Source organism: Microscilla marina ATCC 23134, assembly GCF_000169175.1.
Lineage (GTDB): Bacteria > Bacteroidota > Bacteroidia > Cytophagales > Microscillaceae > Microscilla > Microscilla marina.
This window is the reverse complement of sequence record NZ_AAWS01000062.1, coordinates 1-51,022: the sequence shown is the minus strand read 5'-3', so window position 1 is coordinate 51,022 and position 51,022 is coordinate 1. Positions and strand designations below refer to the sequence as shown.

Genomic DNA, 51,022 nt, shown 5'->3' with positions numbered 1-51,022 from the left:
CCTCAATAATCTTACATACGCTTTGACAATTCAGCAGGCAAAGAGCATCATAAGGTGGGTATGTGCCAACACGTGTATAATTTGTGGATAACTTCTAGCTTATGTGGATAACTCTACTCTTTTGTGGATAACTCAAAAGACTTCACCGTTTCTATAAAACGCTTTACCTTCTCAGGGTTAGTGTCAGGGTAAACCCCATGCCCTAGATTTACAATGTGTTTATCACCAAATTTATGAAGCATTTCTTGGGTCTCCTTTATAATTACCTCATTGTTGGCGTACAACAAACAAGGATCCAGATTACCTTGTAATACTTTATTAGTTCCTACCAAACGCCGCGATTCCTGAATGTCCATTGTCCAATCTAAGCCTACTGCAGCACAATCCAAATCTTTAAAATATTCACGGGCAAAGAAAGCACCTTTGGCAAACATAATCAAGGGCACTTCGGTAATGGCATCAGCAATTTGTTTGAGATAAGGCATGGCAAATGCTTGGTAAGTTTCAGGTGAAAGCAAACCAGCCCAAGAATCAAACAGTTGGACTAAATTGACTCCTGCCTTGATTTGTGCTTTGAGGTACAAGATGGTACTATCTGTAATCTTTTGCAAAATGCTATGTGCCAACTCAGGGGTACGATAAAGCATTGCTTTGGCTTTAGAGAAAGTTTTAGAACCACTCCCCTCAACCATATAAGCAAAGATTGTCCAGGGAGCTCCCGCAAAACCTATGAGAGGAACTCTACCATCAAGGTTTTTTTTGGTAATACGAATGGCTTCAAGTACATATCCTAAATCAGACTCAGGATCAGCTACTTTAATTTTTTTTGCATCAGCTTCACTTTGGATAGTCTTAGGAAAAAACGGTCCTTTTTTCTCTATCATTTCATAGGGCAATCCCATAGCTTCAGGAATCACCAATATGTCTGAAAAGATAATGGCAGCATCTACGCCCAAAATATCTACAGGCTGAATGGTTACTTCAGCAGCAAGTTCAGGGGTGGTGACCAACTCAATGAAACCAGATAACTTTGATCTGATAGCGCGGTATTCGGGCAAAATACGCCCTGCCTGACGCATGAGCCATACAGGCTTTCTTTCGGTAACTTCACCACGAAGGGTACGTAAGATAAGGTCATTTTTGAACTGTTGCATGCGGCAAAGTTAAACGATTTATTATGAAAATTAAAAGTCGAATCTCTAGTGAGCCTAAAAAAACTCTATATTGACCCCAGTTTTTGTACTCTAACCCCTTATCTACTATGAAACAATTGAGTTATATTTTAATCATTTGCCTACTTTGGGCTTGTGGAGAAACCACTACACAATCGAGTAATACCAGTGATACATCTACCACTACAGTCAATAAAAACGATAATGATACACCACCAGCAAAAGCAGAAAACAACTTACTCGATCACGAAAAGTTTTCACTAAAATATCCTAAAAACTGGAAAAAGAGTAACAATACCAACAAAGCAGGAGAATTAGCAAATTTAGTGATTGAGACAACTTCTGCTCAAGACCGTTTTCGTGAAACGCTCAGTATATTTATTCGACGTGCCGACACCCAACCCTTTACCCTTGAAAGTTTTGCCAGTATCGTAAAAGAGCAACTCAAAAAAGAACAACCTACCGCCAAAATTGTGGAGGAAGAAATGAAGCCCACCTATTTTGAAGTGGAGTATGTAGGAGACTATAAAGATCAGCAAATGAAATGGAGACAACGCGCTTGGGTCAATGGAAAAGAGGCTTTTGTAGTGGTATATATGGCTGGTCACGATGATTTTAAAGCGCACGAACCGGAAGTTAACCTCATGATGAACTCTTTTAAAATAAAATAATGCATATAGTATATAGTGACAACAAGAATATTTGCCAAGCAGAGGTCATCAACCTTTATCAACTCAACGAGTGGTCATCAGCAAATAAGCCTCATGAACTATTTCAAGCACTGCTCAACTCTCACAATTTGGTCACTGCCCGGCACAAGGGTGTACTGGTAGGCATTGGCAATGCGCTTTCTGATGGGCATTTGGTGGTATATTACCCTCATTTGTTGGTGCACCCTGACTATCAAAGACAACAAATAGGTAAAAAAATCATGGAAATTATGCACCACAAATATGCACACTTGCATCAACAAATTTTGGTTTCTGATGGGGCTACAGTAGATTTTTATAAGAAATGTGGTTTTGAGCAAGCTGGCGAAACCCAATCTATGTGGATTTATCAAGGGGGAGACCACTAACCTTTGCTAAATACAAAAACCTTCTTAAGGTAGTATTGCAACCACTCTAAGGAGGTTTACTTTTATTTGATTTAACATATAGTGCTAAAACTCATAAAATGATTATAATAGCCTATGTAAGCCTACCGAACGATCAAACAAAACTATCTCACAGCGCTGATGCTTCTTCATTTGCTATACCTACAATTATTGTTAAATCCCATAATTTGCAAATAATATGTACAAGTCTCAAACAAAATCACTCTACATTTTTTTTGTAATATCAAAAGCACTAATTAAATGAAGCTTTGCCATTAATAGAGGCTTGAAGAGTAGTTTAGAATGAATCAAAATAAAGCTTTTTTTTGTTTGGTAGTTTGTTCACGTATATTTTTGAACAATCTAAGATTGTCGCATATTATGTAACTAAAAATCAAGAAAATATAGATTTATTATGAGTTCAACGACACAAAAAATGGCCAAGGACAAAAAGGGCTGGTTCGTCGACATGATGACCAGCACCATTGGACGAAAAGTTCTGATGGCGCTTACTGGCATATTCCTGTGCTTGTTCCTGATTATACACTTGATAGGCAACCTTCAGTTGCTTAAAAACGACGGAGGAACAGCATTCAATGCTTATGCCCATTTTATGGGAAGTAACCCGCTTATCCAAACGGTTTCTATACTTAACTTTACTTTTATTATCCTGCACATTGTCTACAGTATCATTCTTACCAGAATGAACATGCAGGCACGTCCAAGAAAATATGCGTACAGTAAACCTGCTGCCAACAGTAACTGGAGGTCAAGAAAAATGATGGCTTTGGGTTCTATCATTCTAATTTTTCTGATTGTACACCTGGTATATTTTTGGGGTAAAATGAAATTAACTCACTACGGGCTAGTAGAAGAAGGAGTTTTGGTTCAAAAGTTTGGTAATAATGGTGAACTACACTTATATGCACTGGTAGAAGCTGCTTTTTCTGACATAATAATGGTGGTTTTGTATGTGGTATCAATGATCGCGCTGGCATTTCACCTATCGCACGGGTTCCAGAGTGCATTCCAAACTTTTGGGCTTAATCATGTAAAGTATACTCCTCTTATAAAAACAATAGGCTATGCATTTGCTTTGCTGGTTCCATTAGGTTACGCACTCATACCTATTATTATGTTCGTCAAACAATTGTAAATCACTTTGAACATTAAAACCTTAAAAAATTATGCAGTTGGATTCTAAAATTCCTGAAGGGCCATTGGCTGAAAAATGGAATAAACATAAATTTGATATAAAATTAGTAAACCCAGCCAACAAACGTAAGTATGACGTAATTGTGGTAGGTACAGGTTTGGCAGGAGGTGCAGCTGCTGCTTCATTGGCTGAACTTGGCTACAATGTAAAGGCTTTTTGTTTTCAGGATAGCCCTCGCCGTGCCCACAGTATTGCAGCACAGGGAGGCATCAATGCAGCAAAAAACTACCAAAACGATGGCGACAGTGTTTTCCGTTTGTTTTATGACACTGTTAAAGGAGGGGATTACCGCTCTCGTGAAGCCAATGTACACCGCCTTGCCGAAGTAAGTGTAAATATTATAGATCAATGTGTGGCACAAGGAGTTCCTTTTGCCCGCGAATACGGGGGTTTGCTTGACAACCGCTCTTTTGGTGGCGCCCAAGTATCACGTACTTTCTACGCCCGTGGTCAAACAGGCCAACAATTGCTGCTAGGAGCCTATAGTGCCTTGAGCCGCCAGATAGATTCGGGTAAGGTAAAGATGTATACCCGCAGCGAGATGCTTGACTTGGTAATGGTAGATGGCAAAGCCCGTGGTATTGTAGTTCGTAACCTCATTAACGGAGAGATAGAGTCACACTCGGCACATGCGGTGTTGTTATGTACGGGTGGGTATGGCAACGTATTCTTCTTGTCTACCAATGCAATGGGGTCTAATGCTACTGCTGCCTGGAGAGCCCACCGTAAAGGTGCTTTATTTGCCAACCCTTGTTATACACAAATTCACCCTACTTGTATTCCTGTATCAGGTGGGCACCAATCTAAGCTTACGCTAATGTCAGAATCATTGCGTAATGATGGACGTGTGTGGGTACCTAAGACCAAAGAGCTTGCTGAGAAGGTACGCAGTGGTCAATTGAAAGCCAATGATATAAAGGAAGCCGATCGCGATTATTACTTAGAAACTAAATACCCTGCATTTGGTAACCTGGTACCTCGTGATGTGGCGTCGCGTAATGCAAAAATGGCTTGCGATGACGGTAGAGGAGTGAATAAAGAAGGGCAAGCGGTATTCTTAGACTTCCGCGATGCCATCAAGCGTGATGGTAAGGACTTGATTTCGGCTAAGTATGGTAACTTGTTTCAAATGTACCATAAAATTACTGACGAAAACCCTTATGAAGTACCCATGAAGATTTATCCTGCGGTGCACTATACAATGGGTGGTTTGTGGGTAGACTACAACCTAATGACTACTGTACCTGGTTGTTATGCATTAGGTGAGGCTAACTTTTCTGACCACGGTGCCAACCGATTGGGAGCAAGTGCGCTTATGCAAGGGCTTGCCGATGGTTACTTCGTAATTCCTTACACTATTGGAGATTACCTGGCGCGTATGCCCTACGACAAAGTAGCTACTGACCACCCTGAGTTTAAAAAGGCTGAACAAGATGTAAAAGATCGAATTGCTAAATTTATAGGCAAATCTGAGGGTACTAAGACTGTAGATGAGTTCCACAAAGAACTTGGTAAAATTATGTGGGAATACTGCGGTATGGCACGTAATACGGAAGGCTTGACCAAAGCAAAAAAAATGATTCAGGAACTGAGGGCTAATTTTCATAAAAATGTAAAGGTAAGTGGTGGCGACAAAGAGTTTAACCAAACCCTTGAAAAGGTGATGAGAGTGGCCGATTTTATGGAACTGGGCGAGTTGATGGTAGACGATGCCTTGAATCGTTCTGAGTCTTGTGGAGGACACTTCCGTGAAGAATCTCAAACAGACGAGGGGGAAGCCAAACGTAAAGATGATGAGTTTTCTTATGTAGCAGCCTGGGAATATACAGGCGAAAATAAGCAAGCTGAGCTGCATAAAGAAGAGCTTGAATTCGAAAATGTGAAATTGACCCAACGTAGCTATAAATAATAGCCAGGGTATCAATGGAGAGCTAACAGGGATGAAGGGGAGAAACATGGGGTTGGCTCAAACTCACTACTTACAAATATTAAAATCATACTGAAAATGAATCTTACATTACAGATCTGGAGGCAAAATAAGCCTGATATAAATAATAATGGTAGCTACCAAAACGGTGATGGCAAAATGACTGAATATAAGGTGACTGATATTTCGCCTGATATGTCATTTTTGGAAATGTTGGACGAACTCAACGAGGGTTTGTTGAAAAAGGGAGACGACCCGGTAGCCTTTGACCACGACTGCCGAGAAGGTATTTGTGGCATGTGTAGCTTGTATATCAATGGACAACCTCACGGGCCAGAAAGTGGCACTACTGCTTGCCAATTACATATGCGTTCTTTTAAAGATGGTGACACAATCTATATAGAACCCTGGAGAGCCAAGGCTTTCCCTGTGGTAAAAGACTTGGTAGTAAACCGTTCTTCTTTTGACCGCATTATACAAGCAGGTGGTTATGTATCAGTAAACACTGGAGTAACTGTAGATGCTAATGAAATTCCAGTAGCCAAAACCATTGCTGATGATGCCTTTAATATGGCTGCTTGTATTGGTTGTGGTGCTTGTGTAGCGGCGTGTAAAAATGCTTCAGCTATGTTGTTTGTTTCTGCCAAAGTTTCTCAGCTTTCGCTACTTCCGCAAGGAAAGGCTGAGCGTAAAGAGCGTGTGGAGCGTATGGTAGCTCAAATGGACGAGGAGGGTTTTGGTGCTTGTACCAATACTGGTGCTTGCTCGGCAGAGTGTCCCAAAGACATTCCTTTATCTTCTATTGCCCGCATGAACCGTGAATACTTTGAGGCTAAAATTACGTCAAACAACGTATAATTGAGCATCACCATTTGAAAAATACTGCAGAGGGAAGGTTTTCTCTCTGCTTTTTTTGTATCTGATGGTTTTACCAAAAACAATGAACCTATGAATGCTCCTGAAATAGTGCAACAGGTGCTTGCCAGTAATGAGAAAAATATTGGTGACCTGATTGGCAAAGAATTAAATATTATACTATTTGCCGACTTTATTTACCGTAACCCCCAACTCCAAAACTCCATAGAAGTGCTTTACCAAGAGGTATACAAAAAAACGGTAATTAACCTTACTCAAATGTTTGAAGATGTGCTAGATCAACAAAACCTTACTCAAAATAAAGCGGCTCAAAACCAAGTAAAACAATACATACAGTGGTTTGTCAATGATTTGGTAAATGAATATAAGGCAGAAGTGAAAGATAAGGTTCGCTGGCTAGAGCGTAACAATGCCAATAGAGGTGGGGAATAAATTATAATAAAATTTGTCTAGCAAAAAGGGGAGTTGTTTGGCTGCTGAGATCATCACTATTATTGCTTAGGCACTGTAACAGTTAACACAAACATATAATGGTCTTTGTCGGTTTGCTCCATGTGGGCATCAAGCACATTGTTTGCAGTAAGCGCCACTTGTACCAAGCCAATGCCTGCACCCTTGCTACCTGAATGTGGAGGGGAGTCACGCAGTTCACGTTTATAAGCACGCAACGCGTCACGATCAAGCGAGTTAATTTTTTTACATTTAGCCACTAGTTGAGGTACCGACTCGGCAGGAATCATATTACCAGTCATTACTTTATAGCAAGTGTCTAACTCTATTACAGCCAATATACCTACTTTATCTCCACCATCAAAGCCATCCATTTCGCGGGAGTAATATAGCACGTTTTGGGCGAGTTCCATAAAAATAGAAAACACCTTTTTACCTGCTTTACGCTCTTCTCTTAACTGTGTTCGGATATCATTGCTAAATTCAGTGAGCAAAAAATCGGTAACCGGTCCCTTGTAAGAGAGCAAAATGTTTTCTTGCTCGATTTGGCTATAAAACTCGTAAACGTTAAATTTTTCAGACATTTGTAACACTAACTGATTATCCGAAAGTTATTTTTAGTAAAAAATAGGTTTCAAGTTGTAAAGTAATCATACTAACATTGCCCTCAGGTGGTTTTATTAACAATAATTACCAGACTGTCTGCCCATAATGATTTTAAGTAGCATATTTTATGCAAAAGACTGAAATATTGATACTCATTTCTTTCAAATAATAAACCTTACTCTATTTTCAATATAAAAGTTCCGCGTATTCACAAAATTTGGAATAAGCAAATGAAAGGTAGTAAAAAACCTTAATCACCACAAAAAAACCATATTATTTTTGCAAAGACTTTCTCAAAAAAACAATATGGTGATATAGAATAAATCACACCATTGACTTAAAAAGTTCCTATACAGAGCAAACTACCACAATTTTTGCTCTAAAATACATGAATAGTGTGACTCAACCAATAATTATTAAGTAGCGCATTTGATTTTTTGACACAAAAAAAGCCAAATCATACCTATATGTACAAATTGGCTTTCAGGTTGGTTAAAATATTTTTAATCAAACATAGGGCGGGTATTTTTAGTAATGGCGGAGATAATCAACGACATGAGCAAACCTACAATTGCTGAACTTAGCAAGGCGATTAATAATGATACACCAGGAGTAGAGAATTTTTGAGACATTTCCAGTACCTGCTCTATCTGCGCTTCATTATAAGTTCCAGCATCTTCCAGTGTTCTCCGGGTGCTTTCCAACACCTTTTGGTTAAAATTAGGATCAATGACAGTACGATATAAAATACCAAAAGCACCACTGATAGTTCCCGAAATTATGCTCACCAATACGCCTATGCCTAACCCTTCACCATAAGACATAAACCCTTCATTGTTGCGTTTAAACTCGTTATGCGCAAACACTATAGCTATTACAGCAATAAGCACTGAAGCTCCCATGAGAATATAACTACCTGAGCCTCCCATTGCCATGAATTGTAAAACTGACAAAACAATGCTTACTACACCTAAATACAAACCATACTTAAGTCCAGCTGATTTGACAGTATAAGGCTCCATTTCTTCATAGTTGTCGCCATATTGATCGCGGTCAGAATATTCTTCCATATATGTGTGTTGTGTATGTTTTGAATGTGCAAAAATTATTATTACTCAGCTGATTTATTCATTTTGAGTATTAGTCAGCTTCATAAGGCAAAATATTACACATTTAGCAAAAAACCTCTGTCAAGGCTTATTTTTTTACAGTTTTCAACTTTCCGGTTTTATCAAACAACATCGTGTTATCAACTGGTTTGCGGTCAATCAATTTATTGTAAGGGTCAATGCCTCCACTATGGGGTTTGTCATCTACCAGTACTTTGATCGTTTGTGTTGTCTGAGTAATCTTATGTTTTTTTAGATAAAGTACCTTATTTGTGTTGCTACGGCGAACCTTGGTGTTGCTGCCTTTACCTGACAACGTTTGTTTACGAGCAAAGATGCCTATATCGATATAATCATTGAGTGCTACTTCTTTTTCTACTCCATACCCATCTGATTGCACTTTTTTGGCCACTATGTCTAATGTCACCTCATATTTATCTCCTTTTTTCTGATAGCTCACGCTGTTGACTTTATTCTCGTAAAGGGTTATTTTCTCAAACATATCAGTGATGAGGTATTGGAGCGAATCGGGGGTGGCTTCGCGCAAAAAACTGACCCATTCTAATGCAGTGGTATAAGGGGCCTCTTTATAAGCCACTTGTTTGACATATTTTTGCAGGGCAGCATTCATTTGCTTTTCGCCAATGTAATCTTGCAAAGCATACAATACTACCGAACCTTTATTATAATGAATGTATTGTTGCCCTTCGGTAAGCATGAGCGGCATTTCTTTTTGAATTTCGGCACTGCGCCCCTTCAGGTACTTGTTCATTTCCAGGCGCAAAAACTTTTTGATTTTGTCTTTACCCAATGCTTTTTCCATTGTCATCAATGCCGAGTATTGCGCCATGCTTTCTATCACTGTGTGCGCTCCCTGTACATACGCTGGTACTACCTGATGCCCCCACCATTGGTGTGCCACCTCATGGGCGGTTACATACAACACTAGATCAATGTCTTTTTTGTCGTCAACATCGGCAAGAAAACCAATGCTTTCGGAATAAGGGACAGTGTTGGCAAAAGACTGAGCAAAACCAGCATAGCGTGGAAATTCTAAAATACGCATTTGACGGTATTGATAAGGAGAAAAATTGGCACTACAATAACTCAGGGATTTTTTCATGCCTTGCATCATTCGCTCAAGGTTATAAGTATGTGTGGGATGGTAATAAATTTCCAGGTTTACTTTTTTACCTTCTTTGCTTGTCCACACATCTTTCTTTACCGCATAACGAGCCGATAGAATGCTATAAAAATTCAGGATAGGTTTATCCATTTTATAATGGAAGTAGCGCCGTCCGTTTTTTTTCCACTCTTTTTGTAAATACCCTGGTGCTATCGCGATTTGGTCAGGGGCAGTGCTCAGTTTTATCTCAAAATTTATCCAATCGGCATCGTTCGAAAGGGCATTGTTTTTTCGCGCCTCTAAATTGTTAATCCGGGGAAAACGCTGATGAGGTTCCAACCCGTGTTTTTTTCGCACATCATCAGAGGTAAGTTCACCTAAGGGCTGATAGCCAATTTTTGGAAAGATTTGTTCATTTACGAAAGTACCATTATAAGTCAAGAAATTGTTGGCAGAGCTGTTGCCAAAGCCTTTGTAGGCATAACTTATCTCAAAGTCTAATGTAATGGTTTGTTGGGGTTCGAGGGGCTTATTAAGCTTATAAATCGCATAAGCTAAAGTCTGATCGTTTTGTATTTCGCGAAATGCTTTGCCAAACTTCATTTTTTGCACCACCGCATCATTACTGGTATTGATATGGATATTTTGAATAGCTGTCTCTGTCTTATTTTTTAACACATAATGCCCCTTTGCTTTTAATATTCTCTTGTAAGGGTATAGGTCTACCTCAAGTTGTACATCAATTACTTTGGGTTGAGGCATTGTGTCATACTTTTTGTACTTTTTCTCGTAACTGGCACGTAGGGTATTTTCTTCTTCCTGAGTTACAAAATCGTTTAAGATATTGGTATTATAAAATATGTACCCCCCCATTGCCACAAAAGCCAAGGTAGCCACCCCCAGAGCAAGTTTGGCTACTGGAGTAAAGTTATGCAGTGTTTTACGCCAACGTGCACGCCAATGACTATCGGTACCTCGAAGCCATAAGCCATTGGCAAACACCAATAATATCAGCCCAAAGGCAAGCCAATAAGTCTTAAAAGCAAGCCAACCTTGCAAGAAATGCCCGTAACCGTTTAAGTCTGAGTAGAGCATCATTGGTGCACTTTTAAACAATAGAAGCTTGTGAGTAACCCCCAGGTAGGGCAATATGGTACTAAAGAAGAAGTACACCAACACTACGGCAAAAAAGCCAAAGTACTTGTTATTGACAACGATATGAATGGTAAAAGTAAGGATGGTGACCAGAAGCAAATCAAGCATTTGCACTCCATACAAATGCTTGATGTATAATAATGGCTCAAAGTGGTAATAGCCATTGCCTGCCTGCACTAGCATACCCATCAACATAATGACAGTAAGCAAAAACAACTCTATGCCTATCATAGCAAAAAACTTTGCCGTAAAAGGCAACCAATTGGGTATAGGTAGGGCATCATACATCAAGCTAACTTTGTATTGGCGTTCTGCCCATACCATTTCTCCTGAATAAAAGACAATAATGGCAAGAATAAACATTCGAAAACTACCACTGAGAATGTCTAATATTCGGTAAGTAACAGGTAGTACTGGTGTCTCGAATATTTTTCCAGAAGTGGTCACACCCAACACCATAAATAATAGACCTACGACTGTAATTACTAAAAAGATAGGGTTGTATAGTACCTGAAAAAACTCTTTTTTGATGAGCATTCGCAACAAACCAAACTGATATGTTTGACTGAAGTCTTGCCGCACTTTGGGTAAGCGGATTTTTTGAATCGTTAAAGTATCAGTCAATGTTTTGCTTACCTTACGAGGGGCTTGCTTTATTCGCCCTTTGCCCACAAAAGTAAACGAGAAGCGAACATAGGTAAGAAGTAGTATGATCAAACCTACACCGACCCAAATCAAACGATTGATAATGATGAGCGAAGTAAGTGGAATGACCTGATTATTGCGTTCGGTGACTGTCCAAAGCTCGGTAGATTTGGCTATAGCAGTAAGTCCGGTAGGATCAATCAAACTACTCAGTGTCTTGTTATCTATTTGACCAGATAAGTAACTGGCCGCAAAAATAAGCACCAATACTACAATGGCATTGAGGTAAATAAACAATTGATTGCGGGTGAGTGATACTGTAGCAAAAAAGATGGAGCCAGTAAACACCGTAAAGGGCAAGGTAACCAAAAAGTAAGGGTGCAAATAATACCACAGATTAAAAACTCCGTATTTTTCGGTATTGACCGCAGGCAACCATTGCGAAAGTATCAGCCCCAATGAAATGCTGAGCAGCACCAAGGCACTGATCAACAATGACCCAAAGAAACGACCTCCCAAATAGTGCCATTTGGAGATTGGTTTGGTAAAAAATAAAGGAAAGGTTTTATGTTCGAAATCGCGGTAAACTGGCACCCCCATAAAGGCTGCCACGACAAAAATGCCTAACTGTCCTACTGCTCCAGTAATAACCATGATATTGTAGGGCGAATTTGCCAGGTTTTTGCCACCGCCAGTAATTGTAACTGCTACTTCGCTACCAAAAGCACCGCCCATAATGGCACCATACAACAGACCTACTAAGGTAAAAATAACAAAGTAAAGGTAAGTAGCCGGGCGGTTGAATCTATATTTGAGTTCAAACTTGAATATTGCCTGAAACATATATTGGTGAAATTTTAGAGGGTTTATTCCTGGATTTGATTAGGGATTTGGGCATTGGTTGCCTCTTCTTTGGCTTTGATCTGTGAGAAGTATACATCCTCTAAGTCGGGTATGGAGGCTTCAAACGATTCATCAGGGCACTCGTCGCCAAAAGCCTTGACAATGACTTTGCCATCAAACAAGTGAGAGGACACGATGTTGTATTGTTGTTGATGCTGGGGCAACTCGACTTTGGCAATCATTTTTTTCCAAACTTTGCCTTGGGCAGCTTCTACTACTTCGCGAGGGTTGCCTTTGAGCAATACCTCACCTTTATGGATAATCGCCATGTGGCGGCACAAGTTGGTTACATCTTCTACAATGTGGGTAGACAAGATCACCACCATGTGCTCGCCTATTTCGCTGAGCAGGTTATGAAAACGATTGCGCTCAGCAGGATCAAGCCCAGCGGTGGGTTCGTCTACGATGATAAGCTTGGGTTGCCCCAATAGAGCCTGAGCAATACCAAAACGTTGTTTCATTCCCCCCGAATAGTTGCCTAGTTTGATGTTGCGTTCGCGGTAAAGGTTGGTTTGTTCGAGTAAAGCCCTTACTGTAGCTTTACGCTCTTTAGCATTTTTGATTCCCTTAAGTTGGGCAAAATGATCAAGCATTTGGTAGGCAGTCATCCGTGGGTATACCCCAAACTCTTGTGGCAAATACCCCAATACTTGTCTTACTTTGGGCTTCTCATTGAGTACGTCTATATCGCCCAGGTGAATGCTGCCTGCATCGGCATCTTGCAGGGTAGCAATGGTACGCATTAATGATGATTTTCCGGCGCCGTTGGGCCCCAGCAACCCAAACATGCCGGTAGGTATTTCGAGGCTTACCCCTTTGAGGGCTTGAGTACCATTGGGATAGGTCTTAGACAGACCTTCAATCACTAAATTCATGGGGGCTTTGGTTTTTAAAATAGTTATTAGAGCTTGTTTTAGCACATTAGTAGTAAGTGAGGGAGATTTATTACAATAGTTCACAGCATTTAGTTAAGTTAGTAAGTTGTTCCAAGCAGCAAGTGGTGGTAAGCTAACACTCAGTGTTTTGCCGAAACTATCATTTCAAAGCAATTTTATTTTAATGCTTATTTAGATAAATTGCTTATTGGGAGTAGCAAGCAGTATTTTGGTCTTAATGATTAAAAAATGATATGAAAATAAGTAAGCAATTAAGCCAACTGGAGATTTTGGTAAGAATAGACCAGATCAAGGCTGAATTAGATGGTTTGCGTCCATTGTCGGAAGAACAAGAAGGTAGAATATTTCAAAAGCTTAGGCTTGATTGGAACTATCACTCTAATGCTATAGAAGGCAACTCGCTTACCTATGGCGAAACCCGTGCTTTATTGATGTATGGGCTTACTGCTAAGGGAAAACCTTTCAAAGACCATTTGGACATTAAGGGGCATAATGAGGCCATTGATTTTTTGCTGGCTTTGATAAAAGACCCACGTCCTTTGAGTGAGCAAGACATTAGAGAAATGCATAAACTCGTATTACAAGAATCTTATAGTACCAAAGCCCAAACCCAAGAGGGTAAAGAAGTTAGTAAAGTGATTACCTTAGGGCAATACAAAACCAGCGCAAATCATGTAAAAACGGCGACTGGGGAAATTCATTATTATGCCACACCAGAAGAAACCCCTGCAAAAATGAATGACTTAATGGCTTGGTATGCCAAAGCCAGCCAAAGCAATGAGGTACACCCTGTAGTCTTGGCAGCTTTATTTCATTACCGTTTTGTAGCCATTCATCCGTTTGACGATGGCAATGGGCGTATGGCGCGCCTGCTGATGAACTTGGTACTGATGCGACATAGTTACCCACCTGTAGTGATTAAGCAAGACAACAACAGCCGTAACCAATACTATAATGCCTTGGCTCAAGCAGATGCGGGAGAACATCCACCTTTTACTACTTTGATTGTTGAGGCGTTGAAGCATTCTTTAGAAATATACCTGAAGGGGGCAAAAGGAGAAGATATCAACGAACCTGATGATTTAGATAAAGAACTGGCTTTGTTTAGGAAGGAGTTGAAGGGCAAAGAAGGTGAAATTAAGATATTAAGAACACCTAAAATAGTTTCAAAAGTAAGTATTGAACAAATCCAACCTTTTCTCACAACAATAGAAAACAGAATGAAGAGTTTTCAGGATATGTTTGAAAGGGTTGAATATGGTACTATTGATGACAACTTTGAAGTAGAGGTTTTTTCTAGTACTACAGATATTGTAGCACATCTTTGTAAACATACACCAACTCTTGGTGCCCATTCTTTCTTTATTTCACTTAAAAACTTTAAGCATGTTCAAAAACCCTTTACTAGTACCATAGAATTAAGTTTTTTATATGATCGTTACCAATATCACATTGATATACAAGTTGAAAGTTTAGATGTGGTCAACATCTCTAAATACTATCACCAACCCATTACAGAACCAGAAGCAGAACATTTTGCGGTACAAATAGGGCAAGATCTATTAGCTTATATCAAGGCAAAGTATAAAAATGGCGAACAAGATTCTCCCCTACCTTTTTAACATTTATAAAACAAATCATAAAAAACACCATGAAAGAATTTGACAACATAGAACAGATATTTGGCTGGTTTATAGAAAATGTATACCCTACATTGACCAGTGAAGAAAAAAGGAAGATGAAAGATGCTAAGTATGAATTTCAGAAAAGGGGAAATATTTCCAAGAAAAAAATGCAGGCTATTTTAGACCAATATGGGGAGATAAAAATGATATATCACATAAAAAAACAATCGTGATAAAACTTTATTATCACGATAAAATCATTATATTTGCGTATCTTTTTAGGTAAAAAGATGCCCCTGAAGTTCTGCATCCAAACTTTACTTCAAGGGCTTTTGTAAACAGTTTAATATCTACAACATGCAAGTTAAAGAAAATTTGGATAGGCAGCAATATTGCGCCTTGTCCTCAAGCCCTCAAGTACCTTCTGAAGCTTTGGTTTTGTTTCAGCAAAATATTCGAACACATCTCGAAAAACTAGTGTTTGACCTCGATGATTTGTTAGATGTATACCCTCGTACCCGTGCTTTACACCCTTACGAGATGATACAAGCTCTTGAAGAACAACTACAGGTATTGCACCAAGAAATAGGCTTGGTAAGCAATAAGGCAAAGGTTTATAAGCTATTGGCAACTCAACGATAGCTTATGTACATAAAAGAAGAAATAAAGTAAACCCATACTATTGGCAGCTCTTCATAAGCTGCCAATTTTTATTTTGTCTGTTTCTCTGTTACCCTCTTTTACAGTTAATTTATTATATTAGCTCCCCACCAAACCAAATACACCTTGCTCATGATAAGCCCAAACAGTGTAGCAGTGTTACCTTTTACCAATATGAGTGGTCACATTGACAATGAATACTTTAGTGATGGAATCACCGAAGAAATCATCAATAGGTTGGCACAGGTTCAGGGCATCTATGTAACCGCTCGTACCTCATCGTTTTCGTTTCAAGGAAAAAACCTGGATGTACGCCAAATTGGTAAAAAACTCAATGTGGCTTATATATTAGAAGGCAGTGTACGTCGGGCAGGCAACAAAGTACGCATTGCAGCACAGTTGGTCAATACTCAACAAGGGTTTCACGAATTTTCGGAGGTGTATGACCGAGACTTGCAAGATGTGTTGGGAGTGCAAGACGAAATAGCCCTGCTTATTGCGAATAAGCTCAAAGATGAATTGATTAATTTGCCACTAAAAATGCCTTTTACTACCAGTTATCCCAAAAATGCCCAGGCTTATGACTGGTATCTTCAGGCTAATCACATTTTATACAATTGCACTCCGCAGGACTTCCCTAAAGCTGAAAAACTTTACCAAAAAATAACTGAGATAGAACCCGACTATGCCCCTGCCTATAGTGGGCTTGCCAGGTGTTTTTTATATTACGCAGCTATCCAGGCTTTCCCTCCCAAAGAAGCTTTTGCCAAAGCCAAAGCGTATGCATTGAAAGCATTAGAGCTTGACAGTACCCTTATAGATGGACACATCAGTTATTTGGGGTGTACTTTTTGGCAAAACTGGGACATTGACACGGCGTTGTTGCATATCAATAAAACTATTCAGAAAATACCAGGCTCTGCCGAAATACACGCCGGACATGCGATGCTGTTGTTGGTTAACGAACGTTTTGAGGAGGCTTTGGCGTCTATGAAACTTGCCATTCAGCTTGACCCTTTTTCGCCCCATGTAAGGCATAGGGCAGGGGTAGCTTACTATTGTATGGAACGCTATCACGAGGCTATAGCAGAGTTTTTTCAGGAGCTAGATATAGCAGGACGTAATGATACCCAATTTAAAATAGCCTGGTGTAAAATTTTCTTGGGGCAATATGATGAAGCCTTGGAAATACTCAATGCTACAGAAGAACACCCCCACCAAATAATAGCTCATGATACAGCCAAAGGCTATTTGTATGCGCAAGCAGGCAATGTAGCCCAAGCTAAATTTTGGCTGGATAAGGCATTGGAAAAAATACATCGTAAAGAGATTCATTTTGGTGAGTATAATGCCGCCATTGTATACATGTTGCGTAAAGACGAGACTAAACTTTGGCAGGTGCTCGAACATACACTTAACAACAAGGTACCCGTGGCATTATTTACTCCAGTTGATCCATTGTGGCAACCTATCAAAGATGATCCTCGATTTAAAAAACTGATTGCCAAAAATTTAAGATCAAACACTACTGAAATACAAACCAATACACAAGAGGGTTTTCAAATAGATTTGACACAAATATTGTACGCCGAAGCAGAAGACAACTATTGTCATTTAGTGTATTTTGGGGCAAAAGGAACTGTCAAACAAAAGTTACTCCGCCTGCCTTTGAAAGACCTGGAAACACAATTAGATCAAGATACATTTATACGTACCCATCGCTCTTTTATCGTTAATCTTCATCACGAGTGGCAATTGGCTGGTAAGTCTAAACATTACTACTTTAAACTACCTATGCTCAAGAAAACTGTGCCACTGGCTCGTTCTAAAGAGAAAAAAGTATTGGAGAAGTTTAAATCAAGAGTTGTATAGCAACCAGGGCAACTTGCCCCAAAAGAAGACCATTCGTCCCAGTAATTGGGTGATTATCGGCATGAGGAGGGTTCAGGCAGTATATTTAACTAAAATAGTTATTTGAACCTTATAAATAGATAAAGATATGTCATTGATGTTTTTACAAGCCTGCACTCAGTCAAAAAACCAAGGTAACAACCAAGTAGAACCTTCCCAGGCAAAACAATCAAAACCCAGCAAGATGACTACAGCCAAAACTGATGAAGCTCCCCAAGAAAAAAAGATAGGTTTGGGCTTGGTGATGTTTCATTGTATGTAACCCTCGATGAACCATAAAAATGCCTCACCCTATATTTAATATGAGATGAGGCATATCATTATATTATTTGTGTTTTTATGCTTCCAGTTCCGCTACTTCTTGTACCTGCTTTTTGTCAAGCGCTAACAAATAAGGGGCTGCCCAAGGAGCGTAAGCATCTTTGGTGTGCTGAGGTAAGTCTTTCCATCCAGTAATACGAGTACGACACTCAGAAGCTCCGCATTGACATTGCGATGGAAAATAATCAATTTGATAATTACGCATCGCATAGTCAAGTGTTAGCTCTTCGCCTTGAGCAATAGGTTTGATAGCCACAATATCGTGCGCACCTGTTTCGTTTAAACGAATGCCGCAATTTGGAGCACAAGAGTGGTTTACTTTAGGAATGATCCCTTCGTGGATTGCCCAGGTATGTTCTCCCATTTGAGATGCATGTGAGTGGTTCCCTCCTAATAACTTGACTATTTGTCCTTTCATTACCACATCTTCAGATGTAAACGGTTTGGTAGCAATCACTCCCTCACCTTTATTACCCATTGGGCTTAACTCATACCCATCTTCTTCGAGCAGATTTAAAGGCACCTTGCCGTTGTTTAGCAAGTATGAGAAATACTCATAACGTTCTCCCAAAAAGTTTTGAGCTTTTTGAAGCATATTGTCCATTGTTAAGTTACAATTGTATTGCTTAAACAAGTCTGACCTTTCGAACAATGGAAAAACCAAAGTCATGGTTAAAACATAAAATAAGTCGTGATCCATCTTATAGGTTTGACGACGTGAACGAGACCATTCGTTGGTAATAGATGCCTGATGTTTTTTCAACAATACCCAGTGAGGAGCAAAACATTGCCATAAACGTTGACTAACAGCTTCTATTTCATCATAGGGAGCTTCGGGAAAGTAGCCTACCAATAACTCTGCTAAAGGATCAAACTTGAGCACATTATTGAGTGTATAATCATTGAGTACATCAGGATAACCAAATTTAGCCACCAAACGATACACTGCGGTTCCCAAGTCTCTAAGTACCTGGAGCGCTTGCAAAGGCTCAGGCACGTTTTTTAACTCCAATGTAGAGTCCAAGTCAGTTAAAAAAACCTCTTTACGAGCAAAATCATATTCAAAATTACTCCATTCAGAAGAGTATCTATACAAACCAGCTGCTGAGAAATCGTGTACTAATTTACCTATTTTTCTCGCCAATAAGTTAATAGTTTGCAATCTGGTCGTTTCTAACTCTGGTTGTCCGTTTACCCCTAACGAAGCACGTAATTTATCGTAGTAAGCATCAGCCTTGGCATCTTTCCCTCTGTGTACAGCTGCACCATATTGAATACAAGACAAACGCATACTGGTAGGTTCAGGTGATAAGTTTACTACCACTCCCATAGGCTTTCCTTTAAACTGGTATTTGTCTTCGTATTGCACTACCATTAATGGTATAGTAGAGGGTACCCCATGCTCTAACAGTATACGGGCACTGTTAAACTCTAGCAAAGCCCGTTCATGAAGAATTCCTCCAATAGGTGTAGCTGAACTATAAGCAATAGTGTACTCACCCTGCTGGTTGATTCCCATATGCGGAAAAGTAAGCATGCTATCAAGCGTATCAGTAGTAGGAGGAGTGGGGACTTCACTGTGCAAGTTTGCCAGCACTCCTGAATGAATTTTTCCTTCAGGGCGAGGGTTCCAAAACCCTACTCCTTTAATTTTAGCTGCTTTTAATTGCTGTTCAGGTACTGCCTCTGTACTTGCCTCTTGCGTTAATATATGCCAGGCTACTCGCCCAGGTTGTTCAAATGGTGGACACTCGTTCCACCCAATAAAAGATAAGATTTGCTGTTGTTCTTCTGTAGAAAGGTGAACCCCTTCAAATTGATGGGTGATTGTAAAGTTAGTTGTAGGTTTCATAAAATATCTAAATATTTATGTTTAAGTCCCCCCTTATTTCTTGATAAAGCTGTTAGAATATGTTTACAAATTAGTTGGTTGTCTTATTTTCAATAGTGAAACAGAACTCCGAACTTGATTCGGAGAATTTATAAACTTGCTTTCACTCGGTTATAATCTGGGCTAAAAAACAACTTTTAAATCCAAAGACAACACTTTAACTGCAGGAAACTTGCCTCCAAGTTCTGCGATGCCAGACATACTCTTACGTAAATCTCTACAAGAGAATAAGAGGTTAAAAAATTAAGTTCGTATTTGTTTTGTGATAGTGGTTTTGGACAAAGCGAGTTTTATAAGAAAAGGTTGGGGTCTTGTACCTCTTTTTCTATTTTAAGCTCTACTGGCATAGCCATCTTGATATTGTGCGCTTCAAACCGCTTCAATATTTCCATATTTACTTGAGTTTTACCCAGGCTGTATTTATCAAACTCTTTCCCTACTGTGGCAACATCTTCAGGTTTCCATACCTTCACAGCATACCAGTAGTCTATATCATGCGAATAATCTCCTATGCTATAGGTTGTCCAGGTATTCTTTTCGGTCACATCAAATTCACCTGGTATTTCTTTAAGTATCTTCATGGCTGTTTCAAGTTGCTGGTGGGTAGTATCATACCTGAGACGAATGGTACAATTAATAAAGTAGCGTCCTCTGGCATCCATGTTTTTGACCACACCATCGGTAAAGGTTTTATTAGGTATAGTAATACGCTCACCCCAAAAATTGGTAATGACAGAAGAGCGTAGTCCTATTTCGTCTACCCAACCATCTACTTTGCCTACAATGATGCGTTCGCCTACCTGAAAGGGGCGCTGTATAAAAATAGTGATTCCGCCAAATATATTAGCAATCGCATCTTTGGCTGCCAGAGCAAAGGCAATTCCCCCAATACCTAAACTTGCCAAAATAGCCCCTATGTTATACCCTGCATTGCTCAATCCTATAATAAATGCAAACACCCAGGCAAATAATTTTACCACTACTTTAAGAATCGGTAGCAGTTGTGTATCAAGCCCTTCTTTTCGTTTGAACAATCCCACCAAGTACCCTTCATGTATAGCGTTGTACACACGTACTATCATCCAGGCAATGGTGAGTGTAATACTGATATGATATAAACTATTGACAGCACTGAAAATAAAAGAAGATAAATTTAAAGCATTTAAGCTTGCACGAAATCCCATGAGCATAATGACCATGACCAAGGGTTTGGAAACACTATGGATGATCTTTGACTGACTTTCAGGCTCTAGGTGTTTAATGAACCTTGAAAGCCATTTTTTTAATAGCCAAGCAATAAGAAATGCTCCTAAAATAGTCGCTACAATAAACAAAGAAGTGAGTATCCATTGCTCAAGTGTATTTCCTAATACAACTTGTTGAAAAAACTTGCTGTTGAATATTTCTAACATTTTATTTTGATTGATTAGGTAAAGTATTATTAAGTTATTTATTGCACTGTACACTAATACTCTGAACATTACACAAGTAAGGGATTACGTGCACCTTTTACCCTAGCTTCTCTTACAAATTTTAAGATCACCAGATAAGTAAAATAATCCTGAGCTCATCTATTACTTAAATGATAGCATACTTATTTTCAAAAAATTGTAGGGTATGAAAAACCGGATAAATAAAGTAGCTTATAGTTTGGACATACCATTCCCTCCAACTCTTTGTATATTTTTGATGAAAGGTTGTGATAGCAAAGCTATTTTCTGCGATTAAAAATTTAACTGTGTGTCAGCTTCAATGGCTTGAACACTTCAAAAGCACCATTGAGAAAAGAAAGGTGATAACCAAGTAGTCAAACATGGCCTGTTATCAAAACATAAAAACTATGTCAGCTTATGCATACCAAAGTAATGAAATATTCATAAAGTCTCAAAACAAATAACCATTTTTTCAACCTTACCCACTACATTGATCTGTGCCTTGTTGTCCTTGCTTGGCTGAATGTCATGACTTGTTTTTTAACACACGATTTTTTAGTAAGGTCTACTATACTTATTTTGAAGTGTGTGCTTTAAGATTCCTGTGTATATCTACTACCTCTATACTTTTACAGATAGGACTACCCCACAGTAGATACTCAATTTCTACAACACTTGGTTTTCAATAAGTATCTACTATGAAGGCTAAAAATGGGGTGACTATTACTCAGAGGTATACTCTTTGGTAATTTTAATATAACCAGGGTAACGAATTGTTCCTCCTAATACCTTAAAAGAAGGCTTGGCTCTGATCTTAACCCTGGAGGCCGACGAACCAAAACCTGCCATATTAAAGGCAAACTTCAGCAATGCACTACGCGACTTGCCACGCATTGCTTTTTTCAGGTCGAGGTTTACTTTGAGCGGCAATATATTAGTGCCTTGGGCAGGAACCTCAAACCTTTGCTTGCTCTCCCCTTCTGCCATTTTCACATCATCTATATACAAAATCCACCTAAGCTCATTTAACCCTGCTGTTTTTTTATTAGGATTTTTCACCTCTATATTGGCAGTGAGGTTCATAGGTAAAGACGAGTTGCGGGCAAATGCCAACGTAATTCTTCCTGCATCCAACAAGTTAAGGTCAGTCAGGCTTTTTACTTGATCTATACGTACATTGGCAAGGCTTATATCTTGCAGCGATTCGAGTCTAAACTCGCATTTAGACAAAACTTTTCCTTGACGTATAGAGCGGCAAGAAGTGCTGATAGAAAGTAGGCTCAGCAGTATAAAGACGTAGAGTTTAGACGTTTTCATGTTAAATAATCTTTTTTTAGTAATTGATAGAAAACCACATTAGTTTGATAGTAATATGCTTTTTTTAGGAAAGTAAGTCCTGTTTTTTGTAAAATATATTGTGATTTGATATTGTCTTCGGACGCAATGCCTACAATTTTATCCAGAGATGCCTCAGTAAACCCATAATGCACCAGTGCTTGGCTTACCTCAGTAGCATACCCTTGCCCCCAATAGTCTTTGATTAAACGATAACCAATTTCAATCAAGTCCTGATTATCTAAGTGTTTGAGGCAAGCCCAACCCATCAATTGGTCACCTGCCTTGCGTACGACAGCCCACATGCCTAAGCCGGGGTATTTTGGGTAGTATTCGTTGATAAAATATACTGTACGTTTTTTTGAGTACTCATAGGTTTGGGGTTTACCATCAGTAATGTATTTCATTACTTCAGGGTCGCTATTCATTTGACATATAGGGTCAACATCGGCTTCGACAAACTCTCGTATATAACAACGCTTGGTTTCCAGTATTTTTTTCATTCCGATAGTACTTACTCATAATATTAAAAGTCAAAAACTTAAATTTGTGTGTAGTTGGTTTTCAAAAACTTATGATTTTTTGTGAATCGAGCTATGCGGTGAGAGTCAATATCTAGGTCTATTTGACTACTTATTTCAGGGTATTCTATTTTGTCTGTATTTATGGTAAGAATGTACTGAAAGTCACTGAATCGTTCTTCTTGTTCATTTAAAAAATTAAGAACCTTTATGGTAGTGTCTTGATCTACCTCCAAGATATTATCATGAATTAGAAACTTAAGGTGTTTCTCTCTTGTGGAAGAGTTAAACAATAGAGCCATGTCATACATAAATACCTTCATTTTATTTACACTATGGCTACCATCGTCAAAGACTCTCATTTCAAAATTGAATACTTCTTTGACATTACTTTTGTTTTTAACTGTTATTTCAAAGAAAGCCTTCTTATTGTCTAAAACCTTTTCATGTATGTTTAAAATTGTTTGGTTGAAATTATCTATGGTGTTTTTTATTTTTGAAATTTGATTGTCAAAATCTTCAATAATGGATGTCTTACTGGACACTAATCTCTTTTTTTCTTGATCTGCATTCTCGAGGTTTTCTACATTGAGTCGTAGGTCTAATAGGTGTTTATTTTTTTCATTAAGGGTACTAAGAGCAGTTTTTAAATCTTTCATTATCCCCTTCTTATCTAAAGGTGAGGCTGTTTGTGCATATAAATCATCTAACTCTCTCAACTTTTTAGTAACACCTGCTAGTTTTGATTTTAGATCAGAGTAACGTTCATTAATCAACATTTTTTGAAAGCTATCAATTTTATTTTTGAAGCTTTTTACTTCATCCAGAGACTTATTGATTATATCACCTAACCCACTTTTGAATTGATTGTATAAAATAGTAATATCAGTTTCAGTAATAATTTCGGGTTCAGGTAATGTCTCTATTTTTTTTATTTCATATTTGAGAGCATCTTGTTTAGAACGCAAATGATCTATTTCTCTTTGCAAGCGTATGAGATCATCTTGAATTGACTCAAAAGCATCTGCTGTTTTCAGTATTTCCACCTGATTCTCTAGTTTCTCAACTTTATCTTTGAGTCCATTCAAATCAGCTTTGGCATCACTTATTTTGCGGGTGCCATTGTTGGTGACTTGTTTTTTGAGTTCCTTCAGTAAACCTTTCTTTTCATCAATATTTTTTATGATTTCCTGCAATTCTTGATATTTATAAATATCTATACCAAATAGGTATAAATGTGGCTCATATAAATCCCTTTTTGATACTCTAAGGTTGGTGTCATAATAATTTATAATATCTTTAAACTCAGAGCCTTCATCTCTGATGAGTAATCCCACCATTTTTCTAAGAGAAGGTGTTTTTTTGTGGGTTTGATTTTGAAATATGATATGTTCTAAAAAAGAAACAGCATCTGCTATAGATGAAAACTGCGTTGTTTGTTGGTTTCTAACAATCTTTGGTTGATTATGTTCTTTTACTGATCTTATAATGGTAACAAGCTCTTCATTAATCCTGAGGTTCAAAAAAATTTCCGTATCCTTAGCAAGCACATTTGCTGGTATTTTACTGATACGACTTCTTTTAAAATCCTTGAATAAGCAGAATTGTATAAACTCTATTGACATGGATTTTCCTACTCCATTTGTCTTATTGCTATCTTCTGAGCGTTCACCCACAATAATGTTGATTCCCCAATCAAAACTAATAGGTTCAAATATTTCTGGTTGAGCGTATAGTTTCTCTAATTTAATCATACAATATAGATATAGGGTTCTTCAAAGTTAATTATGTCACAACTGTATAGAAACATGAGAGCAAAAACAATTTGACGATAGTGGGTTATCTTTTCTTTTTTTAATGCTTGAGTTAAATCAAATAGAGATATTTTATCTTTTCCCTTTTTTTTGAATTTCTTGAGTTCTTTCAATATTAAGTAACCAACATATACAGAAGAGCTTTTAATATTTTCATCTTTTGAAATTAGTCTATTCATGTCTGTTTAGAGTTGGGAAATATATTGCATTGTACTAATTCATTCAGTAGATAGAAGCGAATAGCCTCTCTATCATATTGTTCAGAGCTATCTATTTTGTTCCAAAGTATTTCATTAAATTCCTCAAGTGCTTGCTTGGGGTTATTATCATTTTTATTCAAAAGTTGGTTGCTTCTTATGTTTAAGTGGTTTGTTATTTTTACAGCTTTGATGCCATCCAAACCTGTGGTTTGTTTTGCATTATCTAATGCCCCAAAATAAGTTGGGTACAAAATGCTATATTCACTGATGATAAACTCTTTATGGTCAGAAAACCTCTTATAAATTTTATGTTTAGGGTCAATGATAAACTCTTCCTCTATTTCAATATAATTACCATCGCTACTCAAGTACTCGATTAAACGAATAATGGTTACTTCTTCTTTTGATTTTTTTTGCTTGGGCTGCAACAGTCTTTTTGGCGCAAGTTCATCTATTACAAGTTTGTGTATTTTAGAGAGTGCGTCAATACTGCAATCATTTATATCTTTCAATAAATCTTCTATCCCCCATATATCTGTTTTTTTGTCAAAAATAAACAAATTAGGGTTATAGTTTTTTTCAAAATCAGCTTTAGGAAAATTTTGCTTTGTTGTTATTACTAAAACAATCAGTCGTTCATAATCTTGATAGAGTTGCCCCTCCATAAACTTCTTTAATGTTTCATGAACTTTGTTTGACGAGCTATCTGATGTTATTTGTATGGCTACTTTAGCATTTTTGTCTCCTAAATCAATCGCAGCCGCATTTTTTGTTTGAGAATTAAGGTTTGTTAACTTCCAGTCATAAATGGTATTTAGCAAATCTCGATAAAAGTATTCTGCACCAGTATTGTAGCTGTAATCATTTAGCCCCTTGCTATTTTGGTGTATATTTACTCTATATACTGCGAGTTGATGACTGATTTGTTTAAGGTAATAATCTCTGTTGTGTGACATAATCTAAACATTTGGCGCTGTTAATCCTACAAAAAAGTCATTGAGTATTTTCCGATAGGCTTTTGATATTTTGAATTTGTTTCTTTCCCACTCCGAAATTCGTGGTTGAGCAACCTCTATTTTCTCCGCTAATTGCTTCTGAGTAAGCTTATTTTTAGCCCTTAATTTTTTTAGTTCTCTTCCTGACATCGTTTCGTTTTTTTATAAATATACGAAATCGTATATTTTGATACAAAAAAACAATCATTTGAAAAGTCAAATGATTGTTTTTTTGTTGTTTTATTTACCTGTCCTGATAATACTCATTCCCCTGCATATCTATATAAAACTCTTTATCCTTGAATCGCACCAATGCCAAACCTTGACTATAATCGTGGTACTCATAAAATATTTCACCAAAGCCCTCATATTTAAACTCTACAACGACCTTACCTTCACGGTTAATAAACCCCATTTTTCCTTTTTGCCATACTGGTGCAAACCCTACCTGAAACCCAGCCCGGTCAGAAATATTAAGCATGTCATAAAAATGTGCATGGGTATGGTACTCGTATTTAAATGGAATGACTGTCCTGCCTTTTTTATTGATAAACCCTACTTTATTGAGTTTAACTGCCAAGGCGATTCCTTCATTGAAATTAAACACTTGGTCATATTGAAAAGGAATGGCCAAGCCCCCACTCTTGTCTAAAAAACCCCACTTCTGCCCTTCCTGGTTTTTAGGGTCATACTTTTGCACTGCTACCAGGCCTTCCTTGAAATCATTGAAAGTATAGTATCCCAACGGAATCACTACTTGACCATCAGTACCTATAAAGCCTTGCTTCATTGCTTCTGCTGGAACCTTGCTATTGAGTCTTACTCTGGCAAGCCCTTCTGAGAAAGCAGCCGAAGAATAGTATTTCTCTTTCTTGAACAAAATTTTACCATCCAGATTAATATAACCATAGCCTTGGTCTTTACCGAGGTGCACCAATGCAACTCCTTTATTAAAACGGGTAGCATAATTAAAAGAAGGTTTGATGGTAAACTTACCTTGTTTGGCAATGTAACCATATTTGGCAATTGCACCAGGTTTGTCTATCCAGGGTAGCGCCATAAGGTTTTGACTAAAAACGTGACGTGATGCTTCGGGAAGTGGTATAGGAGGAGTTTTGATTTGAAAAGGGATGATGGTCTTGCCAGTTTTGTCTATAAAGCCCCCTACATTGCCCCAACCTTCTCGGTTTTGTTCTACATATATCCACCCCTTGTGTACACTGTGCGCCCAATCATATTTTATGGGTATTACTACCTTTCCCTTCATGTCAACAAATCCATACTTCTCGTCTTTATTACTTACCCTGGCAAGTCCTTCATAAAAAGGGCTGGCATTGGCATAGGTACAAGGGATAATAATTTTTCGGTTTTTATCGCAAAACCCCCATTGATTGCCTTTACGATAAGGAATAAGTTGGGGAAGCTTTTGGGCAAAGGTGGTGTAGGATGTCAAAAAAAGACTGAAAATGAGGGGTAAATAATTTTTCGCATTAATCTTCATAATATTCATTGCCTTGCATGTCTATATAAAACTGTTTTTCGCCCTGTTTGACTAAAGCCAAACCTTGACTGTAGTGATGGTATGGAAAAATCACGGCACCAAAACCATCGTATTTAAAATCAATCACCGTTTGTCCTTTACGATTGATAAAGCCCATTTTGTTTTGTTTCCAAACCACACAGTAATTGTTATGAAAACCAGTAAAACCTGGTACATGTGTTATATTGTAAAATTCACGGTTGAAGTCATACTGGAGCGGAATCACTACTTGGCCTTTACGGTTAATAAAGCCCACTTTTTTGTTTTTAACTACCAAAGCCAAGCCATTATTAAAGCTATAGGCAGCTTCATAAGTAAATGGAATCACTACTTGACCTTTTTTGTCCATAAATCCAGTTTTTTTTCCATTCGAAATACTCACCAGCCCCTCGCTAAAATCTTGAAAAGTATAATATTTAATAGGAATTATAACTTTACCAGAAGTATTGATAAACCCCATCAAATCATTTTTTCTCACCCTTGCTCTACCTTCTACAAAAGCTGATGCAGTATAATAATTATCTTTAAAAACTACCTTACCTTTTTTGTTAATGTATGCGTGTGTGCTATAGTTCTTAAGCTCAGTAGCTGCCAGTCCATTTTTAAACTGAGTAGCATAACCTAATGATGGTTGAATTACAAATTTACCGCTTTTGTTTATGTAACCATATTTGGTGTTATTAAATGGTTCAACTTTCCAAGGAATTGCCATCAACCCCTCACTAAAAAAATACCGCTCGCTTTCGGGCAATGGCACGGGAGGCGTTTCTAAACGAAAAGGCACTACTATTTTTCCTTGTTTATCAATAAACCCACCTACATTGCCCCACTTAGGGCTTTGTATTTCAGCATAAATCCAGCCATCGTGTACATTATGCACCCAATCGTATACAAATGGAATCACTACCTTCCCTTTTGAGTTGATAAACCCAAAATTCCTCTCTTTATTACTTACTCTGGCCAACCCTTCGGCAAAGGGGCTGGCGCTGGTATAAACACAGGGAATGATTACTTTTTTGTTTTTATTGCAAAAACCCCACTGATCACCTTTACGGTAAGGAATGAGTTTGGGTAGTTTTTGAGCGCTTACACTTAAATGTAATATTGACAAAAGCAGGATAAAGCATGCCAGGTAGGGGTGTTTATTTTTCATAAAAGTAAACTATCATTAGTTACAAAAGTTAAGCAAATTTATGTTATCACAACGCATACTAAAAAGGAATATTCTATGAATTAATAGGCTACAATAATTTACAATATATAAATTTGTGGTTTGGTCTGGTGTTTTATAACTTATCTGGAGTTTTATTTTGTCCTTTTTTTCTAAAACATTATACTTAACATAATTATGCTCTATCTATAATGCCCACTAATACTTATAAGATTTTTAATAAAGACTGTGTTGGTTTATCAGGGGTTGCTCCTCAAAGCATCGACGCATTGGTGACTGACCCACCTTATGGTATTGGTTTTCAGGCGCACGAATGGGACAAAAGTTTGCCCAACAAACAAATATGGTCAGATTGCCTGCGAGTGATGAAACCTGGTGCTTTTGGATTGGTATTTTCGGCGGTAAGGCTTATGCACAGACTCATGGTAGACTTAGAAGATAATGGATTTATAATCAAAGATGTCTTGTTTTGGGTCTACTTGAATGGTATGCCCAAAAGCCGTAATGTGGGACTCAATATTGATAAAAAACTAGGGGTAGACAGTAAAATAGTGGGTAAGTACACTTATATGCAAGGGTACAAAAAAGGTGGGGCAGACTCGTACACCAACCCACAACAAAAAAACAAGTACAAGCCCTCATCATCTTTGGGCAAAAAATACGATGGGGCAGGCTTAGGAATCAAACCAGCCTATGAGCCCATTATACTTATCCAAAAACCCTTAGAAAAAGGGCTGAATGTGGCTGAAAACGTGATTAAACACGGAACAGGTGCCTTAAACCTGGAAGAAACCCGCATACCGTTTGAAGATGGTGAAGGTGAAGTGGGGCACAATCCACACCCCAAGGGCAGGGTAGCAGCTAATATTATACGTACCGAAACTATGGACGATGGGTATGATAAGTTTTTTACTGTACCTAAGGTACGCCAACATGCCGATGACTACAATATACACCCTACGCTCAAGCCTGTATCATTGATGCAACACTTGGTCAAGCTACTTACCTTTGAGCAACAAACCGTGCTCGACCCATTTGCGGGGAGTGGCAGCACAGGGGTAGCAGCCTTAAACTTACAAAGAAACTTTACTGGGTTTGAACTCAGTCCTGACTATGCCAAAATAGCCCAAAAACGCCTCAAAGCTGTTCAGTTGCCCTAAACAACTTATTTTGGTAAATATTTTCTTCCCAACCCTTCTCTAATTCTTTCTAGGTTACGGATAGATGATGAACTGATATGTTCAAACTGTTGGTCACAATTGATAAATATAAGCTTAATGTCGGGTTTCATATCTTCCATAAACCTCAATTGGTTTACTTCATAGTCCAAGTCATCACCATTGCGTAACCCTCTAATGATCGTCATATCGGTGTCGGTTTCTTTGCTGCTGGCATAGTCAGTAAGTAAACCCGTAAAAGTCTCATACTGACGGTACTTGAGTACGCTGGAATCTTCTCCCATTTTATCATTATTGTGCTTTTCAGGATTGATGCCTTTGGCAATAATTACCTTGTCAAAGACTCTTTCGGCTTTCTGTAAAATATTAAAATGGCCATTATGAAAAGGATTAAACGACCCAGCATAAATACCAATTTTGGGTTTATGCTGCTCTACATACTCTATCAGGTTTTGCAGGTTATGTGCATTTTTAGGGTAGCGTTGGGCAAACTCTCTGAGCAACTTAAGTCTTCCTTGTTTATAAAACTTATAGTCAACCATTTGGTATTCCTTAAAAATCTGAAACTCCCATTTTTGTAACTCAGCAAAAGAACCGCTCTCTACAATGTACATATCCAAGGAACAGAATACTTCCGAAAGTTGACTTTTAGGCTCGTGATTTTTGGTATCCAGTATTATTTCCCGAACAATTTGTGCATCGGGATAACGTGCTGTAACCATTTTATCAAGCAGTTGGGCAGACTTTTCCTCATTATCGTTGGCAAGGGGTTCATACACTACATCATGAAAAAAAGCAGTTAATAATAAAATATGGCGTGCGTGGTCATTAATGCCGTCAAGTGCATATAACTTTTCTATTTCATCTATCAAAAACTTTAGGTGTGTTTCATTATGATAAAAGCGATGGGGAGACTGCCAATGCTGGGCAATTACATCTACTTGTTTGATGCCAAATAAGGCAAACAAAGATGCATACTTTTGATATAAACTTTCAGCCATGTTATTCATAAAGATTGGAACTGTAGCGCAATGTGCTTACAAAAAAACAAAAAGAACCCTAAGTATCAAAAATGCCCTTTGCCAAATTTATTATTTGGGTTGCTTACCTGAATGATGTTTTTCGTAATTGGCTATGAGTTTTTTAAGCTTTTCAATGCGTATTTGTGATTCGTTAGGAACTTTTTTTGATATTTTTATAAATAAATCACACTCTCTTGGCTCTACAGTTTCATTGTTTATTATTTGTACTTCTCCGTTGATTTGTTGCGCTATAAAATCCTTAATTTTGGGTATAAACTGTTGAGCAATGGTAATCAAAATATCGGGTTGCATAGTGTCTGGCGGGTGGTTAAAACTAATCTCAGCTTCGTCATTGCTCACCTCTTGCATAAAAGAAATCACATCGTCGTAAAAACGCATTTCTAGCTCTACTTCACTTTGTAACATCATCGTTACGGGAGAGCTTTCTATGGGGTAAACTGTTTGCTTTACTTCTTGGGTTGGTTCTTCTTGGGGTGGTTGGGCAAACTGTTGAAGCGTCAATTCAATACACTCTGTCACTGTTTGAGTAGCAGCCTGGTTCAGGTCAAAGCATAAAATATCCACACAAGCCTTACTAAACTCTGCGGGGTGCTGTGCTACAGTAATGTTGCTCATTGCCAGTACTTTGCCTAGAACAATTCCTGTTTTTACAGAGGTTTTACTTTGATGCTGAAGATGTTTTTTCACCTGCTCAAGTAGGTGAACAATTGCCTGGGCTGTTTGGGCATTTACTTTTGATTTTGCCTGAATGATAGCCGCAAGCGTAGTAGTATTAAAAGTAGGTAAAGCAATATTTGCCAGGCAACCTTCCAACAGTTGAGGGGAGATATTCCATTGTTCAAGCTCTTCGGTATTGCTGGTAAAAATAGCTGTAAACCTTGGGTGTAGTTGATGTATACTCATGCCGTTTGGCGCTTGTAGAGGAAAGTGTAATAAACTATCTTCTAGTATGGGTAACAAGTGCTGCCAGTCACTTGTACTTGCTCGCTGACAATCGTCAAAGATAAGTGTGTGCCCTTCTGCCATTGCTTGATATATCAAGGCAAGGGTAGTGTTATCAACAATTTGGCTTGATACTGATACTATGGGTTGTTGTAATAAGCAGGCCAGATAGCGTGTGTAGGTTGTTTTTCCTGTATTAGCTCCTCCTTTCAAGTGTACAAAAACTCCAGATTTGATGTAATCAATGCTTTTTTGCATTACCCACTCTATCTGTGGCGTATCAATCAAGTCAGGCGGAAAGCTCAACTTAGTGTTTTTTTGAGGGGTGTTTTCCTGTTGCTTTTCTGACATAGAGCAATTTACGAAACCTGAATGAAAAAATAAATTTATCCTAAAATAACTCTTAAGTGTCTTTTCAAATGAACTATTTCTATAGTTTTTTGCGCCTATTTTATCAAAAATACACTTTAGTATAAAAAAACAAATACTTAGTATAAACAGGGTAACAACTACTGCCACCAAGGGGTATTGTACATAGACAACATGATTAATTTTCAGATACAGAATAAAGAGGGTTTAAAGTTTATTAAGATGATAATAACCTGCCAAAGAATTTGGCAGGTTATTTTTTTTGTACCCAATTCAGGTAGCCGCTATTTTCATCATTATGTCCAGTACTTCACTTACGCACGCCGTACTGCTTTTAATTTTCAAAGATGAAACAGCAATCGGAGAATTTATAAACTCTCTAAAGCTTGGCTTAACGCATCTAATCCTGAAATTTCATGTAAACAAGCGCTTACAAACAACAAAAGCCTTGTAACTCAAGAGTTACAAGGCTTTTGTTGTTCAATACTTGTCCGACAATCTTACTGATTGGTTAGTTTCATATCTACCCTACGGTTTTTCTTACGCCCAGCCGCTGTTTTGTTATCAGCTATAGGTTTGGTTTCGCCAAAACCAGTGCTTTCTATTCTCGACTTGGCAATGCCTTTCTTAATCAAATAATCTGCTACTGCTTGCGCCCGATCTTTTGAAAGTTTCAGGTTAGCATCATCATCTCCCTGATTATCGGTATGACCTTCTAAGTAAATCTTGGTGGAGGCATACTTTTTCAATAACTCACTTAATTCATTTAATACAGGGAAAGACACTGGGTTAATAATCGCTTTTCCAGGAGCAAATAAGACCTTACTGGCACGTTCAAGTACTTCTGGGCAGCCTCGGTTATCTTTTACACCAGGTACATCAGGGCAGTTATCTACCTTATCAGGCACGCCATCTTTATCACGATCAGGGCAACCGTTAAACTCAGCAAGCCCAGCTTTCTTAGGACAGTCATCTTTTTTGTCAATGATTCCGTCCCCATCTGTATCTGGGCAACCATTATATTTGGTAGAACCTTTTACATCTGGGCAATCATCTTTTTTATCAGGAATTCCATCACCATCAGAGTCTGGACAACCTTTGAGTGTAACCAAACCTTTTACATCTGGGCAATCATCGTCTTTGTCAGGCACGCCATCTTTATCAGCATCTGGGCAACCTTTAAGGTTAATCTCCCCCTTGGTATTTGGACACTCATCGTCTTTATCAGCCACACCATCGTTGTCTTTATCTGGACAACCTTTGGTTTTTTTACCTCCTTTTACATCTGGGCAAAGATCTGCTTTATCTGGAATTCCATCCTTGTCACGGTCAGGGCAACCATCTGCACCGTCTCCACCAGCCTTGTTAGGGCAACGGTCTACCAAATCAGGTACTCCATCTTGGTCAGCATCAGGTAAACAACCAAATGCATCCACATCCAGGCGTAGTTTTACTGGCACCCTGGTATTGTTTTCAAGCGTAACAAAGAATTCAAAGTAAGGTCGAGGGTCAAGCTTCTTTTTCTTTTCATCTATTACCCCTACCAGCGAGTCTATTTTTAATATTTCAGTTTCTTTAGCAGCAATGTCTGCCTTTTTCTTTTTTCTGGCATCGCGTCCTTTTACCTTTTTTTTGTCTAGTCTGTATAGTTCACGCTTTTTTTTCCTTTTAGCATTTAATAATTCAGCACGTTCTTTTAATACAGACCCTAATTCATGCTTAAACTTCCCTTGCAGGTTTTTAGGCAAAGGTACCCACATTTTCTTTCCGTTGACCGTGATGTATGCTTCTCTCCCTTGCACACGTGTGTGTGTATCTGGGCATTTATCCTTTCCCCCTGATTCGGGTACACCATCTCCATCGCGATCGCCCCTGTAGGCCGCATACGTAGAGGGGGTTACTTGAGCCATAGTATCGGCAATGCCCAAAAACAGCACTCCTAATACAAAAACTAAGTATTTGAAGTTTTTTTCATAATTCATAAATCTGTATTTTTAAAGTTGGTGATCAATGTTTGGTAAAAAAATAAAGTAATCCAAAAGAAGACAGTACCTGTTTTTTGAAGAAGTACAGCAATCAGATACGAAGTTCAATGAATTAGCTACGCAGAACTTGAACTGAAGGTCTGCAGTTAGGTTATTTTTATAGTTTTACTTAGTTTAAACAAATGAAATTCTACAGTCTGTTTTTTTGTTTAGCAACATATTCGTCTCATAAACAGGAGTATCCTTGGTATGCACTCGTTTAAAAGCCATCACCTGGACTCAAAAAACAATTTGTATGTGTTGACATCAGCCTAAAAACAATGCTTTAAAACATGTACTAAACCCCTGTGAACGAACCACAGGATTTAAAATAATGAAATTTTAATATATTTTAAAAACAAACTTAGTAAGGTTCACATTAAAGTTACATAAAAACATGCAGGAAGAAAAAAAACACTTGTTTCGTAGTATGCTACCTGGGTTAGTGTTGGCGGGAGTAATGTGGCTAATAAAGCTTCTGGAAACCCTTTCGGGTAGTAGCTGGAGTAAATACGGTTTATATCCCAAAGAAATATTCGGTATCAAGGGCATACTCACTATGCCGTTTTTACACGCCGATTATGCGCACCTTATTGCCAATACTATTCCACTTGTTGTATTGCTCACCTTTATACACATCAACTATCGTGAGTCTGCCAGAAAACTACCAGGTTGGCTAATTTTTGCCAGTGGTTTGTGGACCTGGAGTTTTGCTCGTCCTAGCTTTCATATTGGTGCCAGCGGGCTGGTATATGGGTTGATTAGTTTTGTATTATTTAGTGGCTTTATACGACGCGACCGTCCTTCGTTGGCCTTGTCGTTTTTAGTTATCTTTCTATATGGAGGCTTTATTTGGGGAATGTTGCCACAAGGAGGCAACGTGTCTTGGGAGGGACATTTGTCGGGAGGAATAGCTGGGTTCATTTTTGCCTTTGCTTTTAGTAAGCCTAGCGAAGACGAAACAGAAATAGAAGATGATCTAGTAGCTGAAGAATTACCCCTGCCCAACCATGTAAACACCTCTTCTTCTTACATTTACTTTTCTCCTCCTACATCCTCGCAAAACCCTGAGACACCCCCACAAAACTTTCACCTCAATTACCTTTATTATGAAGAGGCTGAACCAACACAAAAAACAGACTAAAGCAACTCCGACCAATTGCTTACACAATCAGTCGGGAGTAATGATTATGTTTTCGCAAAATGCTTATTTCACCGAAACTCTTTTTTCTTCTAATGCTGTTTTGTACGCCAGATACTTTTTCTTAAAACGTTCAAATTCAACTTTATCAGTCAAGTCTTGAATGCTTTCCAGGGCAGTATCTCCATAACCATCTAGCCCCATCTCTAAAGCACGCAAGGCATACGACTTGTACAATGGCGCCGAAAACGGATTTCTTCTTACAGCATTGGTTACAATTTTATAGGCCTTGTCTATGTCTTTTTTAGCGTTTAGATAAAAGTCTGTTACTGTCAAAATTACCTCCTCAGAGAAAGGAGCAGCATTTACAGCTTGCTTAAAATATTCCTCCGCTTTTTTATGGTCGCCAATGTTGTACCAGGCTATTCCCATAAAATACGGCTTTTTGTTACGATGCAATGTGCCCAACTCCAGTTGATCTACGAACTGCAACAACAGGTCATTTTTTTCTTGTGCCTTCAACAACCGAAGATAAGCGTGGTTTATCTCTGCTTTAATGTAATTATCTAGTTTCCTAACTTTAAGGGTTTTGTATATCTCCTCCGCTTCAGCCACTTTTTCCTGATCAAGGTAATAATTCATTAAGTCGGCAGCCGCCCAAGTCTTATAGTTGGGATCTTGTATGGCACTATAAGTATCTTTTAGGTTTTGTTCATTCAGGTACTTATGACGATAATGTAATAATATAAATTTCTCTTCATCGGTGTTTAACGCTACAGTATCTGTAAAAGCCCCCATTACTTTTTGCGCCAAACTTAGTGCTACACTGTCGTTTTTTCTATGCCTTCCCTTTTTCTCAGCTTGCCTTGCCAGTGCCTCTTTCCAATTTTCTATGGCTCCCTTTATATCTCCCTTTTCGCTCAAAGCTATGCCCAAATAAATAGCAGCTTGGGTGTTTTGTAGTTTTTTAGCCGTTTTTAAGTAAGAAATGGCAGGCTCGTAAGCCCCTTGTTCTAGCAACCAAAGCCCCAGTACTGCATTGTAGTAGCCGTTACTTTTGGTAGCAGGTATACTTGCCAGAGAGTTGATCCCATGAGAAATGTTGCCACCATAGTATTGAAAACAAGCCCGCACATATTGTAGATAGTAGGCATAGTCTCGATTGTCTTTATTCGATTCTATTTTTCGGGTTTCCTTCGCCAAAACACTATCTATGGCCTTATTGTCTCGTTTTCCGGAACGGTTAAGCAGGTAATTATACAAATAGGCAAACTTTTCCCCGTTTAGCCTAGGGTTTGTTTTCAATTGCTCATCTAATGGTTGTTGATAAGAAGTTTGATAAAGGTTATACAAAGCAATGTGATTGCTTTTGGTGGCCAAATCTTGTTTATCTTCCCCATTTTGTAGTTTTTTAGGATCAAACTGCTCGGCTTTTTTAAAGGCAAGATAAGCCATCAGATTGTTTTTAGGAATCAATGAACCTTTAGCAAGTGAGTCGGCTTTCTCAAAGTAATAAATAGCAGAGTCACCTACTTCAGTTTGGCTATACGCCAACCCAAGGTTATTATTGAGCTGCATACTACCCGGAAACACCTTTACTCCTTCACGTAAAGTAAATACAGCGTCAATGTATTGTTCTTCTTTAGTGTATATCTCGGCGAGTCGGCTATAGGCATGCTCAGTGGGCTTACTTATAATGGCATGTTGCAAATGAGTAATGGCTTCTACCAGCTCTGTCGAGCCATCTATTTTTAGGTTTGCCAATGCATAGTGTGGCTGATGCGTATAAAAAAAGTATTGGGTAGCAAGTTTGTAATGCTCCATAGTGAGGCGTTTGTTGCCATGTGCCCAATAAGTAGAAGCTGCCACCGAGTGATACCCCGCCAACATTTGTTCTCTTTGAATTTGCTTAGAAGCAGAGTAAAAGCCAAAAATAAACACCAAACCCACCAAACGTAACATTGGATGAGGCATAAACTGCCCTTGATATGCTACTTTGGTAAGGTCTACTTGTTGCCCCATATAAACCCCCAAGTTTACATACACATACACTACATAACCCACTCCATAGCCTATATGACTAAACAGAATAACATCGCGTATTACCGAATTAATTGCGTCGTTTCCAATGGCTTGATAATACCCAATAGTTGCAAAAGCAATGATGCCTAAGGCAAGGTAAAGTAAGCCTCCCTGTGGGTTGAAAGAGATAAATTTACTGATAGTAACTCCTCGGCGGCGATACCCCCAAATACCCAAAACAGCCGACACAACCAACAACCAATAAAGGTCTATATAGAGAATATCAAAGTCTATGTTACCCCGGTCTTTTAAGAAAATAAGCACCAAGTTGCCCAGGTAAATAAAAGAGATAATGCCAAAGTGAATGCTATTGGTTTTGTTACCAGGATTATATTTAGCAATTAAGTGGAAAAAACCATATATAATGTCATGCCCTATAATGGTAATGAATACAAAAGTGAGTGCTAAAGGTATGATCCAGCTAAACGTACTTAAATACATCACCGGAAAATTAACTGTACTGGAGACACTTATCCATACGCCCAACCCTACAGTAATGGCAATAAAGCTAAACAAACGGGGCAATAACCCTAAATACTTGCCAAAAGACTGAAAGTAATAGCTGGTAAGCCCATACAAGGCAATACAGATAATAAGGAAAAGGCTATCGCCAAATGAGTCACCTAGATAACCAAATCCAAATTTTGACAAAAAGAACATAAAAATAGCCATCCCGGCAAAATACCATAGGCGTTGCAGACTGCTGATCACTGTAAGCAACACACACATTGCCAATAAAATAAAGCTCCCATAGACAAAGCGTGTGGGTGTATTTAAGGTTTTGGTAACTGTTTGAAAGCTTTCTTTCACCACATAAGACACCCCTTCTATTGGAATATTAAATATCCCCTTGGTATAAGTACTTAGTTTTACTGGAATTACATCAAGTTTTTGATTGGTTGTCCAGCCAAAAACATTGTCTGTTCCTTTTGTATAATGATACATGCACCAACTCAGTGCTCCCAAAAATACCACCAATAGTAATGTATATAGTATACGAGGGGTTTTATTCCATTCTCGCCAAAAAATCAAAGTCTTCATGTGTTTCTTATTGTGACAATTATTCTTTTTTCTTTTAAAGATTTCGTCTGCCTATACTCAAACCACATAGTTCAGTAGAGTATTTTATCACGATTAATAAAGGATGCCAATCAGAAATTAAAATTTAAGTTACTGATTATTAAACATTTATACAACTACTGGTAAACACTCAGGCAATCACTCCCTAATCATTATTCAATACTTTGGGCACTAACACGTGGTCTTGATCTGCTTTAGGGGCTAGTTTCAATGCCGCTGACTTGTCTAAGGCATTATTGGGACTATCTTCACGAAGGTTATTCACTTCACCCGACATAAAACGCAATGGCTCTACCCCCTCTGTATCTAGTTCTTTGAGTTTTTCTACCCAGTCCAAGATTTGATTCAAATCACTCAAAACAGCTTCTTCTTCTGTTGCTGATATATCCAACCTTGCCAATTGAGCTATTTTATGAAGCGTTTGACGATCGACGTTCGGTTGCGAGTTGGGGTTCATAGTATTTTTTGAGTTCATTATCTATCACAGTAAAAGTTTGTTGTTTCAACATGGCTAAATCATCCATAGTCAACCCTTGGGTTTCTATTGGTTTATGCACGATGGCCTTGCCCTTGTGCCAGTTAGGGAGCGAATCGTTGCCCAGTATTTTCCAGTTATAAGGCATTGTTACAGGTACTATAGGTACTTGTTTTTCTATGGCAATCTTAAAAGCTCCATCCTTGAACCTTTGTAGTTTTGGGGCTTTTTTTGAACGTGTCCCTTCAGGATACATCAGTATACTAAAGCCCTTATCCACTGTATCCAACGCCTTCTGAAGTGCTTGATAAGATTGGGTTTTACTTACCCGATTTACCGGAATATGTAAACGTGAAAACATAAAACCAAATAACGGAATTTTTCCTAGCTCTGCTTTGCCCATAAACGAGTAAGGACCTCGTACAACCAATCCCATCGCTATAATATCAAGCACTGAGGTGTGGTTGGCACAATATACATAAGATTTTTTACTCAAGGGTTTGGCCTCATAAATGACCTTGTAAGGGATAAAGCCACCTACAAAAAAGCACCTTGCCCACAAGTTGTTCAATTGTTTGATAAAACGCCGCCCCGGTTGATAAAAAATAATGATAATAAACAGAGGAAGTAATAACAGGAAAGGAATGGCAAAACAAAGTAAAAGCCATATTCTGTATAGTTGTCTAAACCATTTCATTGTATATAAAAAAAACGTGTAGAAAGGATAAAATTATCGACATTAAGTTCAACTTAGAAATGGTGTAAAAATAAAGTTCTATAGTAACGCCAAAATATTTTGTTGGCAGAAGAGACAAAAAAACGCGGCATAGCAGCGCTACGGCAAGTTTTTTTAACGAATTCTGTCAGCGAAAGATGACGTTAAAAATGTAAATTTATTTTGGTACTATTCCTTAAATACAGTCTGAAAATTTTATCAGGGGCAAAAATAGAAATTTAGCCCTATAGTTTAAAATTATAATTAAGTATTATCCCGATTAACCTTTAGGCAGCCCTTTGATCTCTTTAAGGTACTTTACCATGAGAGTACCAGCACGGGCAGAAGCACCTGTGTCACCCATCAGATCTTCTAGTGTTGTGTAATGTTGCATTACTTTGGCTCGCTTGGCACCTCCTTTTACCAGTTGTGTAAGTTCTTGTGTTATATTATCGGCAGTACATTGTTGTTGAATTAACTCCTTTACTGCTTCCTTGCCCAATACCAGATTCACCAAAGAAATATAAGCTACTTTAATCAAGCGTTTGGCTATGGAAAAAGAAAAAACATTGGTTTTGTAAACTACCACTTGTGGCACCTGAAAAAGTCCCGTTTCTAACGTAGCTGTACCAGAGGTAACTACAGCCGCCTCTGCCTGAGTGAGTAAATTATAAGCATCTTCATAAATGATTTTTACCTCAGGGTGATGAACCACTTCTTCATATAGTTTTTCGGGCAGGTTATTTACGCCTGCTACTACCAATTGATGAGAAGGAAAAGCTCCTACATTACCTAACATTATAGGCAACAAACGTTCTACTTCTTGTTTACGGCTACCTGGCAACAACGCAATGATTGGACGGTCATCGAGTCCGTGTTGGGCTCTAAACTCAGGATTGGGAGTAAAGTTAGCTATAGCGTCCAACAAAGGATTGCCCACGTAATCTACCTCATAGTCAAATTGTTGATAAAACTCTTGTTCGAAAGGGAAAATAACAAACATACGGTCTATATTTGCCTTGATCTTATAAGCTCGCTTGGTGTTCCAGGCCCATACTTTAGGCGAAATATAAAAAAACGTATTGAAACCGTGTTTTTTTGCAAACTTAGCAATGCGTAAGTTGAACCCGGCATAATCCACCAACACCACCACATCAGGTTGGTAGTTCAAAATATCCTGCTTGCACAACTTCATAAACCCCCGGATTTTACCCAGGTTTTTAACCACTGAAACAAAACCCATAAAAGCAGTTTCGCGGTAATGTTTCACCATGCTCCCTCCCACTTTTTGCATTTCATCTCCTCCCCAAAACCTAAATGCTGCTTCATTATCATGTTTTTGAATGGCTTTCATCAAGTTCGACGCGTGCAAATCCCCCGAACGTTCTCCTGCAATTACATAATACTTCATACTTTTATTAAAAGTGGTGTCGCTACAAAGGTAAGTTTTTTTTAGTTTTTCGTTGGTTCGAGAATAAACTTCCGGCTTAGGCAGGTTTTATACTTAGATCGATGCCTAGTAAACGCCCCAAATCATCTTTAAATAAGTAGATGATCGCCGAAAGTACCACAAAGACCAACAAGCGATAAATCCATATTTGTACATTTTTGTAACGAGTAGCAAATCGGGCACCCAAAAAAGCCCCTAAACCCTGCCCACAAGCTGTAATACCACCTAGTTTCCAGTTTACTTCATTATCAGCAACAAAAATAATAAGTACCGGAAGTGCATATACCAACACTACTACTAACTTGACAAAGTTAGCATAAGGCAAACTAAAATCAGCCCTCAATACTAAAATAGCTAACAAAATAATACCAATGCCAGCCTGAATAAATCCTGCATATACTCCAGCAAAAAATAGCAATACAAGAGTAAGTGGATGTTTGTGTTTATTGCTGGCTATGTCTGCTTCTTTGAACCAGCGCTTTGGTTTGACCAAAATCACAAAAAACATTACAATCATTAAGTATTTGATAAACTGCTTCAAAAAAGCTGGATCAGTGCGTGTAGCAATAAAAGCCCCAAAAAATGCTCCTACCACACATACCCCTATTGGCAACTGGCTATCTTTGATGTCTATTTTTTTGTTTCTCACAAACGTACCCACCCCTACAATGCTTTGTACTAAAGTAGCAACCCTATTAGTACCATTGGCTATATTGGCAGGTAAACCTGCTGCCATCAACAGTGGCAACATAATTAGACTACCGCTTCCTGCAAGTGTATTGATAAAACCAGTGAGTATACTCCCTATAATCAGAAAAACATATATCATGATGGGTAATGGGGGTTGTTTTGTTGAAATGACCGAATATAGGGTTTCTAAAACCAAATATTGAATCTCAACGAATGAATCTTTTGAGAGGGAAAGTAACCTAATATTTTTTTGTGGAAAGACAAGAAAGGTTTGGGTTTTAAAAAGTTATTACTAGAAACACCAAATAAAAAGTAAGGCTAACAGAGGCAAAACAATCATTTATTGTGTATAAATAAGTGCCTACACCAAAAACCAAGAAAAACTATCTACAAGGTCTTTTATTTTTCCATCAAGCCTTCAATTTGACCATATTGATCAAGCAAAGCTTCACGACGGGTAAAAGCAAGCATAGCACAGGCCTTGGCTATAGAGCAAACTACGTGAGGGTCCATTTTACGCAAGAAGTCTTCGGGTGAAATGCGGTGAGCAAACATATCTTTTGCTGAATTGAGGTAGTCATTGGTTTTTTTTGTCCCCAATGATTTATACACAAAAGAAGCCAATGGAGAATTTTTCATATCAAAACTTGACTCGTGGGCACGCCCAAACTCAAGCAGGGCATACAGTACTTCGTTGTACTCCAAGTCATCGTTTAGTCCGGTTTTGGGCAGGTAATCTTCTGCACGTTCTACTTTCTGTCCTGGGTGTTTAATGTCTCCCAAAAACATAGAAATGGGTACATCACCCCCAGTAGTCAATGCCAAGGCCTCTATAATGGCTATATTTAATAACTTGATTCCCAGATAATCGCGGGCAATGCCAATGTTATAATGCGCCTGTTGGTTGAGTTCGTGGTAATACTTGTTATCAGGCGTGTCTTTGTATTGTTGAAAAACGCTGTCAGGATTCAAAAAACTCAGAAAATTTTCCATCTTTAACAATGCCTGACGGTAGTTGCGGATAGAGTAGACTTCAGTAGCCCATAATGTTCCGTTAGTTTCAGGCAACAAAGCCCAGGTATGATCTAAAAACTCTCCTACATCTTGGTAAGCAAAATTTTCTACATCTTTATTGGCAAGGGTTACCCCCCAACGCACTGTTTGACTAATCTCGTGCTCCGAAAAGTCTACATCATATTGTATACTGATACGTCGCAAACGCATTTCAAGGCGGTCATACGCAGAAATACCCCGTTTATCGGGCATACGGAAAGGAATAGTGGCCTCTATACAAGCAATAATCATCAGGAGTTGCTTGCGGGTAAGAAATTCTTCGAGAGACTTGGCTGCCACAAAAGCACTCAAAAACTCGTTTAGCCCACTAAAAGGTGAAAGTTTTTGTCCAGGTTGAAACTCAAATATTTCGAGGCAAAAGGTAAATAATATATCTTCTATCTCAAACTCTGGTTTGATGAATACTTCGTCACCGTCTATTTCTACAAAAGGCATTAGTATTTCGTGGGTATACATTGGGAACCCGTTGTCTATCTGAAAATAAATAATATCATGAAATAACCCAGCAAGAGTGGGGATACCATCTTGTGCTTCAGAAACAGATAATGCGTGGCGTGAAGTATGAAAGTTACGTTTTTCGCCGTCCATAGAGTGATGCACTAGTGTAGCCAGGTGTTCGATTTTGTATACAGGTATTTGAATGTGCAATTGCACAAATGCATTCAGAAATCCCTCGACTAATCTGTTTATGAGCGACTTTGCCATCTATTTTACTGAATTTAATGTAGAAATATATTCATCTAAAAAGCTTACCTTTGCTTCTGAGTACTGATCAAAATATAGGCAAATTGCAATTATGTTACAAATATTATTGCATTTAATCGGGGACTACCTTTTACAGAACGATTGGATGGCAGCGCGTAAAACCCGCTTTGACTTAGAAGGATGGCTGGCGTGTAGTATACACAGTATATTATACACCTTACCCTTCATGTTTTTCTTTACACCAACAACTTGCGCAATCATATTGGTTACTCATTTTCTGATTGACAAATTTCAATTAGCCCTATATTGGATCAAGTTAATTAATTGGCGCAAAGAAAGCACCAATTACGGTTTTTCAGACAAAAAACCAGTGTGGGTGGCGTTGTGGTTGTTCGTAATTATAGACAATTCTTTTCACTTGATCATAAACTACGCAGCTATATGCTATTTTAGCCTGTATAACTGTAGTTGTGTACAATAATGTTACTTTAGTTGATCTATACCCTTTACCTGTATTTTATATTTTTGGTAATACTTCTTGGCTTTACTTAGCAACTCCTCTACCCTTACTAAGTGCTCTTTTTTTAAGAAACGACCATCTATTACAGCCCTGCCTTTTACCCATTGCACAGGTTTGTCCTTGTTATAATAAATCTTAAGTGTACGGTATTTATACTTTTTAAAGTCGTTCTGGCTTTCAAAAATATACACAGGTTCACCTGTCAGATTAAAAAGAAACTCTTGGTTATAACGTATATTATTGCGTTCTATTTTAATAAGGATTGTCCGTAAAATCGGTTTTTTTTCAACGGTCAACTTATAAAAGTACCGTTCAATGCGATTATAAGTTCCAATAAGGGGCATACGCAACCCTGTTTTGTTCAGTTCTGAGATACTTTCAAACAGTCTTCCATTTTCACGGGCACGTTTTACCTGTCGGTACAAACTTTGGGCTTCTCTCACTTCTTTTTGTTGTGCCTGAGTTTTATTGGTGGTTAAAGCAGCCAGTCCTGTGACCAGAAGATATAGGCAAGTTATTTTTATGATACTACTTTTCATTGCTTTGTGTGCTATTTTAATGGTGTTGGTCATCAAAGTTTTTTAATGAGAAATGATCCCTTTTTTATCGATAAGTACCTGGTCAATCTGATGTAATAAATGCTCCCAATCGCTTTCACTGCGCAAAAAATCAGACTCATTGATATCATATATTATCAAAGGGCTCTCTTTATATCCTTTAATCCAATGGTTATAGTGTACATTAAGGTCTGCCACGTAGTCTTCCAAATCCTGCTCATATTCCCGCCCACGCCTTTTTATTTGTTCCATCAATTTAGGTAGGTCTCCTTTGAGGTAAATAAGCACATCGGGCGACGCCACAAACGAAAGCATGGTGTTGTATACCTTCCAGTAGTTTGTAAAGTCGCGTGGGCTCATAATGCCTGATGTATGCAAACCTTTGGCAAAAATGTGCGCATCTTCGTAAATAGTTCTATCCTGAATGGTAGGCAAAGGGTTTTGCTGTACTTGTACTACTTGATTGAAGCGGTGATTTAGAAAATGTATTTGTAAATGAAAAGCCCACTTTTGCATGTCGCCATAAAAATCCTCCAAATAAGGATTATCCTCTACCGATTCAAAGCAAGGTATCCAGTTATAGTGTTCTGCCAGTTTACTGGCGAGGGTGGTTTTACCCGCCCCAATGTTTCCTGCAATTGCAATATGCATCTTTGTATAATTACTAGTTTAATACTCAACAAAGGTAGCCAGAAGTTAGGAAACCCGAAACCTTTAGGCAACGACAAATATTACCTGTCAGGCAGTTTTTTAATAGTGTAATGCTTGGGTTTCTTTTATAAGATTGTATTTCAATGTTTTATGTCAAGTAGTCTTCAACGCATGGTTCAAAAAGCTAAGGTTTAGCGAGTGATTTTACCTATTGGTAGACTATAATTTTTCGTAGTATCTTTACCGATTACCTATCAACCTGTATATTTCATTATTTACTAACTTTTGCCAATTGTGATTACTTCTAAATTTAAAACTCCTCGCTTAATACTTCGCGAGTTGAGTTTACACGACCTTGACAGTGTACACGAGCTACACTCTTTGCCAGAAACAGACGAGTTCAATACACTTGGTATACCACAAAACAAACAAGAAACCCTGAGTATTTTACAACAATGGGTTGCTTTTCAACAATCAAATACTCGCAAGAACTATACATTAGCAGTAGAGTTTGAGCAACACTTTGTGGGCTTGGTTGGATTGCACCTGGGGGCACTCAAAATGCGTAATGGAGAAGTGTGGTATAAGATACACTCAAACTACTGGGGGCGTGGCATAGCCACCGAAGCAGTGTCTGAGGTGCTTCGCTTTGCTTTTCATGACCTTGTGTTGCACCGTATAGAAGCAGGGTGTGCCATTGAAAATCAAAGATCAATCAAAGTGTTAGAAAAAATAGGCATGACTTCAGAGGGGCGTAAGCGTAAAGCACTGCCCTTAAAAACAGGTTGGGCTGATACTTGGGAGTATGCTATTTTAGAAGATGAATTTAATAATTAAACTTCAAATGCTATACTTTTGATTTATTTATTACATGACATATACCTCTATTTCCTTATAAAGCAAGTACATAAATCAATTAGGCGTTTTTTTATGTTAAAGTTCCCCTTTCCTCCTCATTTAAGCATAGTTAGGAGAACTTTTAAAGGCGTATTCACGTTTCGAAGGCATATCTATCAATATAAAAATAGTACACTTTATCATATTGTAATTTTTTTTAATAAAATTAACGTTTTTTATCTAAGTAAACCTACAAAAATAATCTGAGCCATAAAACGGTATCTTTGCCGAGTGGACTTCCTCAAAAAACAGTTCCATAGCTTGGGCTATGCAAAGGTTTTTTGACTCGCCCACTCAACAAATATTTTGTTTTATTGGCACATCTTATTTTTTCCGCTTTACTAATAACTTATTACACAATGACACCGGTGGGTTGACAACTGCTCAACCTGTTAATATTTACTTTACCACTTTTTTTCAACCTTGGGGATGTGTCAAAAATAAATACGCATTTTTAACAACCTCTTTTTCCGACGTGCTTTGTTAAAACTTATGCTGTGAAGAACTGCCATAGCTTTGGCTATGCCATGTTTTTTAGTCAGACCTGTCAGAGAAATAGTTGCTTAAAACTATATATTTTTGTCATGCCTTAATACTACCACACAACTGTATGAAAATTCACAATAATGAATGGTCAACCCGTACCATCAATAACCGTTTATCGTTGCTGTATGTGGCAGCATACCCTGCTACCCTACGCTTAGTAGACGAAGACTTTATCAATGGCTCTTATGGTTTTTTAAAAGATTTGCGCTCACACCAACCCCGTTTTGTTTTACTCAACCTTCGTGGCTTTCAGTTTACTATCAGCCCAGAAGTACAAGATTGGTTGGTTGAAAATATATTTCCATTTATGGAAACACTCAAAATTGAAAAAGTAGCAATAGTCACCAGTCTTGATGCTCTAAGCCATTTGTCAGTAGAACAAACCATAGAGGAAGACTTGCCTACCAGTAAAATCACTCGTTATTTTCAAGGAGAAACCAATGCACGTCGTTGGTTACTGGAAGAAGAAACAGTAACAGTATAAATCCATTACTTTTTTATAAAAAATTAACCCCTTGTAAGCGATTTACAAGGGGTTTGTATGTTAACAGAGAGGAGTTTATTTTTTTTGCCGTATGTAAATATTGCCGTGCATGTTTTTAAGCGTGAAATTAGCCCCTCCTCCATTGAGTTTACCTTTTACCCACTTGCTCACAATGATACGTTTTTTGTTGTCACCCTTTTTTACTACGGTTGGTTCGTCTACTATATCCATCTCAAAATCACTAAAAATATCTCCTCGGTCTGCTCGCATTTTAAAGGTAGCTTTGGTAGACTTGGGCAGGGTAAGGTCAATCTTACCGCTTAAGCCCCGGAAAGACATGGGAGTGTTAGGTTTTATCTTATCAAAATCTACGATAATTTTACCATTCACTGTATTGGCAAGCATCGCCCCCGATATATTCTTTGCAATAATGCTCCCGTTTACATTACTGGCTTCTATTTCACCCTCTATATTTTCTATTTCCATTTTCCCCCCATTTACCATGCCTAGTTTCAGGTCAAATTTACGGGGTACTTGTATTAAATAAGTAATATGTTGGTGACTACTGGTAGAAATCTTTACATAGTTGTTTTCTTCGGTAATGGTCAGTTTCATAAAGCTATTGGCAATGCGTTTCAGCCCTCCTGATTTATCAGAATGAGATTTTTTTGGAAGTACCGAAGAGGAAGAGATTTTGACTTCTTTACCGTTATAACCCACTATTTTAATGGCACCAAATGTAGTAGTCATTTTGAGTTTACCTGGTTTACCAGGGTTGCTTAAAGACACATTAACCACCTTTTGAGCCTGGGCTGTTATATGTGTTCCTGCTACTAACAAGACCATCATACTTAGTTTTATTGCTCGGTTTAAATTATTTGTATATAAGCGTTTCATGTTTTTTCAGCGTGTTTTATAAAATAAGTTAATAAGAATGTTGTTGATCTTTGGGTAAATAATTGACCGTATTGTAAAGTCTACCTCTGTTTGTTGATATAGATATTACCGTTAAACGTTTCAAACTTAAATACTTTTCCTCCTTTACCGACTTTTACAGCAGTATATTTATTGATTTTATAAATCTTTTTTTTGCCGTTTCTGGAGGCGTTTTGGGTTACCTGAGTGGGCAGGTATTCAATAGGATAGTCAGTATAAAACTCTCCGTTAAACGACTTAAAGCGGAGTTGTGCCGAAAAACTTTGAGGATAACTTACTTTTATATCTCCATTGAGGGTATAGTAAGAAGAATTTGCATTAGGTATTTGACGGTATTTAGCCTTAAGTTGTCCATTGATGGTTCGGGCTTTAGTTTTGCCTACCACGTTATCCAATGTAATTGAGCCATTGATGTTATTCACTATTATCTCGCCTTGTGTATTGGCAATACTAATATCTCCATCGTTGATGGTATGTATCACTAGGTGAATATTTTGAGGAACCTTGACGGTAATATTGAATTTGAAATTATACCCTGTATCTTTCTGGTCTGCATTGTCCCATCGATAACCTCCAAAGTTTCGTCTTCTACTGGAGTTATGCCGATAAAATATATAAGGATTTTTAACGTGTACAATGGCACTATCATTTCGGGTAAACATTGCCAAAGAAGTTTCTTTAGTGCCTTGGGCTACTTCTTTCTCGCTGTCTCCGGTAATAATCTTTTCGGCAGTTATGTCAATGCTACTATTGTTGCTCCCTTGAATGGTAACTGTCCCATTGATATTATCTACTACCAGCACTTTGGTTTTGGCTAATTTTTTTTGTATTTTCTCAGTAACCTTTTGCGCATGCAAAGAGGCATGTTGCCAACTTATGATAATGACGAGTGCTCCAAGCTTTAATAATTTTTTCATGATGATGGTTTGTTTTAATTTTCAAAGAGGGAAACCTACAATTCATCAAATGGTTACAGTTGAGCCACAAAAGAATTTGCTTCAAAAGTCAAATAATGCTAAAACAAAGCAAGGAGAGCCCAGCCAAACAAAACTCTCGGTCAGGGTAATTTTTTAATAATCAACGGTTTATAACATACTGCCAAAACCTCTCATTGCTTCATTCTTTTTATTGAAAAAAATAAAGTAAATTTGTGGCAATTTTCACCTTCATGTTTCCTTAGTTTTTGCATAATTTAAGACTATATGGCTGTCCCAAACAGTCAGAACATACACAAAACTTTGTTACTGAGGTACCTGTTTTTTTAACCAATACAAGATGTTTATTGAGCCTAATATTAGAAATACTCCCCATAACAGTACAGGATGGATTGAAGTAGTATGTGGATCTATGTTTTCGGGTAAAACTGAAGAATTGATTCGCAGGGTGAAACGAGCCAAAATAGCCAAACAACAAGTAGCTATTTTTAAACCTGCCATAGATACACGTTTTCACGCCCGGCATGTGGTATCGCATAATGCCAACGCGGTAATGTCAACCCCAGTGCCATCGTCACAGGAGATTCTGAAGAATATAGACAAGTGTGATGTAGTGGGTATAGACGAAGCCCAATTTTTTGACGAAGGAATTATCGATGTGAGCATTGAATTGGCAAATCGAGGCATAAGGGTAATAGTTGCCGGATTGGATATGGATTTTCAGGGCAAGCCCTTTGGTCCTATGCCTCACCTAATGGCTGTAGCTGAGTATGTTACCAAGGTACATGCCATTTGTGTGACATGTGGCGACATTGCTCATTATTCGCATCGTTTGGTGTCGTCAGACGAAAAAGTGGTATTGGGTGAACAAGACATCTATGAACCATTATGCCGCAAATGTTATTATAGCGACGAAAAGCCAGAGGTAAAAGTAAGTAGTACGCCTACCGAAAATGTAAATGGTGTGCACAAAAACTGACAAATTACCTGTCATAAAAGATAGATAGAAAGCCCTTGAGAAAATGATTTCTCAAGGGCTTTTTGTATATTTGACTATGGGACAAGCAGAACCACTTAAAACTCATTATACTTACGAAGAGTACCTCGAACTGGAACAAACCGAAGGCATTCGTTATGAATACTATCAGGGCGAAATATTTGCCATGGCAGGTAGTACCAAAAGGCATAATCGTATATCGAGAAATACTCTATTCTTATTTGAACAATCACTCAATGATAATTGCGAAGCTTTTATTGGCGATGTAAAAGTAGAAATCAATCAACACAAGCACTATGTATACCCTGATGTGGTAGTTACCTGTGATGCCAATGATGTAGCAAACGACCAAGAAGTGTATGTAAAACACCCTTCTTTGGTGGTAGAAGTCCTCTCTAAGTCTACCCAAGGCTATGACAAAAATGAAAAGCAAAAAGCGTATATGCGCTTGCCTTCACTTGAGTATTACATGTTAATAGAACAAAACACTTGTGAAATAGAGCTTTACAGCCGCCAAAAAGATTTATGGTCTTATGCTCTTTATAATGACCCCAATCAAGTCATTGCCTTGCCCAAATTGAACTTAAGCCTTAAGGTAAGTGATGTTTATAAGCGAGTAAAATTTGATTAAAATACAATTTGACTATGGGACAAGCAGAACCACTTAAAACTCATTATACTTACGAAGAGTACCTCGAACTGGAACACGCTGAAGGCATTCGTTATGAATACTATCAGGGCGAAGTATTTGCTATGGCGGGTAGTACTAAAAGACATGATCAGATTTCGTTTAATACTCAAAAACTGATAGATAATGGAATGTCTGATGATTGTCGGGTGTATTCTGGCGATGTAAAAGTAGAAATCAATCAACACAAGCACTATGTATACCCTGATGTAGTGGTTACCTGTGATGCCAATGATGTAGAAAACGACC

Annotated in this window: 47 protein-coding genes; 19 read left to right on the top strand and 28 right to left on the bottom strand. The window is 38.1% G+C overall.

All coding sequences use genetic code 11. The annotated features are described in order from the left end of the window. Positions 1 to 113 precede the first annotated feature (113 nt). Positions 114 to 1,154 (bottom strand): uroporphyrinogen decarboxylase, encoded by a 1,041-nt coding sequence (hemE, locus tag M23134_RS32995; protein WP_002704266.1) that lies wholly within the window; start codon positions 1,152 to 1,154, stop codon positions 114 to 116. Between the two features lie 107 nt (positions 1,155 to 1,261). Between hemE and M23134_RS32990 the strand changes: the two genes are divergently transcribed. The 6 genes from M23134_RS32990 to M23134_RS32965 all read left to right on the top strand — a co-directional run bounded on the left by M23134_RS32990 (position 1,262) and on the right by M23134_RS32965 (position 6,719). Continuing rightward, positions 1,262 to 1,843, top strand: coding sequence for a PsbP-related protein (locus tag M23134_RS32990; protein ID WP_002704263.1), 582 nt, complete (start codon positions 1,262 to 1,264; stop codon positions 1,841 to 1,843). Next, positions 1,843 to 2,250 (top strand): GNAT family N-acetyltransferase, encoded by a 408-nt coding sequence (locus tag M23134_RS32985; protein ID WP_002704261.1) that lies wholly within the window; start codon positions 1,843 to 1,845, stop codon positions 2,248 to 2,250. Before M23134_RS32990 ends, M23134_RS32985 begins: the two co-directional genes overlap by 1 nt. 433 nt (positions 2,251 to 2,683) lie before the next feature. After that, positions 2,684 to 3,424 (top strand): succinate dehydrogenase cytochrome b subunit, encoded by a 741-nt coding sequence (locus M23134_RS32980; RefSeq protein WP_232296858.1) that lies wholly within the window; start codon positions 2,684 to 2,686, stop codon positions 3,422 to 3,424. 31 nt (positions 3,425 to 3,455) lie between these two features. Then, entirely contained in the window at positions 3,456 to 5,393 is a 1,938-nt protein-coding gene (locus M23134_RS32975; RefSeq protein WP_002704258.1) for a fumarate reductase/succinate dehydrogenase flavoprotein subunit, read from the top strand. 96 nt (positions 5,394 to 5,489) lie between these two features. Further along, the gene (locus M23134_RS32970) at positions 5,490 to 6,269 is read left to right on the top strand and encodes a succinate dehydrogenase/fumarate reductase iron-sulfur subunit (RefSeq protein WP_002704256.1); all 780 of its coding nucleotides are present in this window, start codon (positions 5,490 to 5,492) and stop codon (positions 6,267 to 6,269) included. A 90-nt stretch (positions 6,270 to 6,359) separates the two neighbouring features. Continuing rightward, on the top strand, positions 6,360 to 6,719 hold the full coding sequence (locus M23134_RS32965; protein ID WP_002704254.1) for a hypothetical protein: 360 nt from the start codon (positions 6,360 to 6,362) through the stop codon (positions 6,717 to 6,719). 59 nt (positions 6,720 to 6,778) lie between these two features. On the opposite strand, the gene M23134_RS32960 is transcribed toward M23134_RS32965, so the two are convergent. The 4 genes from M23134_RS32960 to M23134_RS32945 form a co-directional block, all read right to left on the bottom strand. Next, a complete protein-coding gene (locus tag M23134_RS32960; RefSeq protein ID WP_002704252.1) occupies positions 6,779 to 7,321 on the bottom strand; it encodes a SiaB family protein kinase in 543 nt (180 codons plus the stop codon). A gap of 525 nt (positions 7,322 to 7,846) precedes the next feature. Further along, entirely contained in the window at positions 7,847 to 8,413 is a 567-nt protein-coding gene (locus M23134_RS32955) for a DUF4199 domain-containing protein (RefSeq protein ID WP_002704250.1), read from the bottom strand. Between the two features lie 127 nt (positions 8,414 to 8,540). After that, positions 8,541 to 12,221, bottom strand: a complete 3,681-nt coding sequence (locus tag M23134_RS32950) for an ABC transporter permease/M1 family aminopeptidase (RefSeq protein ID WP_002704247.1) — start codon at positions 12,219 to 12,221, stop codon at positions 8,541 to 8,543. A gap of 23 nt (positions 12,222 to 12,244) precedes the next feature. Continuing rightward, complete coding sequence (locus M23134_RS32945; protein ID WP_045114821.1) at positions 12,245 to 13,156, bottom strand: ABC transporter ATP-binding protein; 912 nt, start codon at positions 13,154 to 13,156, stop codon at positions 12,245 to 12,247. A gap of 254 nt (positions 13,157 to 13,410) precedes the next feature. Between M23134_RS32945 and M23134_RS39300 the strand changes: the two genes are divergently transcribed. From M23134_RS39300 to M23134_RS41525, 5 genes are all read left to right on the top strand, one after another. Next, positions 13,411 to 14,799, top strand: coding sequence for a Fic family protein (locus M23134_RS39300; protein WP_002704243.1), 1,389 nt, complete (start codon positions 13,411 to 13,413; stop codon positions 14,797 to 14,799). 29 nt (positions 14,800 to 14,828) lie between these two features. Then, a complete protein-coding gene (locus M23134_RS32935) occupies positions 14,829 to 15,035 on the top strand; it encodes a hypothetical protein (RefSeq protein WP_002704242.1) in 207 nt (68 codons plus the stop codon). A 124-nt stretch (positions 15,036 to 15,159) separates the two neighbouring features. Continuing rightward, positions 15,160 to 15,444 (top strand): hypothetical protein, encoded by a 285-nt coding sequence (locus M23134_RS32930; protein ID WP_045114820.1) that lies wholly within the window; start codon positions 15,160 to 15,162, stop codon positions 15,442 to 15,444. Positions 15,445 to 15,594: 150 nt separating this feature from the next. After that, the gene (locus tag M23134_RS39295; protein WP_002704240.1) at positions 15,595 to 17,334 is read left to right on the top strand and encodes a LytTR family transcriptional regulator DNA-binding domain-containing protein; all 1,740 of its coding nucleotides are present in this window, start codon (positions 15,595 to 15,597) and stop codon (positions 17,332 to 17,334) included. Positions 17,335 to 17,461: 127 nt separating this feature from the next. Then, a complete protein-coding gene (locus tag M23134_RS41525; protein ID WP_157558769.1) occupies positions 17,462 to 17,635 on the top strand; it encodes a hypothetical protein in 174 nt (57 codons plus the stop codon). A gap of 75 nt (positions 17,636 to 17,710) precedes the next feature. On the opposite strand, the gene M23134_RS32920 is transcribed toward M23134_RS41525, so the two are convergent. The 10 genes from M23134_RS32920 to M23134_RS32875 form a co-directional block, all read right to left on the bottom strand. Next, complete coding sequence (locus M23134_RS32920; protein ID WP_002704238.1) at positions 17,711 to 19,546, bottom strand: SET domain-containing protein-lysine N-methyltransferase; 1,836 nt, start codon at positions 19,544 to 19,546, stop codon at positions 17,711 to 17,713. 329 nt (positions 19,547 to 19,875) lie between these two features. After that, entirely contained in the window at positions 19,876 to 20,997 is a 1,122-nt protein-coding gene (locus M23134_RS32915) for a mechanosensitive ion channel family protein (protein ID WP_002704236.1), read from the bottom strand. A 744-nt stretch (positions 20,998 to 21,741) separates the two neighbouring features. After that, complete coding sequence (locus M23134_RS32910) at positions 21,742 to 22,335, bottom strand: NDR1/HIN1-like protein (RefSeq protein WP_045114819.1); 594 nt, start codon at positions 22,333 to 22,335, stop codon at positions 21,742 to 21,744. Further along, a complete protein-coding gene (locus M23134_RS32905; RefSeq protein WP_002704234.1) occupies positions 22,332 to 22,856 on the bottom strand; it encodes a GNAT family N-acetyltransferase in 525 nt (174 codons plus the stop codon). Before M23134_RS32905 ends, M23134_RS32910 begins: the two co-directional genes overlap by 4 nt. A 38-nt stretch (positions 22,857 to 22,894) precedes the next feature. Further along, entirely contained in the window at positions 22,895 to 24,628 is a 1,734-nt protein-coding gene (locus tag M23134_RS32900; protein ID WP_002704233.1) for a DUF2326 domain-containing protein, read from the bottom strand. Then, positions 24,625 to 24,867, bottom strand: a complete 243-nt coding sequence (locus M23134_RS42815) for an ABC-three component system middle component 6 (RefSeq protein WP_002704232.1) — start codon at positions 24,865 to 24,867, stop codon at positions 24,625 to 24,627. Before M23134_RS42815 ends, M23134_RS32900 begins: the two co-directional genes overlap by 4 nt. After that, positions 24,864 to 25,844 carry an SMEK domain-containing protein gene (locus tag M23134_RS32890; protein WP_002704231.1) on the bottom strand — a complete coding sequence of 327 codons (981 nt, stop codon included), beginning with the start codon at positions 25,842 to 25,844 and terminating at the stop codon, positions 24,864 to 24,866. The genes M23134_RS42815 and M23134_RS32890 overlap by 4 nt, the downstream gene beginning before the upstream one ends. A gap of 3 nt (positions 25,845 to 25,847) precedes the next feature. Further along, entirely contained in the window at positions 25,848 to 26,033 is a 186-nt protein-coding gene (locus M23134_RS32885) for a helix-turn-helix transcriptional regulator (RefSeq protein WP_002704230.1), read from the bottom strand. Between the two features lie 94 nt (positions 26,034 to 26,127). Further along, positions 26,128 to 27,384 carry a WG repeat-containing protein gene (locus M23134_RS32880; protein ID WP_198145126.1) on the bottom strand — a complete coding sequence of 419 codons (1,257 nt, stop codon included), beginning with the start codon at positions 27,382 to 27,384 and terminating at the stop codon, positions 26,128 to 26,130. Then, a complete protein-coding gene (locus M23134_RS32875; protein ID WP_002704228.1) occupies positions 27,374 to 28,576 on the bottom strand; it encodes a WG repeat-containing protein in 1,203 nt (400 codons plus the stop codon). Before M23134_RS32875 ends, M23134_RS32880 begins: the two co-directional genes overlap by 11 nt. 209 nt (positions 28,577 to 28,785) lie before the next feature. Here M23134_RS32875 and M23134_RS32870 point away from each other — a divergent pair, with 209 nt between their 5' ends. Beyond that, entirely contained in the window at positions 28,786 to 29,754 is a 969-nt protein-coding gene (locus tag M23134_RS32870) for a DNA-methyltransferase (protein WP_002704227.1), read from the top strand. A gap of 5 nt (positions 29,755 to 29,759) precedes the next feature. Here the strand turns inward: M23134_RS32870 and M23134_RS32865 are convergent, their stop codons facing one another. From M23134_RS32865 to M23134_RS39290, 3 genes are all read right to left on the bottom strand, one after another. Beyond that, on the bottom strand, positions 29,760 to 30,773 hold the full coding sequence (locus tag M23134_RS32865) for an adenylyltransferase/cytidyltransferase family protein (protein ID WP_002704226.1): 1,014 nt from the start codon (positions 30,771 to 30,773) through the stop codon (positions 29,760 to 29,762). 90 nt (positions 30,774 to 30,863) lie between these two features. Further along, on the bottom strand, positions 30,864 to 32,108 hold the full coding sequence (locus M23134_RS32860) for a P-loop NTPase family protein (protein ID WP_045114816.1): 1,245 nt from the start codon (positions 32,106 to 32,108) through the stop codon (positions 30,864 to 30,866). Positions 32,109 to 32,626: 518 nt separating this feature from the next. Then, positions 32,627 to 34,108, bottom strand: a complete 1,482-nt coding sequence (locus M23134_RS39290) for an OmpA family protein (RefSeq protein ID WP_002704222.1) — start codon at positions 34,106 to 34,108, stop codon at positions 32,627 to 32,629. A gap of 439 nt (positions 34,109 to 34,547) precedes the next feature. On the opposite strand from M23134_RS39290, the gene M23134_RS32850 reads away from it, so the two are divergent. Beyond that, entirely contained in the window at positions 34,548 to 35,294 is a 747-nt protein-coding gene (locus tag M23134_RS32850) for a rhomboid family intramembrane serine protease (protein WP_002704220.1), read from the top strand. A 63-nt stretch (positions 35,295 to 35,357) separates the two neighbouring features. Here the strand turns inward: M23134_RS32850 and M23134_RS32845 are convergent, their stop codons facing one another. The 6 genes from M23134_RS32845 to M23134_RS32820 all read right to left on the bottom strand — a co-directional run bounded on the left by M23134_RS32845 (position 35,358) and on the right by M23134_RS32820 (position 43,562). Next, positions 35,358 to 38,414 carry an MFS transporter gene (locus tag M23134_RS32845; RefSeq protein WP_002704218.1) on the bottom strand — a complete coding sequence of 1,019 codons (3,057 nt, stop codon included), beginning with the start codon at positions 38,412 to 38,414 and terminating at the stop codon, positions 35,358 to 35,360. Between the two features lie 184 nt (positions 38,415 to 38,598). Beyond that, positions 38,599 to 38,910, bottom strand: coding sequence for an Asp-tRNA(Asn)/Glu-tRNA(Gln) amidotransferase subunit GatC (gatC, locus tag M23134_RS32840; protein WP_002704217.1), 312 nt, complete (start codon positions 38,908 to 38,910; stop codon positions 38,599 to 38,601). Continuing rightward, positions 38,864 to 39,625 (bottom strand): lysophospholipid acyltransferase family protein, encoded by a 762-nt coding sequence (locus M23134_RS32835; RefSeq protein ID WP_002704215.1) that lies wholly within the window; start codon positions 39,623 to 39,625, stop codon positions 38,864 to 38,866. The genes gatC and M23134_RS32835 overlap by 47 nt, the downstream gene beginning before the upstream one ends. Positions 39,626 to 39,923: 298 nt before the next feature. Next, a complete protein-coding gene (gene lpxB / locus M23134_RS32830) occupies positions 39,924 to 41,054 on the bottom strand; it encodes a lipid-A-disaccharide synthase (protein ID WP_002704212.1) in 1,131 nt (376 codons plus the stop codon). 76 nt (positions 41,055 to 41,130) lie between these two features. Next, positions 41,131 to 41,922: a sulfite exporter TauE/SafE family protein gene (locus M23134_RS32825; protein ID WP_002704210.1), complete on the bottom strand. Its 792-nt coding sequence runs from the start codon at positions 41,920 to 41,922 to the stop codon at positions 41,131 to 41,133. A gap of 260 nt (positions 41,923 to 42,182) precedes the next feature. Next, the gene (locus M23134_RS32820) at positions 42,183 to 43,562 is read right to left on the bottom strand and encodes a hypothetical protein (protein WP_045114815.1); all 1,380 of its coding nucleotides are present in this window, start codon (positions 43,560 to 43,562) and stop codon (positions 42,183 to 42,185) included. A gap of 91 nt (positions 43,563 to 43,653) precedes the next feature. Here M23134_RS32820 and M23134_RS42810 point away from each other — a divergent pair, with 91 nt between their 5' ends. After that, positions 43,654 to 44,043 (top strand): DUF3307 domain-containing protein, encoded by a 390-nt coding sequence (locus M23134_RS42810; RefSeq protein WP_045114814.1) that lies wholly within the window; start codon positions 43,654 to 43,656, stop codon positions 44,041 to 44,043. A gap of 2 nt (positions 44,044 to 44,045) precedes the next feature. Here the strand turns inward: M23134_RS42810 and M23134_RS32810 are convergent, their stop codons facing one another. Continuing rightward, positions 44,046 to 44,621 carry a hypothetical protein gene (locus M23134_RS32810; RefSeq protein WP_157558768.1) on the bottom strand — a complete coding sequence of 192 codons (576 nt, stop codon included), beginning with the start codon at positions 44,619 to 44,621 and terminating at the stop codon, positions 44,046 to 44,048. 42 nt (positions 44,622 to 44,663) lie between these two features. Then, positions 44,664 to 45,290 (bottom strand): deoxynucleoside kinase, encoded by a 627-nt coding sequence (locus M23134_RS32805; protein ID WP_002704198.1) that lies wholly within the window; start codon positions 45,288 to 45,290, stop codon positions 44,664 to 44,666. Between the two features lie 294 nt (positions 45,291 to 45,584). Here M23134_RS32805 and M23134_RS32800 point away from each other — a divergent pair, with 294 nt between their 5' ends. Both M23134_RS32800 and M23134_RS32790 read left to right on the top strand, forming a co-directional pair. Next, positions 45,585 to 46,127 (top strand): GNAT family N-acetyltransferase, encoded by a 543-nt coding sequence (locus M23134_RS32800; RefSeq protein WP_157558767.1) that lies wholly within the window; start codon positions 45,585 to 45,587, stop codon positions 46,125 to 46,127. A 670-nt stretch (positions 46,128 to 46,797) separates the two neighbouring features. Beyond that, complete coding sequence (locus M23134_RS32790) at positions 46,798 to 47,217, top strand: hypothetical protein (protein ID WP_002704195.1); 420 nt, start codon at positions 46,798 to 46,800, stop codon at positions 47,215 to 47,217. Between the two features lie 75 nt (positions 47,218 to 47,292). On the opposite strand, the gene M23134_RS32785 is transcribed toward M23134_RS32790, so the two are convergent. Together M23134_RS32785 and M23134_RS32780 are read right to left on the bottom strand one after the other, a co-directional pair. Beyond that, a complete protein-coding gene (locus M23134_RS32785) occupies positions 47,293 to 48,066 on the bottom strand; it encodes a DUF4097 family beta strand repeat-containing protein (RefSeq protein WP_002704193.1) in 774 nt (257 codons plus the stop codon). A gap of 128 nt (positions 48,067 to 48,194) precedes the next feature. Beyond that, the gene (locus tag M23134_RS32780; protein WP_002704189.1) at positions 48,195 to 49,070 is read right to left on the bottom strand and encodes a DUF4097 family beta strand repeat-containing protein; all 876 of its coding nucleotides are present in this window, start codon (positions 49,068 to 49,070) and stop codon (positions 48,195 to 48,197) included. Between the two features lie 358 nt (positions 49,071 to 49,428). On the opposite strand from M23134_RS32780, the gene M23134_RS32775 reads away from it, so the two are divergent. From M23134_RS32775 to M23134_RS32765, 3 genes are all read left to right on the top strand, one after another. After that, positions 49,429 to 50,067 (top strand): thymidine kinase, encoded by a 639-nt coding sequence (locus tag M23134_RS32775; protein WP_002704186.1) that lies wholly within the window; start codon positions 49,429 to 49,431, stop codon positions 50,065 to 50,067. A 76-nt stretch (positions 50,068 to 50,143) separates the two neighbouring features. After that, the gene (locus M23134_RS32770; RefSeq protein ID WP_045114822.1) at positions 50,144 to 50,716 is read left to right on the top strand and encodes a Uma2 family endonuclease; all 573 of its coding nucleotides are present in this window, start codon (positions 50,144 to 50,146) and stop codon (positions 50,714 to 50,716) included. A 14-nt stretch (positions 50,717 to 50,730) separates the two neighbouring features. Next, positions 50,731 to 51,022: Uma2 family endonuclease (locus M23134_RS32765; RefSeq protein ID WP_002704184.1), on the top strand; the 292-nt coding region annotated here is incomplete at its 3' end.

Excerpts from the sequence above, each read along its gene's own strand:
- M23134_RS32945 (WP_045114821.1), bottom strand. The coding sequence starts at position 13,156 with ATGAATTTAGTGATTGAAGGTCTGTCTAAGACCTATCCCAATGGTACT.
- M23134_RS32965 (WP_002704254.1), top strand. The coding sequence starts at position 6,360 with ATGAATGCTCCTGAAATAGTGCAACAGGTGCTTGCCAGTAATGAGAAA.
- M23134_RS32860 (WP_045114816.1), bottom strand. The coding sequence starts at position 32,108 with ATGTCAGAAAAGCAACAGGAAAACACCCCTCAAAAAAACACTAAGTTG.
- M23134_RS32990 (WP_002704263.1), top strand. The coding sequence starts at position 1,262 with ATGAAACAATTGAGTTATATTTTAATCATTTGCCTACTTTGGGCTTGT.
- gatC (WP_002704217.1), bottom strand. The coding sequence starts at position 38,910 with ATGAACCCCAACTCGCAACCGAACGTCGATCGTCAAACGCTTCATAAA.
- M23134_RS32950 (WP_002704247.1), bottom strand. The coding sequence starts at position 12,221 with ATGTTTCAGGCAATATTCAAGTTTGAACTCAAATATAGATTCAACCGC.
- M23134_RS32880 (WP_198145126.1), bottom strand. The coding sequence starts at position 27,384 with ATGAAGATTAATGCGAAAAATTATTTACCCCTCATTTTCAGTCTTTTT.
- M23134_RS32845 (WP_002704218.1), bottom strand. The coding sequence starts at position 38,414 with ATGAAGACTTTGATTTTTTGGCGAGAATGGAATAAAACCCCTCGTATA.
- lpxB (WP_002704212.1), bottom strand. The coding sequence starts at position 41,054 with ATGAAGTATTATGTAATTGCAGGAGAACGTTCGGGGGATTTGCACGCG.
- M23134_RS32805 (WP_002704198.1), bottom strand. The coding sequence starts at position 45,290 with ATGCATATTGCAATTGCAGGAAACATTGGGGCGGGTAAAACCACCCTC.
- M23134_RS32850 (WP_002704220.1), top strand. The coding sequence starts at position 34,548 with ATGCAGGAAGAAAAAAAACACTTGTTTCGTAGTATGCTACCTGGGTTA.
- M23134_RS32810 (WP_157558768.1), bottom strand. The coding sequence starts at position 44,621 with ATGAAAAGTAGTATCATAAAAATAACTTGCCTATATCTTCTGGTCACA.
- M23134_RS32955 (WP_002704250.1), bottom strand. The coding sequence starts at position 8,413 with ATGGAAGAATATTCTGACCGCGATCAATATGGCGACAACTATGAAGAA.
- M23134_RS32825 (WP_002704210.1), bottom strand. The coding sequence starts at position 41,922 with ATGATATATGTTTTTCTGATTATAGGGAGTATACTCACTGGTTTTATC.
- M23134_RS32980 (WP_232296858.1), top strand. The coding sequence starts at position 2,684 with ATGAGTTCAACGACACAAAAAATGGCCAAGGACAAAAAGGGCTGGTTC.
- M23134_RS32865 (WP_002704226.1), bottom strand. The coding sequence starts at position 30,773 with ATGGCTGAAAGTTTATATCAAAAGTATGCATCTTTGTTTGCCTTATTT.
- M23134_RS32920 (WP_002704238.1), bottom strand. The coding sequence starts at position 19,546 with ATGAAACCTACAACTAACTTTACAATCACCCATCAATTTGAAGGGGTT.
- M23134_RS32870 (WP_002704227.1), top strand. The coding sequence starts at position 28,786 with ATGCCCACTAATACTTATAAGATTTTTAATAAAGACTGTGTTGGTTTA.
- M23134_RS32785 (WP_002704193.1), bottom strand. The coding sequence starts at position 48,066 with ATGATGGTCTTGTTAGTAGCAGGAACACATATAACAGCCCAGGCTCAA.
- M23134_RS32970 (WP_002704256.1), top strand. The coding sequence starts at position 5,490 with ATGAATCTTACATTACAGATCTGGAGGCAAAATAAGCCTGATATAAAT.
- M23134_RS41525 (WP_157558769.1), top strand. The coding sequence starts at position 17,462 with ATGTCATTGATGTTTTTACAAGCCTGCACTCAGTCAAAAAACCAAGGT.
- M23134_RS42815 (WP_002704232.1), bottom strand. The coding sequence starts at position 24,867 with ATGAATAGACTAATTTCAAAAGATGAAAATATTAAAAGCTCTTCTGTA.
- M23134_RS32915 (WP_002704236.1), bottom strand. The coding sequence starts at position 20,997 with ATGTTAGAAATATTCAACAGCAAGTTTTTTCAACAAGTTGTATTAGGA.
- M23134_RS32900 (WP_002704233.1), bottom strand. The coding sequence starts at position 24,628 with ATGATTAAATTAGAGAAACTATACGCTCAACCAGAAATATTTGAACCT.
- M23134_RS32935 (WP_002704242.1), top strand. The coding sequence starts at position 14,829 with ATGAAAGAATTTGACAACATAGAACAGATATTTGGCTGGTTTATAGAA.
- M23134_RS32875 (WP_002704228.1), bottom strand. The coding sequence starts at position 28,576 with ATGAAAAATAAACACCCCTACCTGGCATGCTTTATCCTGCTTTTGTCA.
- M23134_RS32835 (WP_002704215.1), bottom strand. The coding sequence starts at position 39,625 with ATGAAATGGTTTAGACAACTATACAGAATATGGCTTTTACTTTGTTTT.
- M23134_RS32885 (WP_002704230.1), bottom strand. The coding sequence starts at position 26,033 with ATGTCAGGAAGAGAACTAAAAAAATTAAGGGCTAAAAATAAGCTTACT.
- M23134_RS32985 (WP_002704261.1), top strand. The coding sequence starts at position 1,843 with ATGCATATAGTATATAGTGACAACAAGAATATTTGCCAAGCAGAGGTC.
- M23134_RS32780 (WP_002704189.1), bottom strand. The coding sequence starts at position 49,070 with ATGAAAAAATTATTAAAGCTTGGAGCACTCGTCATTATCATAAGTTGG.
- M23134_RS32910 (WP_045114819.1), bottom strand. The coding sequence starts at position 22,335 with ATGAAAACGTCTAAACTCTACGTCTTTATACTGCTGAGCCTACTTTCT.
- M23134_RS39295 (WP_002704240.1), top strand. The coding sequence starts at position 15,595 with ATGATAAGCCCAAACAGTGTAGCAGTGTTACCTTTTACCAATATGAGT.
- M23134_RS39290 (WP_002704222.1), bottom strand. The coding sequence starts at position 34,108 with ATGAATTATGAAAAAAACTTCAAATACTTAGTTTTTGTATTAGGAGTG.
- M23134_RS32770 (WP_045114822.1), top strand. The coding sequence starts at position 50,144 with ATGGGACAAGCAGAACCACTTAAAACTCATTATACTTACGAAGAGTAC.
- M23134_RS32975 (WP_002704258.1), top strand. The coding sequence starts at position 3,456 with ATGCAGTTGGATTCTAAAATTCCTGAAGGGCCATTGGCTGAAAAATGG.
- M23134_RS42810 (WP_045114814.1), top strand. The coding sequence starts at position 43,654 with ATGTTACAAATATTATTGCATTTAATCGGGGACTACCTTTTACAGAAC.
- M23134_RS32820 (WP_045114815.1), bottom strand. The coding sequence starts at position 43,562 with ATGGCAAAGTCGCTCATAAACAGATTAGTCGAGGGATTTCTGAATGCA.
- hemE (WP_002704266.1), bottom strand. The coding sequence starts at position 1,154 with ATGCAACAGTTCAAAAATGACCTTATCTTACGTACCCTTCGTGGTGAA.
- M23134_RS32960 (WP_002704252.1), bottom strand. The coding sequence starts at position 7,321 with ATGTCTGAAAAATTTAACGTTTACGAGTTTTATAGCCAAATCGAGCAA.
- M23134_RS32905 (WP_002704234.1), bottom strand. The coding sequence starts at position 22,856 with ATGAAAAAAATACTGGAAACCAAGCGTTGTTATATACGAGAGTTTGTC.
- M23134_RS39300 (WP_002704243.1), top strand. The coding sequence starts at position 13,411 with ATGAAAATAAGTAAGCAATTAAGCCAACTGGAGATTTTGGTAAGAATA.
- M23134_RS32890 (WP_002704231.1), bottom strand. The coding sequence starts at position 25,844 with ATGTCACACAACAGAGATTATTACCTTAAACAAATCAGTCATCAACTC.
- M23134_RS32775 (WP_002704186.1), top strand. The coding sequence starts at position 49,429 with ATGTTTATTGAGCCTAATATTAGAAATACTCCCCATAACAGTACAGGA.
- M23134_RS32790 (WP_002704195.1), top strand. The coding sequence starts at position 46,798 with ATGAAAATTCACAATAATGAATGGTCAACCCGTACCATCAATAACCGT.
- M23134_RS32930 (WP_045114820.1), top strand. The coding sequence starts at position 15,160 with ATGCAAGTTAAAGAAAATTTGGATAGGCAGCAATATTGCGCCTTGTCC.